The following is a 57,671-nucleotide window of genomic DNA, read 5'->3' on the forward strand; positions in this document are numbered from 1 at the left end:
TTCGTTTTTTTAGCTTTTGTATGTCAGGTTGAGGAGAATCTTGCTTGTATCTGTTTGGTTTGTCTTTTGAAGCGGGAAAATAACTTCATTTGAGAACAATATAAAAGATATAAAGGTAGAAAATCATTTCCATTCCATCTATCTCCTTTTAATTAAGCTTTACAATGTGTAAAGTGCAAAAAAATTCATGGAAATATTTTTACCTCACATTTTGTTTTTTGCGTTCTTTGGTTAGGTTGCTCACGTAAAACAAAAGGCTTCAAACAGAATATAATTGATTAGTAAAATTTTTTGACTTGTTCTTTTAAGCTTTGGGACAGAGTGAGACTTGACCGCATGGATTATTGCCCTTTATACTAACAGGCGTTTGTTTAAAGTTTTGATGGTTTTTATAAAGCTTAGGATAACTGAAAAAAGGGTGTTACCAGAAAGTATTGAGGTTTGTTAAGAAATATCTTTTGGTATAGTTATCGTATTTTTGGTGATGCAATAAGTCATTATTGGCGTGATAATGGAAGTGCTTTTGCGAGCCATGTTGCGCTATCGGGGCTTTTAGCATTTTTCCCTTTTTTTATTTTCGGAACATCTTTTGCTCGTTTTCTAGGGGCTTTTACCTATACACCGCAAAAAATTAAAGCACTGGTGCAGTTATTGCCGGATGTCATTGCAGAGCCTTTATCCCAAGAAATTGTCAATGTTTTAACCATTCATCGAGGCGGTGTGTTGACGCTTTCTGTCATTGGAGCGGCTTATTTTGCTTCTAATGGGATAGAGGCTTTGCGTACGGCTTTAAATAAAGCTTACCGTGTTACTGATCGACGGAGTTTGTTATTTTGTCGTTTTCAAAGTCTGTTTTTTGTAATCCTTGGTGCTGTTGGTCTTGTTGTGATTAGCTTTTTATTGATTCTGGCGCCTTTGTTGATCAAAATTATGCAAAATCATTCTTTTTTTATGACTGAATATATTGCTGTTATTCGTGTATGGCGTTATACAGTTGCAATCGTTATTTTGTTTATCAGTCTTTTGATTGTTCATAAATGGCTTCCAGCAGGGCGGCGGAAATTTATAGATATTTTACCAGGAATAGTGGTGACAATGTTTATATGGTTTATGGCTTCTATCGCTTTTGCGCAATATTTAACGATGTTTGATTATATTTCTACCTATGCAGGGTTGGCATCTATTATGGTTGCTATTATTTTTCTCTACATATTGAGTGCAATTTTTATTTTGGGAGGAGAAATAAACGCGGCGATAATGTTTTATCGCAAGGATTTGCAACATTCAGATGAATGAAAGAGCTTATTATTGCTTGAAAGCCAAGGTATGAATATCCCAATAAAGCCTGCTATCACTTTGTTGATTGATGCAGATGCTTGTCCCGTAAAAGATGAAGTTTATCGTGTGATGAATCGTTATCAGCTTAAGACATTTGTTGTGGCAAATCGCTCTTTGTTCCTTCCAGATGAAGCACTCATTGAAAGAGTGGTCGTTGCTGGTGAATTCAATGGTGCTGATGATTGGATCGTAGAACATGTGCATGAGGCAAGTATCGTTATTACCAGTGATATTCCTTTAGCAGCACGGGTTGTGCAAGCTGGGGGTTTTTGTCTTTCGCCAACGGGGCGTATTTTTGATGTAAATTCAATTGGTCAGGCTTTGGCGATGCGCAATTTGATGGAAGATTTGCGTGGACAGGGCAGTATAATAGGTGGTCCCCGTCCTTTTTCTCGTAAAGACCGTTCTGCTTTTTTGTCAGCACTGGATCTTGTTATACAACGTTTAAAAAGACGAGGTTATTAAAGTTATAGGGCTTCTTTAATGACTGCTTTTATAAGTTCTTTGGCATCGTCATTGGCCCATGGTGCTGCACCATTGAAGGAAGCAATGAGATATCCCTCTTTATCAATAAGCAATGTAATGGGGAGTCCTAAAGCGAGCCCCTGTTTTCTAACATTGTTGAAAATATCCATTGTTTCATCGCGATAGTAAAGCAAATTATCTGAATGAATATTCTGTAAAAATTGCTGAATTTTTTCAGGAGAAGCAGTTTTATCGATATTAATCGCTATGACATCAAAGTTTTCTCCACCTAATTCACGTTTTAATTGCGCAAGTTCGGGCATTTCTGTGCGGCAAGGTGCACACCAAATAGCCCATAGATTGACCAGCATTGGTTTTCCAGTAAATTCGCTGAGTGTGTGCTCTTTTCCTAGAATATCCTTGAAAGAGAGTTTATTCATATCTGAGGGCGTATCAGCAAATCGTATGTGGCTAAAAAAGCCTTTTGCTGCTTTTCGTATCGCCATCATTTTTTCTGCTCGTGCTTTATTAGTATTTATTTCTTGTGCTTGTGCTGCTGAAATGAAATTGAAAAGAAAAAACTCTCTTTTGGTATCGTAGTTTATGGTTGCGTATAAACTCAATGCAATGATAAAGAATGCAAGGGAAAGTTGCCTTTTTTTATTGTTTTTTTTGCTGATGAAAATTTGAAAAATCATAATTTTGTCCTTTGGAGGGGTGTTTTCAGAATATGACAGATGAGAAGTTAAAGAACCAAATGTGGGGTGGTCGGTTTGCGGCAGGTCCTGCTGCAATTATGGAAGAAATTAATGCCTCTATTGATTTTGATCAAAAACTTTATCGACAAGATATTGAAGGTTCTCTTTCTCATGCGGCTATGTTAACGCAAACGAAAATCATTTCACAATCAGATTATGAAAAAATTGTTCATGGTTTGAAACTTATTCGCCAAGAAATTGAAGACGGTAAATTTGTTTTTTCACGAAAGCTTGAAGATATTCATATGAATATTGAAGCGCGGTTGAGCGAATTGATAGGTCCTGTAGCTGGGCGTTTGCATACGGCGCGTTCACGCAATGATCAAGTTGCTGTTGATTTTCGCTTGTGGGTACGTGAAGCAACGCAAAAGATAGCACAAGCTTTAAAAGGATTGATAGAGCAATTACTTATTCGCGCAGAACAACATGTTGATACCTTTATGCCAGGCTTTACGCATTTACAATTGGCTCAACCCATAACATTGGGTCATTATATGATGGCTTATGTTGAAATGTTTGGTCGAGATTTATCGCGGATGCGTGATGCTCTTGAGCGAATGAATGAATCGCCTTTAGGGGCGGCTGCTTTAGCGGGGACAGGCTTTCCAATTGACCGTTTTATGACAGCAAAAGCGCTAGGCTTTCGCGAACCTACACGCAATTCAATTGATAGTGTTTCAGATCGTGACTTTGCATTGGAATTTTTAAGCGCTGGCGCTCTTTGTGCAACACATCTTTCGCGATTGGCGGAAGAAATAATTCTTTGGTCAAGTGCACAGTTTTGTTTTATTCATTTATCAGATGCTTTTTCAACAGGGTCTTCCATTATGCCACAAAAGAGAAATCCTGATGCGGCAGAGTTAGTACGAGCGAAAGCAGGTCGATTGAATGGTGCGCTTATGGGATTGTTAACGGTGATGAAAGGATTACCGCTTGCTTATTCAAAGGATATGCAAGAAGATAAAGAATATGTGTTTGATGGGGCTTTGAGTTTGGAATTATCACTAGCAGCAATGACAGGGATGATTGCTGATTTGAAAGTGAATAAAAAAGCCATGAAACAAGCAGCAGATTTAGGATATGCAACAGCTACGGATTTTGCTGATTGGCTTGTACGTGAATTAGGGATTCCTTTTCGTGAAGCACATCATATAACGGGGCGTGCTGTAGCATTGGCAGAAAGAAAACAGTGTCGCCTTCAGGATTTATCATTAGATGAACTTCAAGCAATTTGTCCTGATATCAATGCGGCACTTTTTGATGTTTTGACCGTTGAAAAATCTGTTGAAAGTCGTAAAAGCTTTGGGGGAACAGCGCCTTCAGAGGTTCTTCGGCAAATTGCGTATTGGAAAAAGCGTCTCGTGAGCGCTTGAGTGATTGTATTTTAAAGGTAACAAAGAGATCGAGATGAGGAAAGAGGACAGATGAAAATTATATTAAAGGGGTTGATAATTGTCCTTTTTGGGGGCTTGGGTATCGTTGGGTGTGGGCGTAAAGGGTCATTAGAGTTACCTCCTTCAACAGGAGTGAATTCTTCACAAGGAACTTTTGTTTCTCAAGGTAAAACAGATAAACCTTTTATTCTTGATCGGTTAATACAATAGGAATTTTTATGCGTTTTTTTTCTTATCATCAGGGTGTGCTTCACGCTGAAGGTCTTTCTCTTTTGGAACTTGCGCGGGAAGTTGAAACACCTTTTTATTGTTATTCAGCTAGCGCAATCGTTGCACATTTTAAAGATTATCAGAATGCATTTCATGATATGCCGAGTTTAATTGCTTATGCGGTTAAAGCGAATTCCAATCAAGCAGTTTTACAACTTTTAGCTAACAATGGAGCGGGAGCTGATGTGGTCTCAGAAGGGGAATTACGGCGTGCACTTGCTGTTGGTATTCCTGCGCAGAATATTGTTTATTCTGGTGTTGGTAAAACAGTGAGAGAAATAGATTTTGCTCTTGCACAAGATATTTATTGTTTTAATGTTGAATCAGAGCCAGAACTTGAACAATTATCGGCGCGGGCTGCTGCGCTTTCAAAAACAGCTCGTATTTCTTTACGCATTAATCCTGATGTGGATGCTAAGACTCACAAAAAAATTACAACAGGTAAGTCTGAGAATAAATTTGGTATTCCACTGTCTTTGGCGGGTGATGCATATAAAAAAGCAGCTCAATTGCCTGGTCTTCATGTGTGTGGTGTTGATCTCCATATTGGCAGTCAAATTTGTGATTTAAAACCGTTTGAAGATGCATTTGTTATTGTTGCAGATTTTGTGCGTCAATTATGGAATAATGGTTATGCGATAACCCATATCGATATTGGGGGCGGGCTTGGTATTCCTTATGGTTATGAGAAGCATCCAGTACCTTCTCCTTTTGAGTATGCAGCACTGGTACAGAAACATATTGCGCCTTTAGGGATCAATATTATCTTAGAACCTGGGCGTAGTATTGTTGGTGAAGCCGGTGTGTTGGTAACATCGGTTGTGTATTTAAAAAAGGGGGAAGGACGAAATTTTGTTATTGTTGATGCGGCGATGAATGATTTCATGCGTCCAACGCTTTATGATGCGTGGCAAAATGTAATGCCAGTGAAAAAAACACCAGTAGATGCCCCTCTGATTAATGCTGATATTGTTGGTCCTATTTGTGAAACTGGTGATTATTTAGGCTTGGAACGTTCTTTACCAGTGTTAAAAGCGGGTGATGTTTTGATGTTAACAGGAGCAGGGGCTTATGGCGCAGTGATGGCAAGCACTTATAATAGTCGACTTTTGGTGCCGGAAGTTCTAGTTCAGGATACACGTTATGCAGTCATTCGTCCACGCCTTGATTATGCACAATTGATAGGCTGTGATCATATTCCAGATTGGATTGAGCCAAAATTAGATTGAGCATTATTAAATATTTTGGGTCTTATTTTTACTAAACTTTGATGAAACAATTTATTTTCTAGAAATTGTTTTGTATGGGGTTTATGATCTTAATGCACCACGATAAAAGGGGATAAATGCTTGTTTATGAAAAATAAAAACATCAAAGGTTTTGCAATGAAGCTTTTGTGTGTGCGCATTTTGATGTGGGGGATCCTTTCATTTGAACGGATGTGGGTACGGTTGTTGCCATTTTTCCTCGTTCTTAGTCTCTTTTGTTCGTTTAGCTGGTTGGGACTTTTTGGCATTTTGGGCTATTGGTCACATTTGCTTTTACTTGGGGTTATACTTGTTTGTGCTGGGGCGAGTTTATTTTTTCTTATTCGTTTTCGGTTTCCCACAATGCGGGAAGTAAATTGCCGCCTTGAACGCGTCAATGATCTTAGACACCAGCCTTTGAATATTCAGACAGATCGTTTATGTTCTGAAAATGATGAAGATTTTAGTGCTGTTATTTGGCGTGAACATCAACGCCGAATGGCAAAGCAATTATACCATTTAAAAACTGGATTTATCTCTCTTAATAGTGCGGATTATGATCCTTTGGCTTTGAGGGCTTTGTGTGCTCTTCTTTTTGTGTGCGCTTTTAGTTTTTCTTTTGGTTCACAAGGGGGGCGTTTGGCTGATGCCTTTGATTTTCGTCCTGTCGTTGATGAAAAACTCATGCGGATTGATGCTTGGGTAACACCACCTGCTTATACCGGTGTGGCACCGATTTATTTGACAAAAGATGAGAAAACACAACGAGAAATCCCTGAAGGGAGTAATGTTGTTGTGCGCGTTGTCAATGGGGCTGGCATTACAGTAAAAGCAAAGTCTGTAGAAGATGGGAGGGAAGTTTCGTTTTCAGAGAAAACGGAACAAACAACTTTGAATGATCCAATCGTTCATTTTGAAACACATTTAAAGCATTCAATAAATTTATTTGTATCATCACGTCGTAAAAAACAGCAATGGCATTTGCAGATAATTAAGGACACGCTTCCAACAATTCATTGGTTGGAAAAACCAGGGAGGATTTTAACGGGATCATTGGAGTTACGATATGTGGTGGATGATGATTATGGTGTGACAAAGGCTTTTGTTGAAATAGAGCCTTTTCTTCCTCAGAATAAAAGTGTTTCTTCTCTTTATAATGCTCCGGAAATAGAGCTTCTTCTTCCGCGTGGTGGAAAGGGGAAAATGCGGACGGTGCACGATGTATCAGCGCATCCATGGGCGGGTTCGCAAGTTAAAATTACTTTGGTGGCAGAAGATGGTGCGGGGCAGAAAGGGCGTAGCAAAACTTTTGTTATGATATTACCACAGCGTGTTTTTTCGAATCCTGTTGCACGCGCAGTGGTTGAATTGCGTCGTTTATTAGCGCTTGATGCTTCTGCGAGAGAGCGTGTATTGGATATGCTTTCTGCTTTGCTTGTGCGTCCAGAAAAGGGGCTGCAAAATGCATCGCATTTTATTGTTCTACAAAGTGCGTGGACAAGACTTTCTTTGGCACAAACAGACGAGGATTTGCGCGATGTGGTGGATTATTTATGGCAAATTGCTTTGGGTATTGAAGGCAATCAACTTGAATCCGTGCAAAAAAAGTTAAAACAAGCACAAGCTGCTTTACGTGATGCATTGCGTTACGGTGCTCCAGCGGCAGAAATTGAACGGCTTATGGCAGATTTACGTCAAGCTATGGATGAGTATATTCGTGCTTTGGCTGAAAAAACACCAGATAGTCAAGTTTCTAAAAATTCTAAAAGCTCAAAAAGTCCTAATCTTTCTGAAGCTACATTACAAGAAAAACTAAATTTAATTGAGGAAATGGCTAAAACGGGTTCTTCTTTAGCAGCTGAACAACTCTTGGCGGAAGTTGAACAGACGCTTGATCATTTGCAGGTGCAAAAAGGCAATCAAAATGAGGGAGAAAAAAGCCAATCTGCACAAATGAAAGAAAAGATGGACCAGCTTGGAGATTTAATGCGTCGTCAGCAAGAAATTCTCAATGAAACACATCAGTTAGAGATGGAACAAAAACGCGGAGAAAATGTACCGGAAACACAAAAAAAATCTTTAAAAAAACGTCAAGCTGAATTGCAGTCTGAATTATCAACATTGGAAAAAGAATTATCAGAACAAGGATTTGAAACAGGGGGCGCATTAAAAATGGCAGAAGAAAAAATGAATTCTGCGGAAAATGCTCTTGATAATGGAAATCATCAGGTATCTATACAAAATCAGTCTGATGCTTTGGAATCTTTGAGGCAAGGTGCACAAAATGTTTTGAAAAAAATGCGCGAAACACTCAAAGAAACGGGAGATGATCAAAATGCTGATTCTGGTCCTAAAGATCCGTTAGGACGTCCACTTTCTTCAAAAACAGATGAAAAACAAGAAGGTGAGGCACTACCACAAGAAAGTGATCAAATGCGTACGCGGCAGATTTTGGATGAAATTCGCAAACGTCTTGGTAAAGAGCATCTTCCAGAAGAAGAAAAAAACTATCTTGAAAGATTGCTTCATTTTAATTAACCAATGTTGGCTTTTTTCTTAATTGATGTCAAAAACAGTGTATGAAGAACCTCTATGGAGTTCATCTCTAAAAAAATGATTAAAGTGCTTGTAACGCAATAATCATCCTGCTGTACTGATTTTTTGATCATTTAAGTTTAAAATATGCAATATTGAAATGTTCGCTATTGCGGAAAAAGAGCAGAAGTCCATATAGGTTTGGTATATGAAAATCTGTAATGTTTGAAATTTGTTTCTACATGGTATGTTGAGTTGGATATCGTTACGCTGAAAGATTTTTATGCTTCTGCACTTGGGCTGCGTGTGCAAAAGACGTTGTGTGACCAATTGAATTTATGGTGGCCTGATCTTACCGATAAACGAATTATGGGGTTGGGTTATGCGCTTCCTTATCTTTCTGTATTGCGTGAACGTGCCCAACAATGTTTTGCTTTTATGCCTGCTGCTCAGGGTGCTTCGCCTTGGCCTTGTGCTGAGCAAGTTGCTACAGCGCTTGTTTTTGAAGAAGATTTGCCCCTTCCTGATGCGTCAGTTGACTGTATTTTATTGGTCCATGCATTAGAATATACAGAAAATTCATTTGAAACGTTGAATGAAATATGGCGTGTTTTAGCACCTAATGGCCACTTGATCGTTATTGTACCTAATCGCTCTGGTTTTTGGGCGCGCAATATTACTACGCCCTTTGGTTATGGCGAACCCTATAGTCGGCAACAGATTATTCGTTTGTTCGAAAAAACAAATTTTGTTTCTGGGCCAATACAAGAAATTGTACACTATATGCCCTCTACGGGGTATTTTTCGCGGTTGTTCTCATTTTTTTATGAGCCATTTGCTCGCTATCTTTTGCCTTATTTTGGTGGACTCTTAATGTGTCAAGCACAAAAACGTGTTTATCAGGGTTTGCTCGTACAGCGTCGTCAGTCGCGACGTATTTTTATTCCTGCTTTATCACCACAGACAAGAAATATTTTAATTTATAAAGATAATTAATCATTTTGTCATTGTCATAAGAACCGCAAATATAGAGGCATTCTCTTATTTCAATTTTTTGCATTTACAATTAAAAAATATTCCTTTGTACATTAATATGTGGAATTGGCATGTGAATAAAAAATCTCAAGTATCTATATACCGAACCATATTTCATGAATAGTGGAAACATTTTAAGAGAAAAAATGCTGGTATCTTCGTAAGCATAAAAATAGCAGAGTCCAAGGGATCTTACATAATATGGTTCATGGTGGTTAAAAACTGTACAAGGAAGGATTAAAATGCTTCTTATGAACCATCTCAAGTATCAAGGGCTCCTCTTGCAACATCGAGATCTAACAAAGTGTGTGATGGTGCCGGTTTGTTCTTTTATAAGCGTAAAGATGGTGGTGCTCTATGGCTTTATCGTTAGGATAAACATTTAGCGTTATATCATTAAATTATACCATCTCTTAAGAGAATATAAAATCATAAAGAATGGAGGAAAACTATAAAGATAAAAAACATCTCTCAATTTAGGCTAGTGAATGTGAGATAAAGCAGTGCGTGGAGCGGTGTTTCTGAAAAAATAATCATAAATAGCACTCATCTAAAGATGATAGTTATGATCAAGAATGTTGCTAAAAGATATCACGATTATTTATATGCGGAACATATTAAAAATTTTAAAAAGAACAAAAGCATGTGAAACAGAAGTTACAAAGTATATTGTGAGGTTTGAAAGCATTTTTGTTTCTGGTTCTCATGTTGGAATATTTCGTTTTTTATTCATAATGTTATATCTTTTGTCATAAGAGTAAGTTCTATGTAATAGCATTCGAATTATTATATGCGAAGTTTTTTTATCTCGTTTTTGTTTTCATTTAGGATATTAAAATTATTTTTGAAACAGTAAATCTCGAATTAAAGATTTAAACGATAACCATTTTGATCTGTCATGAGAATTTGTGCATTGGAGGGATCGTTTTCGATTTTTTGTCGCAAACGATAGATATGGGTTTCTAAAGTATGGGTGATAATATTTTCATTATATCCCCAAACTTGTTCTAACAATGTTTCACGGCTGACAATTTTATCATTGGCATGATAGAGACATTTAAGGATCGCTGCTTCTTTTTCTGTGAGACAGATTTTATTGTTGCATTGATCAAGAAGAAGTTTTTGTCTTAGTTTAAAAGTATAGGGACCAATATGAAAGGTTGCGTCTTCATTTTGTTCATATTGGCGCAACTGTGCTCGAATTCTCGCTAATAACACCGCAAAGCGAAAGGGTTTTGTTACATAATCATTGGCGCCTGTTTCAAGATCTAAAATATTATCACAGTCTGTATCATAATTTATTATCATGATAATGGGGGCACGAAATCCTTGGGTGCGTAATTGTTTAACGGCTTTGTAGCCATCAAGATCAGGAAGTTGAAATCCCAAAATAGTGAGATCAATATTTTCTTCTTGGATTATTCTCATTCCCGCTTCTGCTGTTTTTGCTTGGAAAATTTTAAACTCTTGATGCATTTGCAATTGTTCTACTAAAATGGGGCGTAGATCATCATCTTCAACGATTAAAAGAGTATAGTGGTTCATGTTTTTCCTTATAGGCATGTTGATGCACTGATTGGTATAGTTTCATGAAAAATGAGATTTCATGCAAGAAAAATTAAAAGAGAGCGCTTCTAAAAAATAAATTTTTATAATTTCTAATGGTTGCTTGCTGAAAAGAAGGTATTCCGTCTGTAGAGTATTTTACGTATTGGTTGGAAGCGTTTTTTATGTTCTAGAACGTGTTTTAGCCATTGAGTGTCATCATCTTTACGCTTTATGGAGAAACAAGGTGGCACTATCATTCACTTTGCTAGTTCGTGGGTGTTGCGGACAGTCCTTGGCACTTGAGACGATTCATAGGAGGAATTTTTAGTTCTTTCTTTCACGGTTTTTATCCATATGGGACTTTCTCCGCTTGTAATGTGCAAGCAAATAGCTTTTGATTGATTCAATATAAACAGGTTGGGAATGAGAGAATCCTGCGGTATGAGGCGCACTCGTCCAACATGCAAAACAATGAACACGCAATATGATGCGTTTTTTAAGCGTGAAGAGAATTGTGCAAAACCTAGCGCATATGCACTGTTTAGGAGAACTTCACGATCATTTTTATTATTTTTTATCCACGTTCAGTTTTGTTTTTTTGTTGCATTTGTGTGCGAAGGGGATTGAGTGTTATGTTCGTGGTGTTGCTTATTATAATCGTTGAGCAAGCTTTGCCTTTAGCAATGCCGAAAAGATGCATCATAAAGAGGCTTTTTGTGTAATTTGGAAGGAGACTGTATTGAGAAAGAGTGCAGGATAAAAAATGACAAAGAAAAATATCATATTTATGCATTTAGCATGAGAATACCTCAACAGAAGGATGTGTTGTGCTTATTCTTTTGCGCTATAAAGCATCTTTTTATATGAGTTAATGAATAAAAATTATTGTTTTAAGATAAAAGCATTTCCCTCTTAAGGTTGCCCATCAAACAGACTTCTTTCCATTCATCTTCTGTCACGGGTTGCACTGATAAGCGGCTGGTTTTGACCAACGCCATATTTGCTAGTTTGGGGTTGGCTTTAATTTGTTTTAATGAAACAGGTGTTGGCATGTCACAAAGTGCACGGATATCCACACATTCCCAGCGTGGATCAGAGCTTGTAGAATCAGGGTGTGCTTCAGCACATATTTCTACAATGCCCACAATTTCTAAACCTTTATTTGAGTGATAAAAAAAACCTTTATCACCATATTTCATGGCGCGCATATTATTACGGGCTTGATAATTGCGTACACCATCCCATTGTTCGCCATTAGCTCCTTTTTTCTTTTGCATCTCCCATGACCATTTATAGGGTTCAGATTTAAAAAGCCAATAAGCCATAAGTTCACCTTTTTCATAAATTGTTATGCATTTTTATAAGTATCTTTGTAATACCATCAACGATGATTTTTAAAATGGGGTAAAGAACGGCTATTATCTGTTTTTTCTTGTTTCAAAATAGAGAGACGCGCTCCATTAATATTTCATGTTGTATAAAGGTATTTTGCTCTTTTCTTATCTTTTCAGCTATGGTTTGAAATGCGGTCACTATAAGAGTTTTTGGGAAAAAATGAAGAAAATTGGTTCTAAAAAGCTTTAAGATTACAATGGCAATGAAACGAATGAATGGTCAAAGATGAAGAGGTCAACGAATGGCATTCATATTTATGCTTCGTGGGAGAGAGTAGATCTTATTATGCTGTAAAATACCGTCATTTGAAATGTAATGATATAAGGCAGTTTTTTGAAACATGAAGGTTTTCAGAATATGTGGTGAATATTTAGGTTTACGTGTCGAGCTTTGGGTTAAGTGAATTGTGTGATTTGGAAGCAGGTGGAAGCTGCTCGATAGAGAATTCGGGCTATCTATAGACCGGATTGAGTAGAAATCTTCGTTCTTTAAGGTGTGTGTGGGACGTCAATTTTCTTATGCTTTTGTTCCACGGCGACCCATCCCGATCAAGGGGGGGGCTTTTTCATCTAATGGCCAGCGTGAGCGAGGGGCAATATCAAGAGGGCTTGTTTCTCCCCGTGCAAGCTTTTGTGCACCGGCAAAAGCAATCATTGCAGCATTATCGGTACACAAGGAAAGAGGAGGGGCTATAAATTCAAAACCATGTTGATGGGCAAGTTCTTGTAATGTAGAGCGAATGGCTTGGTTTGCGGCAACGCCGCCCGCAACAACCAAAGCAGGAGAACGTTTTTCTTGATTATGAGAGAGAGGATATTGGTGGGTAAAGTGTTGTAGAGCGAGGTGAACGCGATCACGTACTGTATCGGTTACGGCGGCTTGAAAACTTGCGGCAATGTCAGCAATATCATTTTCTGTAAGAGGAGCTATGGCTGTTGCGGCTTGTCGAACAGCAGTTTTGAGTCCTGAAAAAGAAAAATCTAATCGTTTTTCACCTTTTAAAGGACGTGGAAGAGGGATGCGATTTTTATCACCAAATAAAGCTGCTTTTTCAAGTGCTGGTCCACCAGGATAAGGAAGACCTAAAAGTTTTGCTGTTTTATCAAAGGCTTCTCCTAATGCATCATCAATAGTGGTTCCTAAACGTTGGTAGTTGCCTACTCCATGAACAAGGATTGTTTGTGTATGACCTCCTGAAACCAAAAGTAATAAATAAGGAAAGCTGACGTTGTGCGTTAACACAGCTGTTAAAGCATGTCCCTCTAAGTGATTTACCGCAATAAATGGTTTGCCAGTGGCAAGAGAGAGTGCCTTTGCGCTCATAACGCCTACCAACAATCCTCCTATCAAACCAGGTCCACTGGTGGCTGCAATGCCATCAATATCTTTTAATTTTGTGTTTGCTTCTGTTAGTGCTTGCAGAATTAAATGATCAAGAACTTCAACATGGGCACGAGCAGCAATTTCAGGAACAACACCGCCGTAAGGTGCATGGTGATCAATTTGACTCCAAACAACATTGGAAAGAATTCGGCTGTTTGATTCATTGTTATATTCAATGATAGCTGCTGCCGTTTCATCACAACTTGTTTCTATTCCCAGCAGACGCATTTTAAACAAAACCTTATATTGAAGCTTCTTTCCTGCGTGCGTACCATGAACAGAAAAAGATGCAAAGTATTTCTCTTAGAATTGATTTTTCTATTTCTTTGAATTTTATGATATCGTTGATTAAAAAATAAAGCTGTATTTTCGAGTATAAAATGCAAATGTTTTTTTAAAAACTTGTCTATTAAAGGCGATAATTGTAAATATTATTGAGAAAAGCTGCGTTTTTAAAACTTTTTTCATTTTATTATTTTATCATTAAAAAAAGTGTGCACGAAAAGTGACAGAGATGGTCGATTCTTCAAAACCAAAAGTTAAACCACATTATGCTGGTACGCGTCGTAAGAAACCAGTTATTGAACATGAAGCTGTTCCCCATGATTCAGAGGAAAAAAACCACAATTCTGTAGAATCTCATGCGCGAGAAAAACAGAATATGCAAGGTCAGGATAAAAGTATCTCTGGTACAACTTGGCTTTTCTTGTCCCTTTCTGGAATTTTGGGGGGATTCATTGCTTTGGGAATTTTTATGGGGCTTCAATGGGCTGGTTTCTTTCCTTCTCCTTTTGTGGGAAATTCTGCTGGGGGGGAAAAAGCTTTGCAGATTGCTGAAGCTGCAAAAAGTCAAGGTGAAGATACAAAGGAACAATTGAGGCGGGTCTTTCAAGAAATCGATGCGTTAAAAACAGAGTTTTCTTCTTTTTCATCACAACAGTTTAAAACAACGAAAAATGATGAACTATCGAAAGAAGAAAGCAAAAAAGCTTTTGCGATTTTAGAGGAAAAAGTAAAAGCTCTTGAAGAAATTGTACAAACCTTTATTAGAAAATCGAAAGATATAGAGACGGCTTTGTCTGTTGGGTTGAGCAATGCAAATGATCTTGCTGCGTTAAAACAACAGTTAGAAGCACTACAGGAAGAAATTGCTGTTAAAAATAGTGAAAAAAAAGAAATAAATACCGCGCTCTTTACTGCAATTAGTTCATTAAAAAATGCTGTAGAACGTGGTGGATCTTATAATAATGAATTAAAGCTGTTACAACAATTATCGCCTTCGATTAATGGACTTGATGTGTTGCAAAAAACAGCTACAGTGGGTCTTCCAAGCTCAGCACAACTTTCAGTTGATTTTGCTCATGTTGCCGATGCAATTGTTGGTACGCAAAATATTGTTGCATCAGATGCTGGTTTTTTTGACAGAATTTTAGCGTGGATAAAAGGGCTCATTGTTTCGCGACCGATTGGAAATGTTGAAGGGCCAACGCTGGGGGCTATTGCGGCACGCATGGAAGTTGCCATTCAAGCTGGTGATTACGAAAAGGCTTTGAGCGAATGGCAATCATTGCCCCAAAGTGCAAAAGATGTTTCAAGGGATTTTGTTAAGCAGCTTGAAAGACATATTGCTATTCAACAGTTGTTGCAGCAATTGTTATTGTCTGTGCAACAAGGATCTTTTAAAGCAACAAAGATGTAAATAGGCCCAAGATGATACGTGTTTTTATTTATATTTTTGTTGTTTGTATCCTCGGTTTAGCTTTCACGTGGGTTGCTAATCACAATGGTATTTTTGTTCTCACATTTTTGCATTTCAGATTTTCTGCTTCATTTCTTACAGTGTTAAGTGTGCTTATTTTGTTTTTTGTAACGCTGGTGCTTTTATGGTGGTTATTGTCTTTCTTTTTTTCCATACCGAGTGCTCTTTCCAATTATTTTTATAAACGCCATCAAAAGCGTGGTTACGAAGCTCTTTCAAAGGGGATTCTTGCAACTTTTGCTGGTGATAGTATGGTTGCGCAAAAAATGGAAGCACGGGTTGCTAAATATCTTGCAGGAAAACAAGAGCCATTGGTAAAACTTTTACAAGCGCAAACCTTGTCTTTACAAAATAATTCTGTTCGCGCCATCGGTCTTTATGAAGAGATGAGAAAGGAAGATTCGACAAAATTGGTTGGACTTTATGGTTTGTTTCGTGAAGCGATGAAGAGTAAAGCTTATGAAGCAGCGCAACAATATGCCGAAGAGGCACTGACTTTATCGCCAGCACTTTTATGGGCGCATCAGGCGGTGCTTGATCGATTAAGTGCTGAGGGTAAATGGGATAAGGCACTTACTGTTTTTGAAAGAGCAAATAAAGCTCTCCCGCGTTCTGTTCGCGCGACTCCAGAGCGGCAGCATATACAGGTTTTACTACTAAGTGGGCAGGCATTTTCTTTGTTTGATACACATCCTGTACAAGCACGTGAAGCCATTTTGAAAGCCCATAAATTGGCGCCTGATTTTGTTCCAATAACAGTGATTGCTGCTGATATTCTTTATAAGTTAAATGAAACGCGTAAAGCGGATAAAATGATTATAACGGCTTGGCAAAAGAATCCTCATCCTGACTTGGGAGCACTTTATCTGGAAAGAGAAGAAGGAGCTATTGGGCGATTGAAAAGGGCTAAGACACTTGCTGCTTATAATAAAGATGCATTTGAGTCGGCTTTCCTTATTGCTAAAGCAGCTTTGGATGCTGGTGAAACAGTATTAGCAAGAGAGCAGGCACAAAAAGCATTGCAGTATCATCCACGGGAAAGTGTTTATTTATTATTGGCAGATATTGAAGAGGCACAGGGAAACAATCAGGCTGCTGTACGTCAATGGCTTTCTTTAGCACTTCGTGCTGAACGTGATCCAGTATGGATGTGTGATGGGGCCATTTTTTCTTCTTGGTCAGCAGTTTCTCCAATCAGTGGACGTTTGGGCTGTTTTGAATGGAAGGCGCCTCCTTGTATGCCTTCTCTCACATTAGAGGCGGACAATATTGTGCCGAAAAAGCAAGACAAAGAGTATGTTATGGAAAAAAGTGATGATGTTGAAGATAAGAAGCTTGAAAAATTAACACCTATAGATGATTCTTTTTTGCATAATGCGCAGGTGGAGAAACAAGATATAAAAGAACAAGATGTAAATACATTCGGCCAAACTCACTTAAATGTTGATGATCCAGGGGTTAAAACAGAAGAAGAAACGTCTTTATCGAAGAAGAAATTTCGTTTATTTTAAATTGTGTTAATAGGGTAGTCTGAGCGTTTTGTCGGAAGAAATAATTAATGTAGGAGAAAAAATTATCGTTAATCTTGTTCAATCAAATTATTCTCTTATGCTTAAAAAATGAAGTTTTGCTTGATTGCAAAGGTAATTGGTTAAAAAATGTTTTTAAATCAGAGATGTCTTGGAAAAAAACCAAAAAATAACAAACCAAGGATTGCTGTTGTTATTCATCGGCACTCTACCTACACTGGTCGTTTGGGAAAATTTTTACAACAAAATGGTTTTGTTCTTGATATTTATCGTCCTATTTTTGGACAAAAACTCCCTGATACATTAGAACATTATGCCGGTGTTGTTATTTTAGGGGGACCGATGAGTGTGAATGACAGCGAAGCCTATATTGGTGACGAAATTGACTGGATTTCGTTGTCGCTAAAGGAAAATAAGCCTTTTTTGGGTATTTGTCTTGGAGCACAAATGTTAGCGCGAAATCTAGGGGGGCGCGTTGGTACAAGAAGTGATGGGACTGTTGAAGTCGGCTGGTATCCACTAGAAGCAACCCCACAAGGGAAGGAATTGATGAATTGGCCAGAGATGGTCTACCATTTCCATGATGAAGGTATTTATGATTTACCGAAAGAGGCAATGCTTTTGGCAACAGGGAATACATATCCTACACAAGCTTTTCGTTATGGAAACAATGCATGGGGCTTGCAGTTCCATGCTGAATTTACACGCGCTATGATGCGGCGTTTGGTCGTGCGTTCGGCACATAAATTGACTGAAAAAGGTGCTCAACCTGCTTGTGCACATTTGAAAGGTCGTTTAATCTATGATCGAGCTTTGAGCCAATGGTTTGAAAGCGCATTACACCAGATTTTTTGTACACCGCCCGTACTTGTGTGATTGTTGACAACGAATTGATTTATATAGGTAATTCACGGTTTTGTATATTGAATGAGAACCCCGAATATAGTAAATTTTCATTCCAAACCTGTGTATGTTGACTCAATAAAAACCTCTTGCTTATATGTCACAAGTAGGGCTGGCGCGTGGGAAAAACTATATAGGAAAAGACTAAAAATGCCTCTTATGAGCTGTCTTAAGTGCCAAGGGCTGCGCAACATTTGGGGGGTAGCCAAATTATAATGATAGTGCTGGTTTGCTCCTCCATAAGCGTAAAGATGGGGGGCTCAATGGCTTTATCGTTAAGAGACACTATTCATTATCATTTTTGTTGTGCTGTAAAACAGTATGGTTTAAGGCAGAGGTAGAAAATCTATGTAAAACTTTACACATGAGGTGTTTTTTGTTAAAGGGTGTAATGGGTTTTTTTAAGAAAATCTTGTTTATTGAGCTTATGAGATACTATACTTTAGAACGATGTATAGGGACTTCTTGAAGTGATCAGAAGATAAAGCGCGCTAGATAAGGAGCTCGATTATTTACAGATTAGTGTGGGTGAGGAATCTTTATCCTTTTTAAGGTGAGAAAAAAGTTAAGAGATATAGAAAGTTTGAATATTGTCTAAATCCTTTCAAATACCATCATCACAAAAAAGTTTTTCTTTGAGTTATTTAATTTGGGGGTGCTTTTTTCTTGCTCTGATATTTATTTATAGCGCACTCTGGTTTTTTTTTCACGTAAAATAGAAGACTATGTTTCTGATATATTCGCAAAAATATCTTCCCATAATATAGTGGCGGTATGCGAGAATATGCGCAAGGATGGTTATCCTTTACATGTCGGTGTTGTTTGTGACAAGTTTCAATTTTCTTGGCCTTTACATGGGGTTTCTGTATCGACGGGGCGTTTAACAGCTGGTGCACCAATTTATGCACCTCATTTGGTCGAGTTTAATGTTCATGCTCCTGCATTAATTGTTTTTTCTGGAAAAACTTCCATAGTATCCAGTTGGCGCAATTTGCTGATTGAAACAGAACCTTATTGGAAAACGGGTAAGACATTGAAGTTTATAGCTGAAGGGCTTGAGGTTTCACCTTTTTCCTCTTCCCCTGAAGATCAAAAGCTTCAAGAAGCATTAGGAGCACAAACGACAGATAACAAAACGACACAAAAAAATGTTGAAAATCAAGTATCTTTGCAAAATACGCATAACGTGATTATTCAGCCATTAGAGCCAAAAGAAGCTTCCCAAAAAATAACGGCAGAATTTTTTCGACTTGATCTTAAACATGAAAAGAATGATTTATCGGGACATATAACTTTTGATGGTTTTGATGCTTCTCCCTTTTTAAAATCTTCTTTTGTTGATATTCCTAAAATTGATGGCAATTTGAAATGGATTTTAAATGATGCCTCTCTTCTGTTTGAAAATGAAGGAAAAAATTGGCAACAGCGATTGTATGGAAAAAGTGGACTTTTAAAGCAAGGTGAATTAGCTTTTCATACAGGTGGTGCAGTGCGTATTAGTGGACCTTTTTCTGTTGATGATGAAGGATATTTGACAGCAAAATTTGAACTTGTCCTTGTTCAGTCCATGAAGCTTCTTAACACTCTGCAGCATTTATTTCCCACGCAAACCAATAATCTTCAAGCGTTATTTTTTATTTTGGGTACCCTGCCTAAAAATGCGGACGGCGCTCCTGTTCTTTCCTTACTCATTGACAACGGGTGGGTAAAATTGGGATTTTTAAAACTTGGTCGTCTTGCTCCGCTTTAGGTGTTGTACCAAAGCCTTTTTTCATTTTTACTACCAAATTTCGATTTTTTCTGATTTTCATACTTTTTTACAATTTTAGAGTGTCAAAATCTATTTTAACAAAATGCGTATTTAATGGTAAAAAAAATAGCTATAAAAATAAAAAATTACCACCTACTCCTAACTCGTCCAACCTCTTTTCACTTAGTACAAAATCTTATGTCAAACTACATATAGTAACAGTGTTTGTATGGAAAAAGTGGCATTTTAAAGTATGCTGAATTGCCTTTTTATACAGGTGGTGTGGTGCTTGTTAGGAACCTTTGTCTTTATATATGGAATGAGCAGCATATTGCATATATCTGTTTGGGAGTAACCTCTTAAAACAAGTAAACAGACTAGCTGGAGAAAAATATGAAGTTGTAAAGAGAAAAATCAACAGCCATTTTTACTGTCATTTTTTATTCGATTTTACGCATTTCAAAAGCAGTTACAGTTATATCTTTTAAATAATGGATTAAGCTTATCCTTTTATTTCTGATGTTTTTTAATGAAGCCATATGTCTTCCACGCAAAACAGAATATATTTGTATTGCATATTTACGCATTTATTAAAATAATATTTCTCAGTGCTTGCTATTTCACGATGTCGCCTATGAATGGTATAACGATAAAGCCATTAAGCACCACCATCTTTTCGGTTATGGACTAACAAGCTAGGGGGAATAACCATCATATTATATTTGCTAACTCCCAATCTTACTGTAGTTTTTAGCACTTGAGGCGGTTTATGAGGGGCATTTTTAGTCCTTTCTTTACTGTTTTTATTTATTCGGCTTTCGCATTTGCAATATGCAAGGGGAAATGGGGTTAATTGATTGAATATAAACAAATTTTAAATGAGACAAATTTAGAATATCGAATTATCAGTCATCATAAAAATGATAAAATTATGATTGTAAATCAATATATTCTATTTTTATGATGAAGGATATTTGACAGTAAAATTTGAATTTATTTTTTATTTTGAGTGCTCTGTCTAAAAATGCGGGATAGCGCCTCCGTTCTTTCCTTGCTGCTTCGTCATGGATGGATAGAACGGGGCAAAAGCTTAGCTGTTTTGTACTGCTTTTAAGTCTGAAAGTTTATGTTTTTAGGGTGAGAAATCAATCCTGCTGTTTTTTTGACATTGTTGCAAACAATTCTATTGTGATAAATAGCGAGATTTTTATTTTTGGTGTTATGTTTAAAATGCAAACTCCCGTTCTCTATTTTGGTTGGTTTGTTGTGGTGGTGGGATAGAACGGGAGATTGAGTGGGTCGTTTTGTATTTGCTTTAGGTTTGAAAGCCAATATTTTGAAGTTGAGAAATCAATCCTGCTGCAAAAGTAAAACGAGAAATATTGAGATCATTTTCAATAAGGGCGCTAATGCGGTTTGTAATGTTGTGAATATGATCTTCTTCTGTTTTTTTCCAAGTGTCAAAAGGATCTTTTTTCTTTCCATAATTTTTGAGGATTTTCATAACGATTTGCCGAAAGCTTTCAGAAACATTTTCTTTGGCTTGGCTTAAAGCCATACTATCATAATAATCTACTACAGGAATTATACGACTTGCTTCGTTAATGCGGTTTATACGAATGATTTGCGCAAGTGAAAAGTAGATCTCTGCGGTTTTAATAAGATCACTGTTGCTTTTTTTTGCAATTAAAGAAATATCACAGATTGTTGAAGCAGCTTCCAAGAGGGCTAATTGTTTCGCTAATGCTTTTGGTGCTCCCTCTTCGCTGTAGTGTAATGCTTTTTCTTCAATCTTTTGCTTAATATCGTTGCCGTGAGAATGCATAAGCTCTTTTTCAATAACGCTACGGGCTTGCTTTATTGTTTTTACAATTTCTTCTAATGGACGTGAGAGATCTATGTTGTGCAAACCCCAATTGGTTGTTTCAAAGAGCATTGGGGTCATTGCTGCGTAGAATTTATTTTGGACAAGACCGGGTATTTTATTATCAAGCTTATCAATTTGCTCAGACAATTGAGGAATTTCAAAACCATCGCGGATAGCAATGAAAACGCGAATAATATTTTCAGTCTTTTGTTCTGTTGCATCGTGTAGTCTATTAACAAAAGTGGGGCCTCCACGATTTACAATATCGTTGGCAATCAGCGTTGCGATAATATTACGACGCAATTGATGGTTAATAACTTCCTTCTTAAAATTTTCTTGAATTTGGGTTGGAAAATAGTTCAGCAGGGCTGTATTGAAATAGTGATCATCAACAATGGGGCTATTAGCAATTTCTTCTTTTAAGGTCAATTTAGCATAGGCAAAAATAACGGCGAGTTCTGGGCGGAGAAGACCTTTGCCTTGGGTTGTTCTTTGCTGTAAAACTTGTTCATCAGGAAGCATTTCAACTCTGCGATCTAGAAGATTTTTTTGTTCCAAGTCGTGCATAAAGCGTATTTGATAGGGCAAATCAGTAGTGCTCTGGTTTTCCGCCAAAGAAAGCGCAAGAGGTTGTAGATAATTATTACGCAAGACGAGTTGCTCGACTTGAGGTGTCATTTTTTTCAAGAGCTTATTGCGTTCTTCGCGGGTTAGTGTTTTGGCACGTAGTGCTGATGCAAGAACAATTTTGAGATTGACCTCAATATCAGAACAATTCACACCAGCAGAATTGTCAATGGCATCCGTATTGCATCGACCACCATTTAAGACATATTCAATCCGTCCACGTTGTGTAACACCAAGATTAGCTCCTTCACCAATAATTTTTGCACGCACTTGTTCTCCGGTAATGCGTATTGCATCATTTGCACGATCACCTACTTGGGCATCGTTTTCGGTTGTTGCGCGGATATAAGTACCAATGCCACCGAACCATAAAAGATCAACAGGGGCTTTGAGAAGAGCAGAGATAATTTCAAAGGGTGTTCCTGTTTGTTTTTCGAAACCAATGGCTTGTGCTGCTTCAGGTGAGAGAGTAATGGTTTTTTCTTTTCGTGAGAAGATACCACCGCCCTTTGATAATTTGGTTTTATCGTAATCCTGCCAGCTTGAGCGAGGTAGTCTGAAGAGACGCGTACGCTCTGCATAGCTTTCGTCTATGTTCGGATCTGGATCAATAAAGATATCGCGGTGATCAAAAGCGGCAATCAATTTTGTTTGTTTGGAAAGCAGCATTCCATTGCCAAAGACATCACCAGACATATCGCCAACACCGACACAGGTGAAGGGCGTTGTTTGAATATCGTGATTAAATGACTCTCTAAAATGTCTTTTGACGGCTTCCCATGCACCTTTAGCTGTAATACCAATGTCTTTGTGGTCGTAACCTGCTGAACCTCCAGAGGCAAAAGCATCATCAAGCCAAAAGTGGTTTGCTTGGCTGATGGCGTTGGCTGTATCAGAAAAAGTTGCTGTTCCTTTGTCCGCTGCAACAACAAAATAGGGGTCAGGGTCATCATGACAGATGACATTGTGGGGAGAACTTATTTTGCCGTTAATCAGATTGTCTGTAATGGAGAGCAAAGCTGTGATAAAGTCTGTATAAGCTTGTCGTGCTGCTTCTATGATGACAGCACGGTCATTTGTTTGGGGAAGCCGATGGGGATAGAATCCACCTTTTGCACCTGCAGGAACGATAACCGCATTTTTAACTTGTTGGGCTTTCACTAAGCTAAGCACTTCGGTGCGATAATCTAATGCACGGTCAGACCAACGAATGCCGCCACGAGCGATAGGTCCAAAACGCAAATGGACCCCTTCAACTTCTGGTCCATAAACAAAAATTTCTCGGTAAGGGCGCGGTTCAGGCAAACCTTCAATCTGGCGCGGATTTAATTTGGTGGCTAAAATACGCCGTGGATTTCCATCAGGAAGAGGCGTAAAGGCATTCGTTCGTAAACTTGCCTCGATAAGGTTACAATAACGGCGTAAAATCAGATCATCATCTAAACCAGAGACTTTCCGTAATTTTTCTTCAATGCGCTTTTGAATGACTTGTTGGTTTTTTTCCCGTTCTTTTTCTGTATGGCTTTGATGAAACTTTAAATGAAATAAAGCATAAAGATCTTGGGTAATGTCAGGATAAGCATTTAAAGTTTGGGCAACGCGATCTTGCGAATAAGGAATTCCAGTTTGTTGGAGATAGCGCCCATAATGGCGCAAAATAATAATTTCATGCCAATCAAGCTCAGCTGTTTGTGTGAGAGCATTAAAGCCGTCATTATCAGCATTTTGTGCCCAAATGGCTTCAAAGGTTTCGGCGTGTTTTTGCCCGTCTTTTTCAAAATCGATACAGCGCTGGAAAGTACTTTCTAGCTGCATATCATGAAGATACACAGAGCGCCCATTGCCATCTGGTAATTCAAGGGTTTGTTCAGCAATAACGCGAAACCCCATATTTTCAAGGAGTGGTACACGTTTGGAAAGGGCAAGAGCTTCATGGCGGTGAAAAAGCCGAAGAGAAATGTACTGTTTTTCTTTGTTTTGTGCGTGATAAAAGATCACGAAAAGGGGCTTTTCATCATGAAGACTTAGAATATGTCCGGCATCGTTAATAGCGTCTTCAGCTGAAAATAAATCACGATAGCTGTTGGGGAATTCACTGGCTAGACGTGTTTGTTGCTCTGTTATTTTCTGGGTAAGAGCGATGGCTTGAACCCTGTCTTCCCAACTTCGTGCTATCGAACGTACATGTTTTTCAAGTGTAGAGCGCTCGTAAAGGGGAACAGTTTCGTTTCCTTTGCGATGGATGATATAATAGACACGTATAAGGGTGCTTTCCAAAAAGAGCGGATAAGATTCAAAAAAGTTGCCTTTATAAAGCTCAACAAAATGTTCGCCAACTTTTTCACGCAGGCTGCTGCTATATTGGTCACGCGGTACGTAGACAAGGATAGAAACAAAGCGCCCAAAAGAATCAGTGTGGGCAAGAACCCGTAAACGTGGGCGCTCATCTAATTGTAGAATAAGCTTAGTATTTTCTGTCAATGTATCAACATCAGAGCGAAACATTTCATCTCTTGGATAGGTTTCTAAAGCACTGATGAGTGCTTTTCCTGAATAATCGGCGTGATTGTGTCCAAGACGTTGAATAATAGTTCGGGCTTTTTCTTTTAAGAAAGGAATTTGCAAAATAGAACGTGTATAAGCTGAGGAGGTAAAAAGCCCTACAATGCGTAATTCTCCACAGAGTTGTTTTTCTTTATCAAAAATTTTAAGACCAATATAATCGAGCCAAACAGAACGGTGAATTTTGGAACGGCTGTTCGCTTTTGTCACGATAAACAGATTATCGCTTTCCATGAAGGATAAAACTTCTTGAGGAGGTTCTTTCATGCTTTTATCGTCAACAATATGAATAGAAGCATCCGTGAGTATACCAAGTTCAATATTACTCGCTGTAAAGGATTTTAGGGGTTTTTGGTCTTTGATGAAGTTGTAAGTGCGCATACCAAGGAAAATGAAATTATCGTCCATTAGCCAGTGAAGAAATTCAATAGCTTTTTCGCCTTCTTGTTTGTAGTGCGGGGGAAGACTTATTTGGTAGGCATGAATCTGCTTTTCAACTTCTTCAAGCATAGGTTTCCAGTCTTGTACAGCAGCATTAACCTGTTCAAGAACTAAGGTGAGTTCATTTTCAAGTTTTTGTATTTGCTGTTTGTTTAATGACTCGATGTGAATTTGCATCAGACTGATGCGTTTTCCAGAAGCACAATCAATAATGGGGTGTGCAATCAAATAGATATGGTTTTTGTGTTGATTAAAAACATTTAAAATAGAATCGAGAAGGAAGGGTTTGTTATCATTGACAAGCGTGATAACGGTTATAGGTCTGTTACTACGGGTTAAATTTTGCTCAAAGCAGATGGTGTTTTTTCCCGTTTGATGGAGATTAAAAGCTTTTACTGCGATGGCTGTGGCTTTTTGAAGTTCTTCATTTTCGTAATAAGTAATATCTTCTTTATCGGTTTGGGCAAAAAGGATTTGTTCTATTTTATCTTGGGTGTTTTTTGTTTCTGTTTTTTTTTGTTGCAACACATTCACTCTCCCTTTTTGCTCTTAAGGGGTCTTTTCTTCTCTTTTTAAAAGCAGACCATATATATTTTTTATATACTGTAACACCTTCTTTCTGAAGAAAATAGCTCTTTATTTGGAAAGAATGAGTTTGTTTTTGCTATTTTTTAGTAATAGTTTGTACGTTAAAGAAATATTTTGCGTCAAGGAAAGGGCATTTTTAGTATTTTTGTATGTTAATAGTTTGTTTTTTTAAATATACAAAATGAAAGTAAAAAAAGAAGTAAAAGTAAAAAGAGAATGGCGCATTTACCAGAAAGACTTTTAAGTGGTTACCAAAACTTTATAAACAATCATTTTTTATATAAAATAGCAGATTATCAGCAATTGGCGATTGAGGGGCAGAAACCTGAAGTTTTGGTCATTGCTTGTTGTGATTCGCGTGCAGTACCAGAAATGATTTTTGATGCTAAGCCAGGGGAAATTTTCACCCTGCGCAACGTGGCGAATGTGGTTCCTCCTTTTTCTCCTGATGACCAATATCACGCAACATCAGCAGCTCTTGAATATGCTGTGCAATTGCTTGAGGTGAGACATATTGTCGTTTTTGGTCATGCCCATTGTGGAGGCATTCGTACTGCTCTTAATGAGACATATAAATCTTTATTATCAAATGATTTTATCGGTCAATGGATAAGTCTCTTAGCACCAGCAGCAGAAATCGTTTTGAATAATAAGTCGCTGTCTTGGCCAGAAAAACAGACGGCATTAGAGCAGCTTTCTATTCGCCATTCGTTGAGAAATTTAGAGACGTTTCCGTGGATAAAGCTTCGCAAAGATCAAGGTTTTTTGACATTGCATGGGGTTTGGTTTGATATCTCTAGCGGAAAATTATGGAGCATGGAACAGGAAACAGGTTGTTTTATGCGTGTTGAAGTTGAAAGTTTTGAAGTATAGTATTTGTTGTTTTTATTTCTTCGTATAAAAAGATATTTTATGATAAAACTTGACAAAGATGGGGTTTTATTGTTTGAAGGAGCAAGCTTTCAGTGACAAAATTAACTTGGAGCCACCGACTGAGACCCCAGTTTAAGGGTATAAAGAGATCTCAGAGGTCAACATCCGACGGCGCGATGCGTTCTCGGATGCTATTTTGGTTTGTTTGTTATGCAACAATGAGGTAAATGATGTTTGAATCCTTGCAAGAGCGACTTGGTTCTATCCTGTCTCATTTGACGGGACGTGGCGCTTTATCGGATCAGGATGTTGTAGAGGCGCTGCGTGAAATTCGTCGCGCTTTATTGGAAGCTGATGTTGCTCTTGATGTTGTGCGCTCTTTTACCGATAGAGTTCGTCAAAAAGCTGTTGGGGCCGAAATCGTTAAATCAATTAAACCAGGCCAAATGGTGGTTAAAATTGTTCATGATGAATTGGTTCATATTCTTGGAAATGAAAGCGTTCTGAGTGATTTAAATGCACCAGCTCCAGTTGTTATCATGATGACTGGTTTGCAAGGTTCCGGAAAAACAACTACAACAGCAAAGCTTGCAAAACGTTTTACTGATAAGCACAATAAAAAAGTTCTCATGGCGTCATTAGATACACGCCGTCCCGCTGCACAGGAGCAATTGCGCCAATTGGGAGAACAGGAAAAACTTGCAAGCTTGCCTATTATTGCCGGACAACTGCCCGTTGATATTGCATCACGTGCCGTGCAGGCTGCTAAATTGGGTGGTTATGACGTACTTCTTCTTGACACAGCAGGACGTAATCATATTGATGAAGCTTTAATGCTCGAATTGGCTGAAATTAAAGCATGTTCCCTTCCTCATGAGATTATGTTGGTGGCTGATAGTTTGACGGGGCAAGATGCCGTTCATCTTGCTCGTTCTTTTGATGAGCGTGTCGGGATTACAGGGATTATTTTAACACGGATGGATAGTGATGGGCGTGGTGGCGCTGCTCTTTCTATGCGAGCTGTTACAGGTAAACCAATTAAAGCAATTGGAACTGGTGAAAAAATAGATGCTTTAGAAGAATTTCATCCCAGTCGTATTGCTGATCGTATTCTCGGAATGGGGGATATTGTTTCTTTGGTTGAAAAAGCTGCTGAAACAATGGATCATGAGAAAGCTGCTGCTTTTGCAAAAAAAATGCAAGCCGGAAAATTTGATCTGAATGATCTTGCAGAACAGTTGCAGAAAATGAAAAAACTGGGTGGAATGGGCGGTATTATGGGCATGTTGCCAGGAATGGGGAAGGTCAAAGAGCAGATTGCGGCTGCGGGGTTTGATGATCGTTTGTTTGATCGTCAATTGGCCATTATTTCATCTATGACACCGAAAGAGCGGGCGAATCCAGAGCTTTTAAAACATAGCCGCAAACAACGAATTGCTAAGGGGTCTGGTACGACAGCAGCTGATATTAATAAACTTTTGAAGATGTATCGCCAAATGGCTGATATGATGAAAGCCATGGGTGGTAAAGGAAAAAGTGGTTTTATGGGAAAAATGTTGGGAGGTCTTGGTTCCAAAATGGGTTTTGGTGGTATGGGAAACTTGGGGGGGGATTCTCCAGCTATGCCGGATTTGTCGGGATTGGATCCAAAGCAATTCTCAACGCTTCAAAAGCAAATTGAAAATGGTAATGGAGGGAATCTCTTGCCCGGACTTCCCAAGCGTGGACCTACATTTCCTGGTCTTTCCAATGGCATTGCCGATAGGGGAAAATTTCCTCAGCATCCTAAGAAAAAATAAGATGTAAAGAGGGAAAGGAATATGATGCAGGAAACAGTATTAAATGAATTGGCACATTTACGAGCATCCATTGATAATTTTGATGCAACCTTGATTCATATCTTAGCAGAGCGGTTTCGTTGTACGAAAGCTGTTGGGCGCTTAAAAGCGCGTTATGATTTGCCTAAAGTAGATCCTCTGCGTGAGCAATATCAGGTAGCGCGTTTGCGGCAATTGGCTATAGATAGTCATCTTGATCCTGATTTTGCTGAAAGATTTTTAAAATTTATTATTAAAGAAGTTGTGCGTCATCATGAAGTTATTGCTGAAGAGCAAAAAACAAAAAAAGTCAATTTAAACGAAAGCCAGAGCTGACAATAGGAGATAAAATATGGCATTGAAAATTCGTTTGTCCCGTGGAGGTTCAAAAAAACGTCCTTACTATCATATCGTCGTTGCAGATGTTCGTAGTCCGCGCGATGGGCGGTTTCTTGAACGTGTTGGTGCATGGGATCCAATGTTGCCTAAAGATGGACCGAGGGTGAAACTTAATGAAGAACGTATCCAATATTGGCTTGGGCAAGGGGCTCAACCAACAGATCGCGTTTTACGGTTTTTAGATGCAGCTGGCTTGAAAAAGCGTCCAACTCGTAATAATCCACATAAAGGTGAACCGGGTAAAAAAGCACAAGAACGTATAGCAGCAGCAAAGCAAGCAGCAGAAGAAGCAGCGGCAGCGGCTGAAGCAGAATCTGCTTCAGCATAAGAAGCATGGTTGTTTAATCAACGTGTTTTTAAAAGCTTTAGAAAAATAAATATTATCCGTTTTTGTCTATCAAAAACGGATCTTCTTTAAAAAGCTGCTTGTTTAAATCGCTTGGTTTTTTTAAATCAATGGTTTTAAAAATCAATGGCGCGGCCTTTAATTTCCCAATCTCCATAGCGGGAAGGGTCCTTGCCGCCGCGTCCACCATTTTCTAAAGGTTGTTCTTTTTTTGCTGCGTGTTTTCGTCTTTCTTCAGCTTCTTGGAGAGCGCGTTGTGCTGCGGGAGAAAGAGATTGCTGTTTAACGTCAGTTGCATTTTTTTTGCTTGTTTTCTCATCTTTTTTATTCATTTTACACCTATTCCATTGAAGAAGCAGAAAGAAAACACCATCATATAGTATTGATTGACTTTTATCATGGAGTTTTTTGAGTAATGAATATAATGCGTACAGCTATGCTTTTGGCTTTTTTAACTGCTCTCTTTATGGGAGTTGGTTATCTTGTTGGAGGGGGTGGTGGCATGGTCATTGCTCTTTTGATGGCAAGTGGTTTAAACTTTTTTTCTTATTGGAATTCAGATAAAATCGTTTTACGCATGTACGGGGCACGTGAAGTTGATCAGCATTCAGCACCAGTTTATTATAAGATTGTAAGCGATTTAGCACAAAGAGCTTCTCTTCCTCAACCAAAGGTTTATGTTATTGAAAATGCACAACCAAATGCTTTTGCAACGGGACGTAATCCGCAAAATGCAGCTGTTGCTGCAAGTACGGGGTTGTTAGAGCGGTTGAGTTCAGAGGAAATTGCCGGCGTTATGGCGCATGAGCTCGCACATATTGAGCATCGTGATACGTTAACAATGACTCTAACCGCAACGATTGCAGGGGCAATTTCAATGCTTGGTAATTTTGCTTTTTTTATGGGAGGACAGCGCAACTCTTCAGAAGATTCTCATGGGGCAGGGGCAATTGGAGGATTTATTGCTTTGCTCGTGGCACCTTTTGCTGCGATGCTGGTGCAAATGGCGATTAGCCGTACACGTGAATATGCTGCGGATCGGAGAGGGGCTGAAATATGTGGTAATCCTTTATGGTTGGCTTCGGCATTGCGTAAAATTGCTGATGGGGCGCATGGGGTATACAATGAAGAAGCAGAGCATAATCCAGCAACCGCGCATCTGTTTATTATTAATCCTTTGAGCGGTGAGGGAGCGGATAGTCTCTTTTCGACACATCCAGCAACTGCAAATCGTATTGCTGCTCTTTATCGGCAAGCAGAAGAGATGAAAGGGGCTCTTACCAAAAGTGTGGGATGGAATAAAGAAGACGCTATACATGAAAAAAGCAGCGGGATGAATTATGGAGATTTTCATAGTGGTCAGGCTCATGTATTAGGTGAACAAGAAAACAGTTCTTTTCAGCGTGTTACAAAACGTCCTTCTTGGCTTCGTTATGAAAATTCAAAAAGATCTCGTTCATAGAGTTATTGAGGGAGATTTTGAGAAAACTGTGATATAAAGGTGGTGTTTTGAAACACAAAAAAGCGGGGCATGTGTCTGAAAAAAATGTTCCAGGATTAGCTGTTCGACAGGTGTGTGTGTGTCTTTTAGGGGCGGTAATTGATAAGTACACGCCTCTTTCTGGTTTGACAGATAATGAACACGGACATCCACACTATTTAAAACTTTCACAACGAGATCGTTTGTTGTGTCGGGCTATTTTGACAGCTTCATTGCGTCATCGAGGGCAGATTATAGTGGCTCTCTCACGCTTTTTAGCGCGTCCTTTGCCTTCACAAGCACTTTCACTTCAGCATCTTTTGCATATCAGTATCGCACAAATTCTTTATCTTGATATTCCCGATCATGCGGCTATTGATTTAGCTGTGCGTGTGGCGAAACTTGATCCTCGTATGCGCCGTTTTTCAGGGGTGGTGAATGCTCTTTTGCGCAATGTTGCACGTGAGGCAGAGCCTTTACGCCAACAAGTTCCTACCATTGAAGGTGTTCCAGTGTGGTTTGGACAGCTTTTAGTGTCAGCTTACGGAACAGAAAAGGCACATCAGATTATCGCAATTCAAAGTGTGGAACCTCCTCTCGATTTGACAGTGAAATCTGATAGTGGTGGATGGGCTGAAAGGCTTGGTGGTGTGGTATTGCCCAATGGTTCTGTTCGATTGAAGCGTCTGGAGTGTTCTGTTTCTGATTTACTAGGCTATCGTGAAGGGTCTTGGTGGGTTCAAGATTTTTCAGCAGCTTTGCCTGCTTGTTTACTTGGGAGTATTGAGGGTAAACGCGTTGCTGATCTTTGTGCGAGCCCTGGAGGAAAAACAGCACAATTGGCTTTGCAAGGGGCTGAGGTGACTGCAATTGAGCTTTCTGCTAACCGCATAAAGCGTTTAAAAGAAAATATGGAACGGCTTCATTTTTCAGTTCACATTTGGCAGGGCGATGTGAGAAATTTCTATCCCACACAGCTTTTTGATGCGGTTCTTCTTGATGCTCCTTGTTCTTCTACAGGAACAATCCGTCGTCATCCAGATATTTTATGGACGAAATCGAGAGATGATATCGTCAAGTTAGTGGCGTTGCAATATGATTTGCTTGTCGCAGCAATTTCTTTGGTAAAGGAGGGGGGACGGATTGTTTTTTCCAATTGTTCATTGGCAAGAGAAGAAGGTGAAGATCTTATTGAGAAAATTTTGTCGACACGCAATGACATTGTTTTAGACCCTATTTATCCAGAGGAAATGGGAGCACTGGAACATTTGCTTTGTGGGGGGATGTTACGGACAACGCCTGCGGATTTTTGTCATAAAAATTTTGATGCTGAGAAAACCGTATTTTTAGGAATGGATGGTTTTTTTGCTGCGCGCTTACGAAAAATTGCTTAATTAACGCTTCATTTACAAAAATGGTCGAAATTGTATTTGATTCAGCATAAATGGAGATGAAATTTTGGCGGTTGCGGTAAAAGCTCCTCAGGTAAAAGTGGCAGCCTGTATCGATACGATACAGAATGTTATGCGGCGTTTATGGGTTGGACCATTGTTTCGTTGGCGGTTTTCAGGGTTTCGTCCTCATAAAATTTTAGCGCATCCCATGGATTTGCATGTAGCTGATCCGATGATGGCGCATGAATTTTATCATGGTCGTTTTGCTTTTGCTGGTCACATTGTTCATTCTGGTGCTGTTTCGCCGTTTTCATTGGTCCCGCCAACGCTTGAATGGGAAGCGGCTCTACATGATTTTCATTGGTTGCGCCATATGGAGGCAGCAGGAAGTGATTTAGCTTCTGCACATGCACGCTCTCTTTTAGAAGATTGGTTTGACCATGCTGGCAAGAAGGTAAAAGGACTTGCTTGGAGTGGTCCTGTTGTGGCGCGGCGCTTGATTTCATGGATTTGTCATTCGAAAATGTTGTTAGAAGGGGCAAGTGAGCGGTTTGAAAAACGCTTTTTGCGTGCACTTGGTTTGCAATTTCGTTATTTGCGCGTAACAATTTGTAGTATGGAGCACAATGATCAACGTTTACAAGCAGCAGTAGCTTTGACATTCGCATCTCTTGCTTTGCCTGTTTCTGCGGCAGTGAAAAAAAAGGTACAAACCACACTTATAGAGGAGCTTTCCCGTCAAATCCTAGTTGATGGTGGGCATATTTCCCGTAGTCCTGTTATTTTGCTGAATTTGTTATCGGATTTATTGTCGTTACGGCATCTTTTTATGCGTAGCAATGAAACAGCACCCCGTATTTTGATTGATTCTGTTGAGCGTATGTTGCCAGCTTTACGATTCTTTATCCATGAGGATCAAACGTTGGCTCATTTTAATGGGGTTGGTCCCCTTGTGTCGGAACGGTTATCATCGCTTTTGGAGCTTGATGAAACAGGAGGGCATCCTTTTAGTTATGCCCGTTATTCAGGATTTCAGCGCTTAAAAGCCAATCAAACAACAGTGCTTGCAGATACAGGAAAGTTTCCACCCCGCTCTGTAGCACAGCAGGCTTGTTCGGGGTGTTTGTCTTTTGAAATGTCTTCACAAGGGCACCGTTTTATTATCAATACCGGTGTTAATCCTGATGGGCGGGAAGATTATCGACATTTAGGGCGTGTTACTGCAGCACATTCAACAGCTACGCTTAATGATTGTTCAGTGGGTGCTTTTTATCATAAAAAGAAAAATGGCGCGCCATTTTTGTTTGATGGACCAACAGATGTTCAAGTGCGCCGTATAGAGGATTCAGAAAAAACGGGTTTTATTGCGAGTCATAATGGTTATGTGCGACCCTTTAATCTTATTCATGAGCGTGGTCTTATTTTGGCGACAAATGGAGATACGATCGAAGGTTTTGATCGCTTTTTTATGCCCAATAAAGGGGGAAAGAGACACAAGAGTGTGCAAAATGAACAAGATCATGTTGCTGTTCGCTTTCATCTTCATCCACAAGTTGAAGTTAACTATGATGGCAAACGTGTGTGTTTAGCCGTAAAGAACGAGAAGAGCGAACAAGTATGGTATTTTATATCGCCTGACGCAGATATTTGTCTTGAAGATTCAATTGATTTTGCAGAATTAACAGGTCCACAACGGACACAACAGATTGTTTTATATTTTCGTCCTGCATTTCAGGAAAAAGTTCGTTGGCGTTTTATCCGTAAAGCGTTTGATAAAAATTAGAACATTGTTCCAACCCATAGTATATTGGGTTTTATCTTGCGTGTTGCAAAACATTATCGTTTATTGTGGTCATATTCTCAAAATTTGAAGATTATATCAATTTTATACATGAAGCATTTTGTTGGAGTATGGGTTGAATGTTTTTAGGCAAGGTTTGCTCATAGGATCTCATGAGGTGATGCTAAAAGGGATTGGCTTCAGAAAAAAAGGTTTTTGAAAGATCATTGTTGACAGATGGGTACCAGTTAAGGATTTTGATCCTTTAAAAATATGGAGAGAAAATTAAGCTGTTGCTTATCTTCGATAAGTTCTTAAGTTGTGATGTTGGGATCAACATTTCTCTCTGAGAGAGTTGCATTACATAGGGTTACACTCCTCACGAAAAACAGAGCGCTATTGTATTGTATATTCACGGACTTATTTTAAAGAAAAATCCCTTAACGCTTCCAAGCCTATTTTGCGACGATGCCCGTGATGGGTATAACTGTAAATCCATTAAGCACCCCCCATCTTTATGCTTATGAAAGAGCAGTTCGGCACTATCACACTATTGATCAGTGCCCAATGTTTGTAACAGCTTTTGGCACTAGAGAGGGTTCATAAGCGGTATTTTTAGCTTTTTCTTAATAGTTTTTTATCCATACGGCTCTCCCCGCTTGTAACGTGCAGGCGAATGGTTTTGGTTAATTCAACATACATAGATTTGAAACGAGGGGGAGATTTGAAACGAGGGGGATTTTACGGTATTCAGGGTTCTAATTTAATATGAATAACGCTAAATTATTATTACAAATCAAAAGTTGTACATCATAGAAGCACTGAAAATTCGAGAAACAATACATAACAATGGCCGAGAAAAATAACTCTTCTGCTCTTTGTTATTATACTAAAAATAAAGTCATAATAACAAACCACAAAATGCGCGCTTTTTTATAGCAAAGCATTCTCTCAAATATCTCAAACAATTTTCATAAAGATTTACGCGAATAACGTCGTGCAATCGAATCAATATCACCTCGACAAATTCCAAGATCGCTGAGTTCATATGTTGAAAGACGACTTAACGCATTAACGGTTCGACGATAACGGCGCCAATTACTATAAAAACGTAGAATATTCATATCCTCTACTCAAACTTTTCATTACACTCTCTAGTTTAAGAATAGAGCATATTACTAAAAAGAGTTGTGTTATAATATCATAACAGGTATGCAATTACATAAAAAGTAATATCCCTTTAACATTTTCCTCATGTGAAAGGGCAACCATTAAAATGTTAATAAAAACATCTTATCCCTAAACAATGGCTAAATTATGTGCATTTTCTGCGGTGATAAACTTTTTCACGTGTAGATTCTTTGGATTGAATAACTGCTTCCATTTCAACAGTTATCAATAGTTATACGATAATTATGAAAAATTCCTTGAAACATTTGTCTCATACGAAGAGGGAATCAGCAAAATTATTAATGTCGGAAGTGTCGTGTTCCTGTAAAAACCATCGCTAATCCCTGTGCATCCGCTGCGGCGATAACTTCTTCATCACGCATGGAGCCTCCTGGTTGAATAATTGCTGTTGCCCCTGCTTCAGCTGCTGCTAATAAACCATCTGCAAAAGGAAAAAATGCATCTGATGCAACAACAGACCCTTTTGTGAGAGTTTCTGTTAAGCCTGCTCTTTGCGCACTTTCTGCTGCTTTACTTGCAGCAATTTTTGCTGAATCGATGCGGCTCATTTGTCCAGCTCCAATTCCAACTGTTGCGCTATTTTTCGCGTAAACAATAGCATTTGATTTAACGTGTTTTGCTACACGAAAAGCAAATTGAAGATCACGCATTTCATCTTGAGTTGGTGCCCGCTTTGTCACTACTTGCAATTTAAGATCATCAACCACCACATTATCACGCGATTGCACTAAAATGCCTCCTGCAAGTGTTTTCGCAAGAAGTCCTCCACAACGTGGATCAGGGACACCACCTGTAATAAGCAAACGAAGATTTTTTTTCTGCGCAATGATTTCACGTGCTGCCATTGTTGCGTCAGGCGCAATAATCACTTCCGTGAAAATTTTAACAATCTCTTCTGCACATTCTTCATCAAGGGTTTGATTTAAAGCAACAATTCCACCAAATGCCGATACATTATCACACATAAGAGCTTTCAAATAAGCTTCTTTCAAATTTTCTCCTTCCGCAACACCACAAGGATTGGCATGTTTAATAAGAGCGACAGCAGCGGTTTTTTGCGGATCAAATTCTGCCACAAGTTCAAAGGCTGCATCTGTATCATTCAGATTGTTATAAGAAAGCGCTTTGCCTTGTAAAAGTTTTGCTGTTGCAATACCAAAACGTTTTTCATTATTGCGATAAAATGCTGCCTGTTGATGTGGATTTTCCCCATAGCGCATAACACTTTCAAGATGACCAGAAAAACTCTGCCACGATGGAGTTTCAATTTCTAAATCCCTTGCAAACCACGATGCTATTGCCGTATCATAAGCAGCGGTGTGTGCATAAGCGCGCATTGCTAGCTGATGACGCATGGATAAGCTTAAACATCCATTATGCTGCTTTAATTCAGCTAGAATCGAATCATAATCTTTTATCGCTGTTACAACACCGGTATAAGCATAATTTTTTGCCGCGGCGCGAATCATCGCCGGTCCACCGATATCAATATTTTCAAGAATCGTTTGTCCATCAGCTCCCGATAGGATCGTCTCTTCAAAAGGGTAAAGATTCACCACCAAAAGATCAATTCCATAAATGCTGTTCTTTTCCATAGCTTCCCTATGGCTAGGATCTTCTCTTACTCCTAACAAAGCACCATGAATCAAAGGATGGAGTGTTTTTACACGTCCATCCATTATCTCAGGAAATCCAGTAACTTCAGCAACATCTTTTACGGGTAAACCAGCCGCTATGAGGGTTTTGGCTGTTCCTCCTGTTGAAATCAATTCAACATTGTAGGTAGCATGAAGAGCTTGTGCAAAAGCAACCACGCCCGTTTTATCAGACACAGAAAGAAGAACACGACGAACCTGATGAAGATCAGGTATGGGAAAATTTTTTCCAACAACACCCATAATAGAAGCCTTAAAAATGAAAGAGTTAAAATTCTAGTAAAACAAGCTTATACATTTATAGCATAAGCCTTTAGCAAAATACACTGAAAGGATAAACTGTCTTTTTAGAATATAGAATACTCACCTTTTTCTATTATCCTGTAAAAACCTCTCATTTGAGGTGTGATGATAGGTATAAAAGTCTCATTGAGACATTAAATGTTTTTTTGTTGCTTATAACTCAACATCTCATTTTTATAGCAGTTGTGAAACAAAAAATGCTTCCGTATGTTCTCTGCTATATTAGCCTTTATACTAGATGAAGGCGAAAGTATTGCGTGTATCGATTGGAGTAATCTCTGAAATGGGAAATAATCTAATGAAGCAAGAATATAAAATTATAAAGACAAAAATGAGTGCCTATCTTTCCTATCATTTTTAAATTTAACTTTATGTTTTTCAAAAGCGTTTATGACAATTTTTTTAAGAGTGTCGCGTAAATCTTTTGTGAATGGTATAAAGCTCATTGTATGCCTACGATCTTTAATTTAACAAAGGCGCAAGTTGGTAGCTTTTGTTCTCTTTATCAGTTTTCAAGATTCTAAAAATTTTTGTTACTTGAGATGGAAAAGGTATTTTTTTAGTTTTTTTGCCGTAGCAGAAAAAGAAAACCTCCTAACACACCAGCAGCTAAAATAAACCACGTGATTGCATAAACGAGATGATTATTTCGAAAATGAATAATCGTAAGACCAACGACAGGAAGGTTTGCTTGTGGGGTTGTTTTTCTGGCATCAATGAAATAAGGAGCAACAGTGGACAAACCAAGTTTTTGTGCCATAGCGGGGAGATCGCGCGTATACCATAAATTTTTGTCAGGATTATTTTTACGCGGGAAAAATCCATTTTTTTCACTCATGCGTAATAAACCTATAATCGTTGTTTGTTCTGTGTCCGTGGTAGAATTTTGCTGAGATGAAGCATTTTTATGTAATTGCTCTGAGTTTTGAAAATTGTTACGCTCATCCATAGGGATAAAACCACGGTTGATAAAGATCAGTGTATTATCAGCAGTTTGTAAAGGAGTCAAAACCCAATAGCCTGTAGTATTTTGAGCGGCAGCAGTGACTAAAATATTTTTATCTGTTAAAAATTTTCCTGTGATAACAACAGGTTGATATTCATTTTTTTCAAAAGTAATATCTGACCATTGATTTTTTAGGGGGGCTTTTATGGGGGGCAAATGAATGCGCTGATTGGCACTGGTGATAAGATTTGTTTTCCAGTTTAACCGTTGTACTTGCCATATACCTAATGCGCTAAAGAGAAGAAAAAAACAAATACATAAAGTTCCAAATAAAAAAGAAGAAAAACGGCAAGAATTTCCCTGAAGCTTTGTCATGGGGGGCTCTTTTTTTCTCATGATTTATGCTTCCTTTCGGGACAATAGGCTTTTATTCTAACATGGTATATATTTAAAAAAAACATTTTGTACGCTTTTTGGCGGAATTTGCACGTCTTATTGAGGAAAAAGATGAAAAATGAGCCAACAAGAGATGAAAAAGGTTTTATAAAAGACTTGACCTTTTGTTGTCGACCCCCTATTAGAAAGAAACTTCCCAATGATGCCCGTTCAAGGTTGCATTGCGCGTGTTTTGCGTTCATTGTGTCCTTTGGGTATGGGGATTTGAAAGTTTCTTAGAGTTTAAGGGTGAGGTTTATGTCTCGTGCATGTGAATTGACAGGGAAGACGGTTCTGTATGGTAATAATGTTAGCCATGCAAATAATAAGACTCGGCGTCGTTTTTTACCAAATCTTTGCAATGTGACATTGATTTCAGAGGTGTTACAGCAAAGTTATCGCTTGCGCATTTCAGCAAGTGCATTGCGTTCTGTTGAGCACCGCGGTGGTCTTGATGGTTTTTTGATTAAAGCAGACGATAAAGAGTTGTCACAACGTGCGCGTTTGTTAAAACGCCAAATCGTTAAGAAAAAAGCTGAGCAAGAAGGTGAGCAGAAGGCTGAGCAGGCAGCGTAATTTTCAGCGTTATTGTTTTTGGCTTTTTTCTTTTTGATCGCGCTGTTTTATTGGTTCCATATCCCAGGTTAAAAAAATGTCTTCAAGCGGTCCTTTATTAGAACAGCAAAAGAAAAGGTATGTTGTTTTTTCTATTTTTGCAATGTGCTTTGCTGTCACAGCTTCTAATATTTTAGTTCAATATCCTGTCTATTGGTTTGATTTGAATGAGCTGTTGACTTATGGGGCTTTTACTTATCCATTTGCTTTTCTAATCAATGATTTGACCAATCGCTTTTATGGGCCATCTGCGGCGCGGCGTGTGGTTTATGCTGGTTTTTTTGCGGGTGTCTTTGTTTCTTGGATATTGGCGACACCACGACTTGCTCTTGCTTCTAGTTTTGCATTTTTATTTGGGCAACTCCTTGATATTGTTGTTTTTACTCCTTTGCGACGTAAAACATGGTGGAAAGCACCTTTAGCAGCAGCGTTGGTTGGTTCGGCTTTGGATACAGTGTTGTTTTTTTCTCTTGCTTTTTCTAGCTTTTTTGCCGTTCTTGATAAGATAACAGGCTATGCTGATAGTTCACTGGTGGAGAGTACTGTTTTGGGAGGGATAGGCATGCCAGTTTGGCTCTCACTTGCTTTTGGTGATTTTTCGGTAAAAATTATTATGAGTCTGTTGATGTTGATTCCTTATGGAACAATTCTTAACATCGTAAAGCTTCCTCTTTATCAAAGTCATTCAAAGGATAATTCTTCTTTTGTTTGTAATAAATAATGATTTTTATCTTTTTGTTTTACTGAAGGTGAAAGTCTAGGCATTATATTTTCTGTGAGAGCAGCATTTTAGAGCTATGTCTAGTGGAGATATTTTTCTATATATGTATATTTCAATATTTAAATATAATGAAATAACACAAGATCGAGGCAAAAACGGGTGATTATTCAGTCTTTTAATTTGAAGGGTACTCTGGGATATGGTTGTAAATGAAAAGTTCTAAGCAAAACTTTATCAGTCGCAATATAACCAGAAAGTAAAAACAAACTCATTATAATTTTTGAAGATGGTTGGAGCATTTCTTTTAGAATTCATAATGCATCCAGTAAAGTAGAAGCTTTCTTAAAGTTCGATATTCAATTTGTGGGATTATCTTCTCAGGTTGTTAGCCATCAAATTCCGATGGTTTAATGATAGAAATAATTTTTTAAAATGTAATCGTTGCTGATTCAAGGCAAGTTTATTTCTTATGAATATAAGTCCTTTTATCACTAAAAAGTATTTCTAATTGTTTTGTTATGGCATCGGCAAGTTCTTCAGCATTCATAATTGTTACAGCACGTTGATAATAACGTGTGACGTCATGACCAATTCCAATGGCAATAAGTTCGATAGGAGAATGTGTTTGGATTTCTTGAATCACTGCGCGTAAATGTTTTTCTAGATAATTGCTGGAATTGACCGATAGTGTCGAATCGTCAACAGGGGCACCATCAGAAATGACCATAAGAATGCGACGTTGTTCACGCCGTGATAAAAGGCGTTGATGAGCCCAAATCAGAGCTTCTCCGTCGATATTTTCTTTTAATAATCCTTCTTGCATCATCAAGCCTAAATTGCGTCGTGCGCGACGCCATGGGGTATCAGCACTTTTATAGATGATATGGCATAAATCATTGAGGCGTCCAGGATGATGAGTTTTATGTTGTGCGAGCCATTTTTCGCGTGACTTTCCCCCTTTCCAAGTTTTAGTGGTAAAACCTAAAATTTCAACTTTGACACCACAACGCTCAAGCGTTTGTGCCAAAATGTCCGTGCAACTTGCAGCAACGCTAATGGGGCGTCCGCGCATTGAGCCAGAATTATCAATGAGAAGTGAAACAACTGTGTCCCGAAATTGGGTGTTGCTTTCCATTTTAAAAGAAAGGGGTTGTGTTGGATCAATAATAAGGCGTGGAAGCCGTGCGGTATCGAGATATCCTTCCTCAAGGTCAAAGTTCCAGTTGCGATTTTGTTGTGCCATAAGACGGCGCTGAAGACGGTTTGCTAAACGTCCAACAATGTTTTGGAGATGATTGATTTGCTTATCAAGATAACGGCGTAAGTGATCTAACTCGTTTTCAGAACAAAAATCTGTTGCTTCCAAAATTTCATCAAATTGACGGGTGAAGATTTTATAATTGCCAAGTCTTTCCATTTGTTCCGAATCAGAAAAAAGGTGTTTGGGTCTGCTCGGCTTTTCTTGCCAAGGTCCATTTTTTTGTTCGCCGTCAGCTTGATCATTGTTGTTTGAGTGTGTCGCTTGTGTTTTTCCGTCGTCTTGCACATCACTTTCTTGTTCAGTGCTGGTTTTTTCTTCACTTTGAGCGCGTTTTTTGTTTTTACTTTCTTCTTTTGCTTGGTCTTGAGGTTCACATTCGTTTTTTAATTTTTTATTATTTTCACTATTAGAAGCTTCATCTTGTTGCACTGTCATTTTGAGTGTAACAAGCATTTGGCAAACGATCTGCGCAAAAGCCTTTTGGTTGTAAATATGATGTGGGAGTTCATTGAGTTGTGATGCTGCTTTTTGTTCGAGTTCTTGACGCCACAATTCTAAAACAGGACCCGCTTCTCTTGGAGCAGTGCGCTTTGTTATTTTTTCGCGCAATAAAAGTGCAATCGCTTCTTGGATGGGGGCTTCACTTTGGTCGCTAATTTTATGATAATGAGCTCTTTGGTATTTATCGGCGAGCATGATATCAAGGTTTTTTGCAAGTCCTTCCATGGCTAAAGTACCAATTGCTTCAACACGTGTTTGTTCGAGGGCATCAAAGACAGCACGTGCTTCTGATTCTAGTGGAGAAAATTGCATGTGAATGCGGTTGTCATGCCATGCTTTGCGCAGAGCCATGGAATCACCTAATCCGCGGGTAATGGTGATGGCTTTATTCGTTGCGTATTGAGGTAATTCTGGTAAACGCGCGCAACTTTCGCTTAAAGATGGTCGGTTATGACTAAAGGAAACTTCAAGGTCGTTTGTGCCTGCAATCGCACGCATACAGGTGGAAAGTGCTTTTTTAAAAGCTTCAGTATTAAGAGTGTTGTTGGAAGAATCTTTTGCCGGATTTTTGTTGTCGCCAATATCGGTAGCCATGAGTGACAGATTCCTTAAGGCGAAACACCATGAATGAGTGATTCGGGAAGCTCTTGTCCAAAGGCGCGTTGATAAAATTCTGCAACAGTGGCACGTTCGAGCTCATCACATTTATTGAGAAAGGTTAATCGGAAGGCAAAGCCGACATCTTGAAAAATTGTTGTATTTTCTGCCCAAGTAATGACGGTACGTGGACTCATGACAGTTGAAAGATCTCCATTGATAAAAGATTGGCGTACCATATCAGCAACATGAACCATTTGTGAAATTATCTTTTTTCCTTCAGTCGTTTGAAAGGATTTGACCTTTGAACAAATGATATTAACCTCTTTATCATGGGGTAAATAATTGAGTATTGTAACAATAGACCAGCGGTCCATTTGAGCTTGATTAATTTGTTGGGTACCATGATAGAGACCAGTTGTATCACCAAGACCAATGGTGTTTGCCGTTGCAAAAAGACGAAACGCTGGATGGGGAGAGATGACACGGCTTTGATCAAGTAAGCTTAGTTTTCCAGAGGTTTCAAGAACGCGTTGGATAACAAACATAACATCGGGACGCCCCGCATCATATTCGTCGAAAACAAGAGCAATATTATTTTGATAAGCCCATGGCAAAATGCCCTCTTTAAATTCAGTGATTTGTAAACCATCTTTTAAAACGATAGCATCTTTTCCTACAAGATCGATACGACTTACATGACTATCGAGATTAATGCGAAGACAAGGCCAGTTAAGACGTGCAGCAACTTGTTCAATATGCGTTGATTTCCCTGTACCGTGATAGCCAGAAACCATTACACGGCGGTTAAAGGTAAAACCTGCGAGAATCGCTAAAGTTGTTTGCTGATCAAAAAGATAATCAGGATCGATATCAGGGACATGGGGACTTTTTGTGCTAAAAGCAGGGACTTTCAGATCTGTTTCAATATGAAATAGATCGCGAGCACAAAGTGTAATATCGGGCAAATTTTCAACGGTAAGATTTGTCATTATGTTTCTGGAAGGGAGAGGACGCTATTTATTCATTAGAAACGATACAAGAGTTAAAGTATTTATGCAATGCTCTATAATGAGAGCCTTAGATATTGAAGAAAGATTTTTTTACGTATTCTATAATGTTTTGCAAAAAAAGTAACATTTTGCGCAAATAATGATGGTCTAAATGAAAATAGACTCATATAAGCGCATGTTTTCAGCACAAACCAGACTTTTTTAGCAAATTGTAAGCATGTAAAACATCACGAAAGCGCTCTTCTGAAGCACGATTACCACCATTGGAATCAGGATGGTGCTTTTTTACCAACTCTTTATATTTCATTTTGATGTCTTCTGCTGAAGCGTTTGCCTGTAGTCCCAGTGTATCAAAAGCTTTTGCTTCTAAGGGCTTTAATTTTCGTGAGAACTTATTGCTTGAATGCTGCCCAGTAAAAAGCGTGAAGGGATCGCGCATGCGATTTTGATAGGCAGCTGTGCCAGAGCGAATCTTTGCATAATTCGCGGCTGTTTTTTTCGATGTACCATTGCTCAGATCTGTAGGCCATGTCGGACGATGTCCTGTGAGAGCATCCTTTTGAAATTTTGCGATATCTTTATTGCTAAGACCAGAGAAGTAATTAAAATTTTTATTATAGGCGCGTACGTGTTCAATACAAAAATATAAATATTGTCCTTCGTGATTTCGACCTGCTGGTGCTTTATGGGCCCCTGTTTTTTCACAACCTTCCCACTGACACTGTTGCGCTTCTGGCTCAGCTTTTTGTTTTTTATTTGAGCTTATGCGAATTGAATCGAATAATTTAGATGTTATTGTCATATTATTGGTTTATGCAAAATTGATTAATTTTACAAGAATTGACTTTTGAAAAATTTGTTTTCACACTTATTCTATTATGAAAAAGGTGTATTTTTGCACGTTCATTTTGTTTGAGGAATGAAAAATGTTTATAGAAACAATAATCCAGAGAAAGCTTCAGGATGCTTTTCATCCGCAAAAGCTTGAAGTGATTAACGAAAGTCATCTTCATGAGGGGCATTCTCATAATGAACATGCTTTTGATGGTAAAGGAGAAACACATTTTCGAGTGAAAATTTTATCTTCTTCTTTTTCCAATATGACACGCGTAGAAATACATCGAGCGATTTATAAAGTTTTACAAGAAGAGTTAGCTACTTGTGTCCATGCTTTGGCACTTGAGGTTGAAACACTCTAATTTTTTGATGAGACACTTTTAGGAACGGGGATGGGCCTTTTGATAAATTTTTAACAAATGGTCTGTATCGACATGGGTATAGATTTGTGTGGTGGAAAGGCTAGCGTGCCCAAGAAGTTCTTGAATCGTGCGCAAATCTCCCCCCCGTGATAAAAGATGGGTGGCAAAAGAATGGCGCAGTGTATGGGGCGTTGCAGTTTCTGGTAAACCAAGGCTTGCTCGTAAGTTGCGTACAGCTTTCTGAATAATGGCGGGTTGTAGGGGACCGCCTCGTGCCCCGCGAAATATGGGTTGGTTATCCACTAAAGGATATGGGCAACAATTGAGATAATTTTGTACAGCTTCGTAAACAATTTTGATGAGGGGAACAAGGCGTGTTTTTCCCCCTTTTCCTGTTATAAATAAACTTGTTTTTTCAGGATCAGAAAATTGTTCTGGTGTGAGGCTTAAGGCTTCTGATATTCGCATTCCACAGCCATAGAGAAGCATGAGGACAGCAGCATTACGAGCGCTAATCCAAGGTTCATTTTCTAGCTGGTTTTCTTGTTTGACTATGTGAAGTGCTGATTTTATCGCTAAAGGTTTTGGGAGCAATTTGGGGTGTTTGGGGCTTCGGATAAGTTGAGCCGCGGGAACATTGACGATTCCTTCACGTGATAAGTATTTGAAAAAAGAACGGATGCCTGCCACCCCTCGGCTTAAAGAGCGCGCACTTACATTGTTTGTACGCCGATAAGCAAGATAAGCACGCAAGTCACTGATGCGTAAATGAGAAAGATCTGTAAGGGTTGGTGTATGGCTTAAGTGTTGACAGAGAAAAGACAAAAATTGCCGCGTATCACGTTCATAGGCTTGCACTGTTTGTGCTGACATACGACGTGTTTGGGTAAGACACTCTAACCAATTTTTCCTTGCGTTTAAAACTGCATGATCTGCTGGAATGAGAGGAATATTTTCATCTTTTCTCTTGTCGTTTTTGATAGGCATTATCTAGTTGAGGGTTTCTTTCTTTTTAGATTTTTCATCGTTAGAATGATCATTCTTGTTTTGGGGTTGCTCTTCACGATTGATAAGTTGCTTTTCACCTTTGAGAGAGAGTATTTTTAAAAGATTGTGCGTTGACATCAAATGCGCAAAAATTAATCCTAAAAAGCCATTTTTATGAAGTTTGGCAAGTTGGCTTGCTGATAATTTATTCAATTTTTCTTCATCAACAACCCAAAAATGTTCCAATTGCGCTGAGAGACCTTTATCGTTTTTCACATTGATGGATTTTTGGCTTAGAAGATCCATTTCTACAAGAGCATCAATAAACTCAGAGGTTTTCTCCATAGCAATTTTAAAACTTTCAAGAAAGCGAATACGTTCTTCCATAAAAGGAGAAATAGAGCCGTCAGAATTAAAAAGTTCTGTTCCTGCAACTTCATTAAACATACCTGACTGTTGATCAAAGCAAACAGAAAGTTCTTTTTCATTGCTAATTTGTGCCAAAACAAAAGGATAGCGACGGACAAAAGCGGGAACATAAGTATTGTTTTTCCAACTTTTATCAGAAGTGATATAGTCATTTTCGTCATTAGAAAGACCGACAAGAGCTGCGGATGTGTAGTGCCGTTTTTTTTGTTCATCTTCGGCGCACATAAATAAAATAGGATAGTCTAGTGCTGCTTGAAAATATTCAGTACTTGCTAAAGGAACCCAGTGCGTATCTTTGGCAAAAGACATATCACTTGGAGGGGCAAATTTTAGATTTTTATGGGAAATTTTGTTGATTGGTGTGATATCTTTGTAAAATAGCATAATATTTGCCATAAGACTTTCTCCTTTATTAATTTGTTTTTGTTACCAAGAAAGGTCTTTTAGAAGATTGTCTCATATGGCAACAAGATTGAATAGAAAACTATAAGATTGAAGGGTTCATTTTTGAGAGATAATATTTTTGCATGAAGTATAATAAAGAAAAGCTTAAAAATAAAGTCTATCTTGCCATTATTGGTATGCCTCATGGTATAAAGGGTGGTGTTTTTGTTAAAATTCTAAGTGCTGAGCCACAGCGTTTCAAGTCTTACAGCACTCTTTATGATGATATGGGGCGTTCTTATGAAATTGTAACTCTTCGCATACAAAAAAATAAGGCGATTGTACGTTTTAAAGGGGTAGAAAATCGTAATGCGGCTGAGTCTTTAAAAGGTATTCGCCTTTATGTGACGCGTGATCAATTAATTGACGATTTGATGGAGGATGAGTTTTATCAGGTCGATTTAATAGGCTTGTGTGTTCAAGATTGTGGTGGAAAAACCTTAGGTGAAGTGTGTGGTTTTTTTAATTTCGGGGCTGGTGATTTGCTTGAAATACGTTTGAATACGGGCAAAAGAGCGCTCATTCCCTTTAGTAAGGCGGCGGTACCAGAAATTTGTATGGATTCTGGTTTTCTTGTTGTTGATCCCATGGCAGCTGGTTTAATTGATGGGGGAGACAGTGATAAAAAGGAAATAGCTTGAATCTAAAAAAATAAAAAGTGGAAAATGTTAAGAATGCAAGTGATCCAAAATGGAATACTGGTGTTTTGATATTCTAAATATTGCTTGGATTTTTAGAGGGGGAGAGTAAAGATCTTTATTTTAAAGCGCGAGTATTGAAGAGAGGGATAGTATTGAATATGGCATAAGATAGCAGATGGAGGAGATTTAGATTAACGCTATAGCGTTATAAGGTCTGCTTTGTGCTATTTTTACTATAAGAGTCTGTTTAAGAATAAGAAAATGAGGATGAAAAAATAAAAATGAAGTTTCAGGCGCGCGTTTTAACTCTTTATCCTGAAATGTTTCCTGGTTTTTTAGGGTATTCTTTAGCTGGGCAAGCTTTAGAGCGCGGAATTTGGTCACTAGAGACAGTGCAGATTAGGGATTTTGCGTTGGATAAACACCATAGCGTTGATGATACACCAGCTGGTGGGGGGGCTGGTATGGTGATGCGGGCGGATGTATTGGCGGCTGCACTTGATAGTTATCCAGAGGATTCGCCAAGATTGTTGATGAGTCCACGTGGGCGCCCTTTTGACCAAGCTTATGCGCATAGCTTGGCTCGTGATACGGGTGTAACGTTGGTTTGTGGACGTTTTGAAGGGGTTGATGAGCGAGTCATAGAAGCACGAGAATTAGAAGAAGTCTCTATTGGTGATTATATTCTTTCAGGGGGTGAAACAGCTGCATTGGTTATCTTAGATGCTATCATACGTCTTCTGCCTGGAGTGATGGGGAATGCCGCTTCTGCAAAGTGTGAAAGTTTTGAAAATGGCTTGCTGGAACATCCGCAATATACACGCCCTTCTCTTTTCGAAGGGCGGAGTATCCCGCCTGTGTTGCTCTCAGGTCATCACAAAGCGATCGCAGATTGGCGTCAAAGCCAAGCCGAATTGTTAACACGTCAACGTCGCCCTGATCTTTATGCGCGTTATGATAAAAATCATCAGAAAACTTGATTCATATGATAAGGTGGTGTATTGCATGGCTCTCTTTTTAGAGAGTTTTTTATAAAAGGTTTTCTGGTAGTTCCAAAATTAAAATGAAGGAATGGTGTATTCGCTCCTGTGTAAGACATAGCCTAAAGAGCTCCTTATTCTTAATAAAGGCTTTTTTGGTAAGAGTTGAGCGCTCTGACTGTTCGATAAAGAACATGAAGGATAAAAGAAATGAATATTATCGCACAACTTGAAGCTGAACAATGTGCAAAAATTGAAGAAAAGCGCCAATTTCCAGCATTTAAGCCAGGAGATACAGTCCGGGTCATGGTGCGTGTGACGGAGGGTACGCGGACGCGTGTTCAGGCTTATGAAGGTGTTTGTATTGCACGTTCAGGCGGTGGGTTGAATGAGACCTTTACTGTACGCAAGATTTCTTATGGTGAAGGGGTGGAACGGGTGTTTCCTGTTTATTCTCCTTTGATTGAAGGTGTTGAGCTGGTGCGCCGTGGTAAAGTGCGCCGTGCAAAACTCTATTATCTTCGTGGTTTGAGAGGTAAAGCTGCGCGTATCGCTGAAAAGAGAGATTATCGGAAAAAAGCTGAAAAGGTTGTTGAGAAAGTAGAAGCAGCATCTGTCAGCACAGATGTTGAAGCGCAAGTTGCTGAGTAAAGATTATATCGGCTAAACTTTATGCAAAAGCGGCTTTTATGCCGCTTATTTGTGTCTTTCGTGATTCGTTTTGTCTTTTAAAAGGCTTGGAGGGGATATAAAAATGTTTAATCTATCAATTTTTTCCTCTTTATTATTCTTAATCATGGGTGCAATTTAAGAGACCATTGTATATATCGTGGATACTCAAAAAGATAAGTTTAATCTGAAAAAATGCCTGTTTATATTTGAGAAAAGATGTTAGGCCTTTGACGTGAAGATAAAATTGTATTAGATTAAAGCAAGTTTTGCGGATCATATCCGTGGAGTAATCGGTTTTTTTTATGCGTGACCTTTAATCCGTTATTTGAGACAACCGACCTGTAGTATCGGTATCTTGAGATGCCAAACAAGTGAAAACGAGAGAATATATTTAGTCGTTTTGCGCGAACTTTCTCGTTCATTGCGGTTGCAGTAAAAACCAGGTCAGGATATTTTATGACAGAGAAAACTAGGATAAAAGAGCGCCCTCGTTCCCCTCATATAAGTATTTATCGTTGGACAATTACTATGGCTATGTCCATTGCACACCGCATTACAGGTATGGCACTTTATGTTGGAACGGTTTTTCTTGCTGTTTGGTTAATTGCTATTGCGTGTGGGGAGGAGGCATTCAGAACGGTTCACGAGATTTATAGTTCTTGGTTTGGATTGTGTATTTTGTTTCTTTATACTTTGGCAGGGGTTCATCACATGGTTGGTGGTGTTCGCCACATTGTTTGGGATCTGAAACCTTGCCTTTTGGCAAAAGAAAAGGCAACAGTCACTGCTTGGGCGACAGTGTTTATTTCTCTTATTGTTACTTTTGCGATTTGGATTATTGGATATACCGTTGTTTAGCTGGGGGTGAAAAGAGATATGAAAAAAGATTTTCGAACGGAACTTGGAAAAGTACGGGGGCGTGGCAGTGCTCATGAAGGAACAGAGCATTTTTGGTTAGAACGTTTGACAGGGTTTATCAATCTACCACTTTTGATATTTTTTATTGTTCTTATTCTTTCGCTTGTGGGAAAGGACTATAGCATTGTGCGTGCACGGCTTGCACATCCTATTGTTGCTATTTTGATGGGATTGATGACTTTTTCGGTCCTTTATTATATGAAACTTGGTATGCAGGTGGTGATTGAAGATTATATTCCACGTGAAGGTTTCCGGATATTCTTTTTGACGTTAAATATTTTATTTTGTTTTCTCATAGGTGGTATCATTATTTTTTCTCTTTTGAAAATTGCATTAGGGGGTTAAACAAATATGGCGGGTACAGGATCATCTCTGGGCGCTAAAGCAGGTAACGCCCCTTATCGCACTGTAGATCATAAATTTGATGTTGTTGTTGTTGGGGCAGGTGGTGCAGGATTACGTGCAACATTGGGTATGGCGGAACAAGGATTAAAGACAGCTTGTATTACGAAGGTTTTTCCAACGCGCTCACACACGGTTGCAGCACAAGGGGGAATTGCTGCATCGCTTTCAAATATGGGACCTGATAATTGGCAGTGGCATTTATATGATACCGTGAAAGGTTCTGATTGGTTGGGTGATACCGATGCAATGGAATATTTGGTGCGTAATGCTCCTGCTGCTGTGTATGAATTAGAACATTATGGCGTTCCTTTTTCGCGGACGCAAGAAGGCAAAATTTATCAGCGTCCTTTTGGTGGACATACGACACAATTTGGTGAAGGTCCACCTGTTCAGCGTACTTGCGCAGCCGCTGATCGTACAGGACATGCTATTTTGCATACGCTTTATGGACAAAGCTTAAAGCATAATGCGCAATTTTTTATTGAATATTTTGCACTCGATCTCATCATGACGGATGGGGTTTGTACGGGGGTTGTGGCATGGAATCTCGATGATGGTACAATACATCGTTTTTCTGCCAAAATGGTTGTTCTTGCAACCGGTGGTTATGGACGCGCTTATTTTTCCGCGACATCGGCGCATACCTGTACGGGTGATGGTGGTGGAATGATCGCACGTGCTGGATTGCCTCTTCAGGATATGGAGTTTGTGCAATTCCATCCTACAGGGATTTACGGTTCTGGCTGCTTAATTACAGAAGGAGCCCGTGGTGAAGGAGGCTATTTAATCAATTCTGAAGGTGAACGCTTTATGGAGCGCTATGCACCTTCTTTTAAGGATTTGGCTTCACGTGACTTGGTTTCGCGTTGTATCACACTTGAAATTCGTGAAGGGCGTGGTGTTGGACCTAAGAAGGACCATATTCATTTGGTTCTCAACCATATTGATCCTGCAATCTTGCACGAACGTTTACCAGGAATTTCGGAATCAGCACGGATTTTTGCAGGTGTGGATGTAACAAAAGAGCCTATCCCCATCTTGCCAACGGTTCATTATAATATGGGTGGGATTCCTACCAATTACTACGGGGAAGTTCTCAATCCAACGGCTGATTCGCCTGATCGTATTCAACCAGGGCTGATGGCGGTAGGAGAAGCAGGATGTGCTTCTGTTCATGGGGCTAATCGCTTGGGGTCAAATTCATTAATTGATCTTGTGGTGTTTGGTCGTGCTGCTGCCATTCGCGCGGGGGAAGTTATTGATCGGAATGCAGAAATTCCACCCCTTAATGAAGAAGCTGTTGACGAAATTATAGCGCGTTTTGATCGTTTACGTTTTGCACAAGGAGCGATACCAACAGCTCTATTGCGTGAAAAAATGCAACGCACGATGCAAGAAGATGCGGCTGTATTTCGTACAGAAGATTCTTTGAAACAAGGATGTCAGCGGATGAATAAAATCTGGGGGGAATTGTCAGACCTCAAAGTCACAGATCGTTCTCTGATATGGAATTCTGATTTGGTTGAAACATTAGAGCTTGAAAATCTCATGGCGAATGCAATCATGACTGTTCATTCTGCTGAAGCCCGTTTAGAAAGCCGTGGCGCTCATGCTCGTGAAGATTATCCAGAGCGTGATGATAAAAACTGGCGTAAACATACGCTTTCACATTTGTCAAAAGAGGGTAAGGTGACATTATCATATCGACCTGTCCATGTGGACCCATTAACATCTGAAGCTGATGGTGGGATCGATTTAAAGCGCATTGCACCTAAAAAACGGGTTTATTAAGGGGAGAATGAAATATGGTACAAATTAAGCTTCCCAAAAATTCTCAAGTAAAACCGGGAAAGGTTTGGCCTAAACCTGAAGGTGCTACAAAGCTGACGGAATTTCACGTGTATCGTTGGTCGCCTGATGATGAGGAAAATCCTCATCTAGATACTTATTATGTGGATCGTTCTGCTTGTGGTCCTATGATTCTTGATGGGCTTTTGTTTATTAAAAACCATATTGATCCAACTTTGACACTTCGTCGATCATGCCGTGAAGGCATCTGTGGTTCATGTGCGATGAATATTGATGGAACCAATACATTGGCTTGTACCAAAGGTATGGATGATGTAAAACACCCCATTAAAGTCTACCCTTTGCCGTCCATGCCAGTTGTTAAAGATTTGGTTCCTGACTTGAATCGCTTTTATGCGCAACACCGAGTTATTGAGCCTTGGTTACAAACAGTTTCTCCTGAACCTGCAAAAGAATGGTTACAAAGTCACTCCGATCGCCAAAAAATCGATGGCCTTTATGAGTGTATTTTGTGTGCGTGTTGTCAGACTTCATGTCCAAGTTATTGGTGGAACGGTGATCGTTATTTGGGTCCTGCTGTTTTGCTTCAAGCTTATCGCTGGATTGCGGATTCACGTGATGAAATGTGTGGTGAACGTCTTGATAATTTAGAAGATCCTTTCCGCCTTTATCGTTGCCATACGATTATGAATTGTGCGCAAACTTGTCCAAAGGGATTAAATCCAGCGAAAGCGATTGCTGAAATTAAAAAACTCATGGTTGAACGCCGCCTTTGAAAATTGACTGATTGAGGAAAATAAAGTGCAAGGGAGAGAATTGTGCGTGCTTTTAGAAATTAAAACTCTAAAAGCACAGTGGTTGCTTATGAGGGATCAGTAGCTATAATAGTCTAAAAAATGAAGTACCCCTTATAGAAGAAATCCTTGCAATGGCTGAGATTAAGGAAATTGATGGCTGAGTGTTGTCTTCGAAAATTGACCAATTGATGAACAGTAAAGTGAAAAACAGAAAATTGCGCGTGTTTTTTGTGCCTCTTGAGGTTTAATCTTTAAAAGTCTATTGGCTTCCATGAGGTGGTCAACATCGTTGTTATTGCCTTTAAAAATACAGTAGTCTTTCAGATAAAATAAAGACTTCAAGAAAAATAACATTCTCTATAAAAATAATAAAACCAATATGCCATGTGTTTTTATTTTCATTAAATTAGTATCAAAATTCGAATTTTAATGCATAATTTAATTAAGCATTTTTTATAAAAATGATTACCCTGCTTTAAATAGAGCACAAAAAATAAATTCTGATGCAAATATTAATAACGCATGTAAGTATTCAAATAAAATACAAAGTAGTGACCATTATGACAGTTCGTAATTTTACAATACATTTATTATAATATTACAATATCAGAAATATTGTTGATATTCAGGGATTGGGAGTTTTTAATAATATCATTATATATATCTAAAGATCATATTTTATTTTAAGAATTGGTTTGTTAATCGCATAAAAAAACAAAATTTATAATTCTTAAAGAAGAGTGTAAAATCTTTATGGATTATAGCGATAGATTATACAATTAAGAATACAAAAATTTAAAATTGTTATAACATCATCAGTTTAAATTCATTTAAGAGCCATAAAAGGCTTAAAATATCAAATTTATAGGTTTTTCTAGAAATTTAGAAATCGGTAGTAGGGATTTTAATGTATTGTGAATATGGAATAAGCACTGTTTATAGGTTGGTTTGAGTTGAATGAATTCAATTATCAAAGAAAATGTGTTTTATTTTGATGAACTTCGTAGATGCTGATTTTATATGTTCTTATCTATGAAAATAGAGATTTTTAGGTTTAATTCCTTTTTTTATATTACTGAATTTCATTTTTGTTTGCATGTATTGCTGAAGCAATTTGTTTAGGCAGTAAAAGTGCTTTTTTATTTTTCAGTATAGAGATATTTCTTAACATGAAAGAGAGGTTTACAAATATTAATGGTGTAATCAGTTATTGTTTGGGGAGGTGTTCTATTGTGCTGTAAAATACCCTTATTTGAAGAGTAGTGATTAAAGTGGTTAAAAGGTGGAGCATGTTTAGGCAAGGAGGCAGATTGTTTACAGATTGGTGCGGGGTAAGAAGCTTCGTCCTTTGAGGTGGTGAGAGGTAGAAATCCTGTTAGCCAATTAAGTAAATTAGAGCGAAATCCATGCGGGTAGGTATTAAGCCCAGCCTGTTGCAATATATTGAGCCATACAATTTGCAGCGAGCGTATCACGACGGGTTGCAGAAAAAAAGAAATCATTGTGAGACAGTAGATGCGCTTGAGATGCGCGTATTTCAAAATTTCTAATATCTCTATTGACTAAAGGGACACGAAATTCTGTTGTAGAATCACACCTTCCTTTCATATTTTCAAGCCAAGAATTGTCCATATATCCCCTTCAATCTGATTGTCACGAATTGATGCAAGGAATGGTACAAACCTTTGTAAGAATAAGCAGATGCAAAGCCAGTTGTATCATTATTGTTGCTTTGCAGAGTGTTTGATAAAAATCTGGAACATTTCTCCAATTCATTGTCGGTTTATTAATGACTTTATGGCGTTGTTTTTCTAAAAGAGCTTTTGCTGTTGCAGCTTTTACTTATCAGATGGGAGTTAAGAGTATTAGGTATCTCTTTTGGCGTAATATTTGAAATCGGTATACAGCCTCCTAATTTGAGGAGAATATGAAGCTGTAAAGATGCAAACCAGTTTTCATTTTTGCCGTCATTTTTTGTTCAGTTTTATGACGTTCAAGAGCATCTAGAGTAATGTCTTTTAAATAATAGAGATTACGCATTGCTTCACGCTTTTGTTTCTCTCGTTCTTTAATGAGATCAAAACCTTTATGTAAAACAGAACGTCCCGAACCAAATACAACTTGGCTTGTCAATTTATGCGCTTGTTTTAAAGAAGCATTTCTTTAATGTACCTAAGTTCATTTTGCAACAGTGTTTGTGGATGGTATAATGGTAAAGTTCCGATGAATAATATAAAATTTATAGAGTATCCCTATTTTTACACTTCATAAAAGAGCAAGTTGGGCGCTATTAGATACTTTGCCTGCTCCCAATGTTGTGACAATTTTTGGCATTTGGGATGGTTTATAAGAGGCATTGTTAGTGCTTTTTAGTACAGTTTCATCTATACGGCTTTATTTACTTGTAATGTGCAAGAGATATGGTTTTGGTTAATAAACAGCTTTGAAATGAGAGAATCCTACGGTACTAAGATCTTTTATCCAACATGTAAAATAATGAACACTCTTTATAAATCAATGTGACGTGGCTTAAGAAGACTGATTGTAGATCTGTGCTTTTAGGAATTTTTGCTTTTTGAGGTGCAGAAAAGAGAGCAGGAATATTCAGAGTAGCGCTTATTTGTATATTTTATGGGCATCGTTCTTTAGGGTGGGGATATGCACCACGTTTATGGTTAGCAAGGCTTGCTTAAGGGAAATTTGATTGTTTACGAACAACCGGAGGTTAAGAATCTTTCTTCGTCCGAAGAAGACGTCGATATGCCACTATACTTTGTTATTACCAAATAGAATGTGGTTTATGGATGCTAAATCGAAATGATAATTTATTTCGTATGAGGTTTTCCGTATTTGGAGATTGTTTGGTTAAAAAACATCTTTATTAATCATTTGAAAATAGCGCTTAGAATTTTTAAACGATAAGTTTTGGTCTTGATGACGATAATTATTTGTGGTGATCGAAACTACCTATTTTACGAAGCTTTCATTGATAGGCGAATCAAATTTTTTTCTTTTCTTTTGTTTAAATATTTATTTTGCAGCTATTTTTCTTTTTTGCATCAAAGATACTTTTTCAAAAGGTAAATGGAAAGAATGATCAAAGGCAAGAGAATAGAGAGAGCCTTATGTATAATTTGGTTTTCTCGTAGAGTTGTTGTCTATTAACTTTTTTCTTTTTTTCTTCATGAAGAGTGTAGAAAATCCATTGGAGAAGCAAAGAGAATAGGAAAAGTAAAATAAATAGCCGTAACAATTAGTTACGGCTATTTTTGTTTGCTTCATATTACCGAGAGAGGAAGCTCCCTTTAAGCGATTTTTGATTTAGCAAAAATCGGGTCGTAAAAGACTTCAGAGAGTTTTCTATCTTTAAAGAACAACACTACGTCAACTGTTGTATAGAGAACAATTTTTATCATTTCTAACTCGAGTTGCCGGCCAACTTCTGATCTTTTAATCAAGGTGGCACATCGTTCAAATGTCTGCAAAGCGCTGTTGGCATGCGTTGTTGTAATCGATCCGGGATGACCTGTGTTGAGCGAATTGAGATATTCCCATGCTTCATTGCCTCGCAATTCAGCGAGAAAAATTCGGTCGGGCGACTGACGCATACACGCATCTAGGCATTCTTCAGCTGAAACACGGCCTACATTGTTACCATAAATCATATGTACATGATTGGGATGATTGGGTAGAAAAAGCTCGTGAACATCTTCAATTGTGATAATACGCTCCTCTACAGGGACCTTTTCAATTAAAGAGCGGGCAAATGTTGTTTTACCAGATCCTGTCTTGCCTGCAATGATAATGTTGCGTTTGTGAAGGACGCATTCTTCCAAAAATTCAAGAATTTTTCCCTCACGTTTACTTTGTAAGAGTTGAACTTCAAATGGTTCCAACCGTGTGAAGTCTTGCCTCGATAACAAGTTATTGGCTTCTTTTGCTGAAGGCTTATTAAAACTTACATCAGAAAAATCATCAAATGCCCCTTCTTCTTTGAGTTCTTCTAACGTCTTAACTATAAGAGAATGTTTACGAATTACAAAGGAAAGAGCACCATCAACAACAGCTGGTGTTTGTATAATTGTACCACGTTGTCCACCAGGCAAGAGTACATAATTAATACTTCTGGGAGCCATACCGTTATAAACGATAATAGCTGTAATAAGCGTTTGCAAAAAAGTGGTTGTTAACTCTGGTACGCTATGTACTTGCCAACCCTTAAAGCTTTTTGTCCATACTTCACAGGGGCGGCAAATCGATAATTCAGTGATCGTGGGATCTTCTAAAAAACAATCAAGCGGTTGCAGAAGCTGAAAAACTGCTTGATCTTTCTGTACCGGGTTAACGTGTGACGAGACTGTAGACATTGCTGAAATCCAGATCACGAGCAACAAAAATATTTACTCGTTCGCCTTGGTTTTTGTAAAGTGTTGGTGTGATATTGATGGAATTTTGAAGAACATCGATTGCTATAGATTCAGCATTTTGAGCACCTTTATTTTGTGAATTCTCTTTATCTTCTTTGTTGCTTTTATTAACTTTTCCTCTTACCCATTCTCCTAAATCACCGATAATGCTTACCATAATTGCACTACCAAATCTTTCCCAAAAATGTCTGTCAACCCAGCCACCAATACCCGCTTCACCCAGAGGACCTGTGCCTGGTGAATCAAGATTGACAACAACACCAGAAGGCGTTTCGATGCGTAACCATTGCACAAACACGCGCGTTTGTCCTTGTTGTATGCCACTTTGGTAAAAACCAACGACTTTAGAACCACGGTCAAGCAAAACAACACGTCCACTTGTCGAATAAATATCGCGTGTTAAATGACACGTCGTCATTCCGGGTTGCGATGTAATGATCTTTGTTTCTAACGTACAATCTATTTGCGTTCCTTGTGTAATCAAAAAGTCACGGTTACGAAGTTGCATCGCATGTGATTGACCTAAACGCACGGGCTGAAGGTTATCAAATAATACGCCATTACCTCTATCATTATTCGATGCTTTATGACTTGTATCTGTAGATCCTTCGCTACCACCGTTGTTAAGACTAGAACTGAGCATACGTTTGCGTGCTAATTCTTCAGAATCTTGGAGCATATGTGGAGGAATGGCTGTTTGAAGAAGTTTACTCAAGGCCGGTGGAATATCCAAGTTTGAATCTTCTATTTGTGTTGATTTTTCTGCTTCTTCTACAATCTTTGGCTCTTCTATAGTCCGAGGGACATAGTTTGGTATAATTTGCTGTACTATTTGTTGTGGTTTTTCTTCCTCAACTTCCACGGTATTACGCATTTTAAAAGCTTTCCAAGTCAAGGCAATCGGTATCGCTACTATGACAATAAGCCCTACCACTAACAATGCACGGGTACCTGGAATTATCGGACGACGTTCAGAACCTAGTTCCGACCCTCCATAGGCACCTTCAATATGTTTTTGCTCGACGTTGTCCAGTTTTGTACCTTTTCCCTCTCCTTCCTTATTGTCAAACATCATTTTCCTCCTTTATTGATACGATAAACCACCGAAGATACTGTCCCTGTTGTGTTTGGTACGCCATTGGGGTCATAGGCTTCATTAAAAACAGCTAAAGCGCGTTTACCAAGCCGTATGAGCCATTTAGGATTGACCTTATGAACGGCGATAATATCATTAGAACTGCC

45 protein-coding genes and 2 pseudogenes (1 of these 47 cut by a window edge) are annotated in these 57,671 nt (G+C 38.6%); 29 read left to right on the top strand and 18 right to left on the bottom strand.

Annotated elements, in window-relative coordinates; genetic code table 11:
• Window positions 1-441 precede the first annotated feature (441 nt).
• Together ACFILW_RS01805 and ACFILW_RS01810 are read left to right on the top strand one after the other, a co-directional pair.
• A complete protein-coding gene (locus ACFILW_RS01805; protein WP_375645604.1) occupies window positions 442-1,296 on the top strand; it encodes a YihY/virulence factor BrkB family protein in 855 nt (284 codons plus the stop codon).
• A gap of 30 nt (window positions 1,297-1,326) precedes the next feature.
• Window positions 1,327-1,803, top strand: a complete 477-nt coding sequence (locus ACFILW_RS01810; RefSeq protein ID WP_375685009.1) for a YaiI/YqxD family protein — start codon at window positions 1,327-1,329, stop codon at window positions 1,801-1,803.
• A 2-nt stretch (window positions 1,804-1,805) separates the two neighbouring features.
• On the opposite strand, the gene ACFILW_RS01815 is transcribed toward ACFILW_RS01810, so the two are convergent.
• The gene (locus ACFILW_RS01815) at window positions 1,806-2,501 is read right to left on the bottom strand and encodes a TlpA disulfide reductase family protein (RefSeq protein ID WP_375684977.1); all 696 of its coding nucleotides are present in this window, start codon (window positions 2,499-2,501) and stop codon (window positions 1,806-1,808) included.
• Window positions 2,502-2,533: 32 nt separating this feature from the next.
• Here ACFILW_RS01815 and argH point away from each other — a divergent pair, with 32 nt between their 5' ends.
• The 5 genes from argH to ACFILW_RS01840 all read left to right on the top strand — a co-directional run bounded on the left by argH (window position 2,534) and on the right by ACFILW_RS01840 (window position 9,003).
• Window positions 2,534-3,934 carry an argininosuccinate lyase gene (argH, locus tag ACFILW_RS01820; RefSeq protein ID WP_375622098.1) on the top strand — a complete coding sequence of 467 codons (1,401 nt, stop codon included), beginning with the start codon at window positions 2,534-2,536 and terminating at the stop codon, window positions 3,932-3,934.
• A gap of 51 nt (window positions 3,935-3,985) precedes the next feature.
• Window positions 3,986-4,165: an LPS translocon maturation chaperone LptM gene (locus ACFILW_RS01825; RefSeq protein ID WP_375622099.1), complete on the top strand. Its 180-nt coding sequence runs from the start codon at window positions 3,986-3,988 to the stop codon at window positions 4,163-4,165.
• An 8-nt stretch (window positions 4,166-4,173) separates the two neighbouring features.
• Window positions 4,174-5,454, top strand: a complete 1,281-nt coding sequence (gene lysA / locus ACFILW_RS01830; protein WP_375684979.1) for a diaminopimelate decarboxylase — start codon at window positions 4,174-4,176, stop codon at window positions 5,452-5,454.
• Window positions 5,455-5,580: 126 nt separating this feature from the next.
• Window positions 5,581-8,010, top strand: a complete 2,430-nt coding sequence (locus ACFILW_RS01835) for a TIGR02302 family protein (RefSeq protein WP_375645602.1) — start codon at window positions 5,581-5,583, stop codon at window positions 8,008-8,010.
• A 222-nt stretch (window positions 8,011-8,232) separates the two neighbouring features.
• Window positions 8,233-9,003 (top strand): class I SAM-dependent methyltransferase, encoded by a 771-nt coding sequence (locus tag ACFILW_RS01840; protein WP_375622102.1) that lies wholly within the window; start codon window positions 8,233-8,235, stop codon window positions 9,001-9,003.
• A gap of 903 nt (window positions 9,004-9,906) precedes the next feature.
• Here the strand turns inward: ACFILW_RS01840 and ACFILW_RS01845 are convergent.
• From ACFILW_RS01845 to tsaD, 3 genes are all read right to left on the bottom strand, one after another.
• Window positions 9,907-10,587, bottom strand: a complete 681-nt coding sequence (locus ACFILW_RS01845) for a response regulator transcription factor (RefSeq protein ID WP_375622103.1) — start codon at window positions 10,585-10,587, stop codon at window positions 9,907-9,909.
• 893 nt (window positions 10,588-11,480) lie between these two features.
• Complete coding sequence (locus tag ACFILW_RS01850; protein WP_375622104.1) at window positions 11,481-11,915, bottom strand: EVE domain-containing protein; 435 nt, start codon at window positions 11,913-11,915, stop codon at window positions 11,481-11,483.
• Between the two features lie 586 nt (window positions 11,916-12,501).
• A complete protein-coding gene (gene tsaD, locus ACFILW_RS01855; protein ID WP_375684981.1) occupies window positions 12,502-13,596 on the bottom strand; it encodes a tRNA (adenosine(37)-N6)-threonylcarbamoyltransferase complex transferase subunit TsaD in 1,095 nt (364 codons plus the stop codon).
• A 286-nt stretch (window positions 13,597-13,882) separates the two neighbouring features.
• Between tsaD and ACFILW_RS01860 the strand changes: the two genes are divergently transcribed.
• From ACFILW_RS01860 to ACFILW_RS01875, 4 genes are all read left to right on the top strand, one after another.
• Window positions 13,883-15,067 (top strand): COG4223 family protein, encoded by a 1,185-nt coding sequence (locus ACFILW_RS01860; protein ID WP_375684983.1) that lies wholly within the window; start codon window positions 13,883-13,885, stop codon window positions 15,065-15,067.
• An 11-nt stretch (window positions 15,068-15,078) separates the two neighbouring features.
• Window positions 15,079-16,638: a heme biosynthesis protein HemY gene (locus tag ACFILW_RS01865; RefSeq protein ID WP_375684985.1), complete on the top strand. Its 1,560-nt coding sequence runs from the start codon at window positions 15,079-15,081 to the stop codon at window positions 16,636-16,638.
• A 147-nt stretch (window positions 16,639-16,785) separates the two neighbouring features.
• The gene (locus ACFILW_RS01870) at window positions 16,786-17,532 is read left to right on the top strand and encodes a glutamine amidotransferase (RefSeq protein ID WP_375684987.1); all 747 of its coding nucleotides are present in this window, start codon (window positions 16,786-16,788) and stop codon (window positions 17,530-17,532) included.
• Between the two features lie 721 nt (window positions 17,533-18,253).
• Window positions 18,254-19,309: a DUF2125 domain-containing protein gene (locus tag ACFILW_RS01875; RefSeq protein ID WP_375645699.1), complete on the top strand. Its 1,056-nt coding sequence runs from the start codon at window positions 18,254-18,256 to the stop codon at window positions 19,307-19,309.
• Window positions 19,310-20,624: 1,315 nt separating this feature from the next.
• On the opposite strand, the gene ACFILW_RS01880 is transcribed toward ACFILW_RS01875, so the two are convergent.
• Complete coding sequence (locus ACFILW_RS01880) at window positions 20,625-25,334, bottom strand: NAD-glutamate dehydrogenase (RefSeq protein WP_375684989.1); 4,710 nt, start codon at window positions 25,332-25,334, stop codon at window positions 20,625-20,627.
• 276 nt (window positions 25,335-25,610) lie between these two features.
• Between ACFILW_RS01880 and ACFILW_RS01885 the strand changes: the two genes are divergently transcribed.
• The 4 genes from ACFILW_RS01885 (at window position 25,611) to rpsP (ending at window position 28,811) form a co-directional block, all read left to right on the top strand.
• Window positions 25,611-26,267, top strand: a complete 657-nt coding sequence (locus tag ACFILW_RS01885) for a carbonic anhydrase (RefSeq protein ID WP_375612226.1) — start codon at window positions 25,611-25,613, stop codon at window positions 26,265-26,267.
• A 230-nt stretch (window positions 26,268-26,497) separates the two neighbouring features.
• Complete coding sequence (gene ffh, locus ACFILW_RS01890) at window positions 26,498-28,066, top strand: signal recognition particle protein (RefSeq protein ID WP_375685011.1); 1,569 nt, start codon at window positions 26,498-26,500, stop codon at window positions 28,064-28,066.
• A 24-nt stretch (window positions 28,067-28,090) separates the two neighbouring features.
• Window positions 28,091-28,420, top strand: a complete 330-nt coding sequence (locus tag ACFILW_RS01895) for a chorismate mutase (RefSeq protein WP_375645698.1) — start codon at window positions 28,091-28,093, stop codon at window positions 28,418-28,420.
• A 16-nt stretch (window positions 28,421-28,436) separates the two neighbouring features.
• Window positions 28,437-28,811 (top strand): 30S ribosomal protein S16, encoded by a 375-nt coding sequence (rpsP, locus tag ACFILW_RS01900; RefSeq protein ID WP_273787601.1) that lies wholly within the window; start codon window positions 28,437-28,439, stop codon window positions 28,809-28,811.
• A 134-nt stretch (window positions 28,812-28,945) separates the two neighbouring features.
• Here rpsP and ACFILW_RS01905 read toward each other — a convergent pair whose 3' ends face one another.
• Complete coding sequence (locus ACFILW_RS01905; RefSeq protein ID WP_375612228.1) at window positions 28,946-29,161, bottom strand: DUF1674 domain-containing protein; 216 nt, start codon at window positions 29,159-29,161, stop codon at window positions 28,946-28,948.
• 83 nt (window positions 29,162-29,244) lie between these two features.
• On the opposite strand from ACFILW_RS01905, the gene htpX reads away from it, so the two are divergent.
• From htpX to ACFILW_RS01920, 3 genes are all read left to right on the top strand, one after another.
• Window positions 29,245-30,291, top strand: coding sequence for a zinc metalloprotease HtpX (gene htpX / locus ACFILW_RS01910; RefSeq protein ID WP_375622110.1), 1,047 nt, complete (start codon window positions 29,245-29,247; stop codon window positions 30,289-30,291).
• A gap of 47 nt (window positions 30,292-30,338) precedes the next feature.
• Entirely contained in the window at window positions 30,339-31,703 is a 1,365-nt protein-coding gene (locus ACFILW_RS01915; RefSeq protein ID WP_375684991.1) for an RsmB/NOP family class I SAM-dependent RNA methyltransferase, read from the top strand.
• Between the two features lie 64 nt (window positions 31,704-31,767).
• Window positions 31,768-33,486, top strand: coding sequence for a heparinase II/III family protein (locus tag ACFILW_RS01920; RefSeq protein ID WP_375645595.1), 1,719 nt, complete (start codon window positions 31,768-31,770; stop codon window positions 33,484-33,486).
• Between the two features lie 968 nt (window positions 33,487-34,454).
• Here the strand turns inward: ACFILW_RS01920 and ACFILW_RS01925 are convergent.
• The 3 genes from ACFILW_RS01925 to ACFILW_RS01935 form a co-directional block, all read right to left on the bottom strand.
• The gene (locus ACFILW_RS01925; protein ID WP_273790070.1) at window positions 34,455-34,607 is read right to left on the bottom strand and encodes a DUF1127 domain-containing protein; all 153 of its coding nucleotides are present in this window, start codon (window positions 34,605-34,607) and stop codon (window positions 34,455-34,457) included.
• Between the two features lie 345 nt (window positions 34,608-34,952).
• On the bottom strand, window positions 34,953-36,572 hold the full coding sequence (gene purH / locus ACFILW_RS01930) for a bifunctional phosphoribosylaminoimidazolecarboxamide formyltransferase/IMP cyclohydrolase (protein WP_375684993.1): 1,620 nt from the start codon (window positions 36,570-36,572) through the stop codon (window positions 34,953-34,955).
• 619 nt (window positions 36,573-37,191) lie between these two features.
• The gene (locus tag ACFILW_RS01935; RefSeq protein ID WP_375684995.1) at window positions 37,192-37,974 is read right to left on the bottom strand and encodes an SURF1 family protein; all 783 of its coding nucleotides are present in this window, start codon (window positions 37,972-37,974) and stop codon (window positions 37,192-37,194) included.
• A 297-nt stretch (window positions 37,975-38,271) separates the two neighbouring features.
• On the opposite strand from ACFILW_RS01935, the gene rpmB reads away from it, so the two are divergent.
• From rpmB to ACFILW_RS01950, 3 genes and pseudogenes are all read left to right on the top strand, one after another.
• On the top strand, window positions 38,272-38,589 hold the full coding sequence (gene rpmB, locus ACFILW_RS01940) for a 50S ribosomal protein L28 (RefSeq protein WP_375622115.1): 318 nt from the start codon (window positions 38,272-38,274) through the stop codon (window positions 38,587-38,589).
• A 76-nt stretch (window positions 38,590-38,665) separates the two neighbouring features.
• The gene (locus tag ACFILW_RS01945) at window positions 38,666-39,349 is read left to right on the top strand and encodes a VUT family protein (RefSeq protein WP_375622116.1); all 684 of its coding nucleotides are present in this window, start codon (window positions 38,666-38,668) and stop codon (window positions 39,347-39,349) included.
• Between the two features lie 261 nt (window positions 39,350-39,610).
• A pseudogene (locus ACFILW_RS01950) lies at window positions 39,611-39,760 on the top strand (HaeIII family restriction endonuclease); the annotation flags it as partial.
• Between the two features lie 49 nt (window positions 39,761-39,809).
• Here the strand turns inward: ACFILW_RS01950 and cobT are convergent.
• From cobT to ACFILW_RS01965, 3 genes are all read right to left on the bottom strand, one after another.
• Window positions 39,810-41,705, bottom strand: coding sequence for a cobaltochelatase subunit CobT (gene cobT / locus ACFILW_RS01955; RefSeq protein WP_375684997.1), 1,896 nt, complete (start codon window positions 41,703-41,705; stop codon window positions 39,810-39,812).
• A gap of 14 nt (window positions 41,706-41,719) precedes the next feature.
• A complete protein-coding gene (gene cobS, locus ACFILW_RS01960) occupies window positions 41,720-42,700 on the bottom strand; it encodes a cobaltochelatase subunit CobS (protein WP_375608469.1) in 981 nt (326 codons plus the stop codon).
• Window positions 42,701-42,902: 202 nt separating this feature from the next.
• Window positions 42,903-43,523 (bottom strand): J domain-containing protein, encoded by a 621-nt coding sequence (locus tag ACFILW_RS01965; RefSeq protein ID WP_375639821.1) that lies wholly within the window; start codon window positions 43,521-43,523, stop codon window positions 42,903-42,905.
• Between the two features lie 124 nt (window positions 43,524-43,647).
• Between ACFILW_RS01965 and ACFILW_RS01970 the strand changes: the two genes are divergently transcribed.
• Window positions 43,648-43,920, top strand: coding sequence for a BolA family protein (locus ACFILW_RS01970; RefSeq protein WP_375622119.1), 273 nt, complete (start codon window positions 43,648-43,650; stop codon window positions 43,918-43,920).
• Window positions 43,921-43,938: 18 nt separating this feature from the next.
• Here the strand turns inward: ACFILW_RS01970 and ACFILW_RS01975 are convergent, their stop codons facing one another.
• Together ACFILW_RS01975 and ACFILW_RS01980 are read right to left on the bottom strand one after the other, a co-directional pair.
• Window positions 43,939-44,907, bottom strand: a complete 969-nt coding sequence (locus ACFILW_RS01975; protein WP_375622120.1) for a tyrosine recombinase XerC — start codon at window positions 44,905-44,907, stop codon at window positions 43,939-43,941.
• Window positions 44,908-44,910: 3 nt separating this feature from the next.
• Window positions 44,911-45,732 carry a SapC family protein gene (locus ACFILW_RS01980; RefSeq protein WP_375622121.1) on the bottom strand — a complete coding sequence of 274 codons (822 nt, stop codon included), beginning with the start codon at window positions 45,730-45,732 and terminating at the stop codon, window positions 44,911-44,913.
• A gap of 131 nt (window positions 45,733-45,863) precedes the next feature.
• On the opposite strand from ACFILW_RS01980, the gene rimM reads away from it, so the two are divergent.
• From rimM to ACFILW_RS02015, 7 genes are all read left to right on the top strand, one after another.
• The gene (gene rimM / locus ACFILW_RS01985) at window positions 45,864-46,421 is read left to right on the top strand and encodes a ribosome maturation factor RimM (RefSeq protein WP_375622122.1); all 558 of its coding nucleotides are present in this window, start codon (window positions 45,864-45,866) and stop codon (window positions 46,419-46,421) included.
• A gap of 281 nt (window positions 46,422-46,702) precedes the next feature.
• Complete coding sequence (gene trmD / locus ACFILW_RS01990) at window positions 46,703-47,401, top strand: tRNA (guanosine(37)-N1)-methyltransferase TrmD (RefSeq protein WP_375684999.1); 699 nt, start codon at window positions 46,703-46,705, stop codon at window positions 47,399-47,401.
• A gap of 210 nt (window positions 47,402-47,611) precedes the next feature.
• Complete coding sequence (gene rplS, locus ACFILW_RS01995; RefSeq protein ID WP_375645587.1) at window positions 47,612-48,052, top strand: 50S ribosomal protein L19; 441 nt, start codon at window positions 47,612-47,614, stop codon at window positions 48,050-48,052.
• Window positions 48,053-48,529: 477 nt separating this feature from the next.
• Window positions 48,530-48,931, top strand: coding sequence for a succinate dehydrogenase, cytochrome b556 subunit (gene sdhC / locus ACFILW_RS02000; RefSeq protein WP_375685001.1), 402 nt, complete (start codon window positions 48,530-48,532; stop codon window positions 48,929-48,931).
• Window positions 48,932-48,949: 18 nt separating this feature from the next.
• Window positions 48,950-49,336 (top strand): succinate dehydrogenase, hydrophobic membrane anchor protein, encoded by a 387-nt coding sequence (gene sdhD, locus ACFILW_RS02005; RefSeq protein WP_273790057.1) that lies wholly within the window; start codon window positions 48,950-48,952, stop codon window positions 49,334-49,336.
• Window positions 49,337-49,342: 6 nt separating this feature from the next.
• Window positions 49,343-51,187 carry a succinate dehydrogenase flavoprotein subunit gene (gene sdhA, locus ACFILW_RS02010; protein WP_375622125.1) on the top strand — a complete coding sequence of 615 codons (1,845 nt, stop codon included), beginning with the start codon at window positions 49,343-49,345 and terminating at the stop codon, window positions 51,185-51,187.
• 14 nt (window positions 51,188-51,201) lie between these two features.
• The gene (locus ACFILW_RS02015; RefSeq protein ID WP_273790055.1) at window positions 51,202-51,981 is read left to right on the top strand and encodes a succinate dehydrogenase iron-sulfur subunit; all 780 of its coding nucleotides are present in this window, start codon (window positions 51,202-51,204) and stop codon (window positions 51,979-51,981) included.
• A 1,397-nt stretch (window positions 51,982-53,378) separates the two neighbouring features.
• On the opposite strand, the pseudogene ACFILW_RS11230 reads toward ACFILW_RS02015, so the two are convergent.
• The 4 genes and pseudogenes from ACFILW_RS11230 to virB9 form a co-directional block, all read right to left on the bottom strand.
• A pseudogene (locus tag ACFILW_RS11230) lies at window positions 53,379-54,075 on the bottom strand (integrase); the annotation flags it as partial.
• Window positions 54,076-55,307: 1,232 nt separating this feature from the next.
• A complete protein-coding gene (gene virB11, locus ACFILW_RS02030; RefSeq protein WP_375622128.1) occupies window positions 55,308-56,369 on the bottom strand; it encodes a P-type DNA transfer ATPase VirB11 in 1,062 nt (353 codons plus the stop codon).
• Window positions 56,344-57,501: a type IV secretion system protein VirB10 gene (gene virB10, locus ACFILW_RS02035; RefSeq protein ID WP_375685005.1), complete on the bottom strand. Its 1,158-nt coding sequence runs from the start codon at window positions 57,499-57,501 to the stop codon at window positions 56,344-56,346. The genes virB11 and virB10 overlap by 26 nt, the downstream gene beginning before the upstream one ends.
• Window positions 57,501-57,671 carry the 3' end of a P-type conjugative transfer protein VirB9 gene (gene virB9, locus ACFILW_RS02040; protein WP_375622130.1) on the bottom strand. Its footprint extends 636 nt past the window's final position, so 171 of the gene's 807 nt are visible here — the last part of the coding sequence; its start codon lies off the right edge, out of view; it ends in the stop codon at window positions 57,501-57,503. Before virB9 ends, virB10 begins: the two co-directional genes overlap by 1 nt.

Origin of the sequence: Bartonella sp. TT110JLCBS (assembly GCF_042193405.1) — a bacterium.
Classification (GTDB): domain Bacteria; phylum Pseudomonadota; class Alphaproteobacteria; order Rhizobiales; family Rhizobiaceae; genus Bartonella.

Excerpts from the sequence above, each read along its gene's own strand:
- sdhC (WP_375685001.1), top strand. The coding sequence starts at position 48,530 with ATGACAGAGAAAACTAGGATAAAAGAGCGCCCTCGTTCCCCTCATATA.
- ACFILW_RS01925 (WP_273790070.1), bottom strand. The coding sequence starts at position 34,607 with ATGAATATTCTACGTTTTTATAGTAATTGGCGCCGTTATCGTCGAACC.
- ACFILW_RS01835 (WP_375645602.1), top strand. The coding sequence starts at position 5,581 with ATGAAAAATAAAAACATCAAAGGTTTTGCAATGAAGCTTTTGTGTGTG.
- sdhA (WP_375622125.1), top strand. The coding sequence starts at position 49,343 with ATGGCGGGTACAGGATCATCTCTGGGCGCTAAAGCAGGTAACGCCCCT.
- ACFILW_RS01965 (WP_375639821.1), bottom strand. The coding sequence starts at position 43,523 with ATGACAATAACATCTAAATTATTCGATTCAATTCGCATAAGCTCAAAT.
- ACFILW_RS01845 (WP_375622103.1), bottom strand. The coding sequence starts at position 10,587 with ATGAACCACTATACTCTTTTAATCGTTGAAGATGATGATCTACGCCCC.
- virB10 (WP_375685005.1), bottom strand. The coding sequence starts at position 57,501 with ATGTTTGACAATAAGGAAGGAGAGGGAAAAGGTACAAAACTGGACAAC.
- ACFILW_RS01935 (WP_375684995.1), bottom strand. The coding sequence starts at position 37,974 with ATGAGAAAAAAAGAGCCCCCCATGACAAAGCTTCAGGGAAATTCTTGC.
- ACFILW_RS01815 (WP_375684977.1), bottom strand. The coding sequence starts at position 2,501 with ATGATTTTTCAAATTTTCATCAGCAAAAAAAACAATAAAAAAAGGCAA.
- ACFILW_RS01975 (WP_375622120.1), bottom strand. The coding sequence starts at position 44,907 with ATGCCTATCAAAAACGACAAGAGAAAAGATGAAAATATTCCTCTCATT.
- lysA (WP_375684979.1), top strand. The coding sequence starts at position 4,174 with ATGCGTTTTTTTTCTTATCATCAGGGTGTGCTTCACGCTGAAGGTCTT.
- cobS (WP_375608469.1), bottom strand. The coding sequence starts at position 42,700 with ATGACAAATCTTACCGTTGAAAATTTGCCCGATATTACACTTTGTGCT.
- purH (WP_375684993.1), bottom strand. The coding sequence starts at position 36,572 with ATGGGTGTTGTTGGAAAAAATTTTCCCATACCTGATCTTCATCAGGTT.
- ACFILW_RS01825 (WP_375622099.1), top strand. The coding sequence starts at position 3,986 with ATGAAAATTATATTAAAGGGGTTGATAATTGTCCTTTTTGGGGGCTTG.
- rimM (WP_375622122.1), top strand. The coding sequence starts at position 45,864 with ATGAAGTATAATAAAGAAAAGCTTAAAAATAAAGTCTATCTTGCCATT.
- ACFILW_RS01945 (WP_375622116.1), top strand. The coding sequence starts at position 38,666 with ATGTCTTCAAGCGGTCCTTTATTAGAACAGCAAAAGAAAAGGTATGTT.
- ACFILW_RS01860 (WP_375684983.1), top strand. The coding sequence starts at position 13,883 with ATGGTCGATTCTTCAAAACCAAAAGTTAAACCACATTATGCTGGTACG.
- ACFILW_RS02015 (WP_273790055.1), top strand. The coding sequence starts at position 51,202 with ATGGTACAAATTAAGCTTCCCAAAAATTCTCAAGTAAAACCGGGAAAG.
- virB11 (WP_375622128.1), bottom strand. The coding sequence starts at position 56,369 with ATGTCTACAGTCTCGTCACACGTTAACCCGGTACAGAAAGATCAAGCA.
- ACFILW_RS01970 (WP_375622119.1), top strand. The coding sequence starts at position 43,648 with ATGTTTATAGAAACAATAATCCAGAGAAAGCTTCAGGATGCTTTTCAT.
- ACFILW_RS01810 (WP_375685009.1), top strand. The coding sequence starts at position 1,327 with ATGAATATCCCAATAAAGCCTGCTATCACTTTGTTGATTGATGCAGAT.
- tsaD (WP_375684981.1), bottom strand. The coding sequence starts at position 13,596 with ATGCGTCTGCTGGGAATAGAAACAAGTTGTGATGAAACGGCAGCAGCT.
- ACFILW_RS01850 (WP_375622104.1), bottom strand. The coding sequence starts at position 11,915 with ATGGCTTATTGGCTTTTTAAATCTGAACCCTATAAATGGTCATGGGAG.
- cobT (WP_375684997.1), bottom strand. The coding sequence starts at position 41,705 with ATGGCTACCGATATTGGCGACAACAAAAATCCGGCAAAAGATTCTTCC.
- argH (WP_375622098.1), top strand. The coding sequence starts at position 2,534 with ATGACAGATGAGAAGTTAAAGAACCAAATGTGGGGTGGTCGGTTTGCG.
- rpmB (WP_375622115.1), top strand. The coding sequence starts at position 38,272 with ATGTCTCGTGCATGTGAATTGACAGGGAAGACGGTTCTGTATGGTAAT.
- ACFILW_RS01885 (WP_375612226.1), top strand. The coding sequence starts at position 25,611 with ATGGCGCATTTACCAGAAAGACTTTTAAGTGGTTACCAAAACTTTATA.
- rpsP (WP_273787601.1), top strand. The coding sequence starts at position 28,437 with ATGGCATTGAAAATTCGTTTGTCCCGTGGAGGTTCAAAAAAACGTCCT.
- trmD (WP_375684999.1), top strand. The coding sequence starts at position 46,703 with ATGAAGTTTCAGGCGCGCGTTTTAACTCTTTATCCTGAAATGTTTCCT.
- sdhD (WP_273790057.1), top strand. The coding sequence starts at position 48,950 with ATGAAAAAAGATTTTCGAACGGAACTTGGAAAAGTACGGGGGCGTGGC.
- ACFILW_RS01895 (WP_375645698.1), top strand. The coding sequence starts at position 28,091 with ATGCAGGAAACAGTATTAAATGAATTGGCACATTTACGAGCATCCATT.
- ACFILW_RS01870 (WP_375684987.1), top strand. The coding sequence starts at position 16,786 with ATGTTTTTAAATCAGAGATGTCTTGGAAAAAAACCAAAAAATAACAAA.
- ACFILW_RS01980 (WP_375622121.1), bottom strand. The coding sequence starts at position 45,732 with ATGGCAAATATTATGCTATTTTACAAAGATATCACACCAATCAACAAA.
- ffh (WP_375685011.1), top strand. The coding sequence starts at position 26,498 with ATGTTTGAATCCTTGCAAGAGCGACTTGGTTCTATCCTGTCTCATTTG.
- htpX (WP_375622110.1), top strand. The coding sequence starts at position 29,245 with ATGAATATAATGCGTACAGCTATGCTTTTGGCTTTTTTAACTGCTCTC.
- ACFILW_RS01865 (WP_375684985.1), top strand. The coding sequence starts at position 15,079 with ATGATACGTGTTTTTATTTATATTTTTGTTGTTTGTATCCTCGGTTTA.
- rplS (WP_375645587.1), top strand. The coding sequence starts at position 47,612 with ATGAATATTATCGCACAACTTGAAGCTGAACAATGTGCAAAAATTGAA.
- ACFILW_RS01905 (WP_375612228.1), bottom strand. The coding sequence starts at position 29,161 with ATGAATAAAAAAGATGAGAAAACAAGCAAAAAAAATGCAACTGACGTT.